52 protein-coding genes, 1 tRNA gene and 1 CRISPR repeat array (1 of these 54 running past the window's edge) are annotated in these 57,671 nt (G+C 42.4%); of the genes, 24 read left to right on the top strand and 29 right to left on the bottom strand.

The features are described 5' to 3' along the window. Together AC5590_RS14530 and AC5590_RS14525 are read left to right on the top strand one after the other, a co-directional pair. A protein-coding gene (locus AC5590_RS14530; protein WP_169264346.1) for a Gfo/Idh/MocA family protein crosses the window boundary here: on the top strand, positions 1-1,088 show its 3' portion. 34 nt of this gene lie to the left of the window's left edge; the window shows 1,088 of its 1,122 coding nt (coding positions 35-1,122); the start codon falls outside the window, past its left edge; its stop codon occupies positions 1,086-1,088. A gap of 598 nt (positions 1,089-1,686) precedes the next feature. Next, a complete protein-coding gene (locus AC5590_RS14525) occupies positions 1,687-2,799 on the top strand; it encodes a glycosyltransferase family 4 protein (RefSeq protein ID WP_169264345.1) in 1,113 nt (370 codons plus the stop codon). Positions 2,800-3,076: 277 nt separating this feature from the next. On the opposite strand, the gene AC5590_RS14520 is transcribed toward AC5590_RS14525, so the two are convergent. Continuing rightward, positions 3,077-3,622, bottom strand: a complete 546-nt coding sequence (locus AC5590_RS14520; protein WP_169264344.1) for an NADPH-dependent FMN reductase — start codon at positions 3,620-3,622, stop codon at positions 3,077-3,079. A 434-nt stretch (positions 3,623-4,056) separates the two neighbouring features. Here AC5590_RS14520 and ftsH point away from each other — a divergent pair, with 434 nt between their 5' ends. Then, positions 4,057-5,961 (top strand): ATP-dependent zinc metalloprotease FtsH, encoded by a 1,905-nt coding sequence (ftsH, locus tag AC5590_RS14515; RefSeq protein WP_169264343.1) that lies wholly within the window; start codon positions 4,057-4,059, stop codon positions 5,959-5,961. A 106-nt stretch (positions 5,962-6,067) separates the two neighbouring features. Here the strand turns inward: ftsH and AC5590_RS14510 are convergent, their stop codons facing one another. Further along, positions 6,068-6,637, bottom strand: coding sequence for a M23 family metallopeptidase (locus AC5590_RS14510; protein ID WP_246163390.1), 570 nt, complete (start codon positions 6,635-6,637; stop codon positions 6,068-6,070). An 863-nt stretch (positions 6,638-7,500) separates the two neighbouring features. Here AC5590_RS14510 and AC5590_RS14505 point away from each other — a divergent pair. Together AC5590_RS14505 and AC5590_RS14500 are read left to right on the top strand one after the other, a co-directional pair. Further along, entirely contained in the window at positions 7,501-7,890 is a 390-nt protein-coding gene (locus AC5590_RS14505) for a hypothetical protein (RefSeq protein ID WP_169264342.1), read from the top strand. Positions 7,891-8,398: 508 nt separating this feature from the next. Next, on the top strand, positions 8,399-8,683 hold the full coding sequence (locus AC5590_RS14500; protein ID WP_169264341.1) for a hypothetical protein: 285 nt from the start codon (positions 8,399-8,401) through the stop codon (positions 8,681-8,683). Here the strand turns inward: AC5590_RS14500 and AC5590_RS14495 are convergent. The 4 genes from AC5590_RS14495 to AC5590_RS14480 form a co-directional block, all read right to left on the bottom strand. Then, entirely contained in the window at positions 8,664-9,161 is a 498-nt protein-coding gene (locus AC5590_RS14495; RefSeq protein ID WP_169264340.1) for a hypothetical protein, read from the bottom strand. The genes AC5590_RS14500 and AC5590_RS14495 overlap by 20 nt on opposite strands. A 14-nt stretch (positions 9,162-9,175) precedes the next feature. Continuing rightward, entirely contained in the window at positions 9,176-10,723 is a 1,548-nt protein-coding gene (locus AC5590_RS14490) for a bifunctional aminoglycoside phosphotransferase/ATP-binding protein (protein WP_169264339.1), read from the bottom strand. 94 nt (positions 10,724-10,817) lie between these two features. Beyond that, positions 10,818-11,495: a 50S ribosomal protein L25/general stress protein Ctc gene (locus AC5590_RS14485; RefSeq protein ID WP_169264338.1), complete on the bottom strand. Its 678-nt coding sequence runs from the start codon at positions 11,493-11,495 to the stop codon at positions 10,818-10,820. Between the two features lie 81 nt (positions 11,496-11,576). Continuing rightward, positions 11,577-12,920 (bottom strand): adenylosuccinate synthase, encoded by a 1,344-nt coding sequence (locus AC5590_RS14480; RefSeq protein ID WP_169264337.1) that lies wholly within the window; start codon positions 12,918-12,920, stop codon positions 11,577-11,579. Between the two features lie 478 nt (positions 12,921-13,398). Then, a CRISPR array of direct repeats spans positions 13,399-14,007; the repeat unit is 36 nt; unit sequence CTTTACAAACCCATTTCCCTGCAAAGGGATGGAAAC. A 504-nt stretch (positions 14,008-14,511) separates the two neighbouring features. Here AC5590_RS14480 and AC5590_RS14475 point away from each other — a divergent pair. Beyond that, positions 14,512-15,549, top strand: a complete 1,038-nt coding sequence (locus AC5590_RS14475; RefSeq protein WP_169264336.1) for an adenosine deaminase — start codon at positions 14,512-14,514, stop codon at positions 15,547-15,549. 290 nt (positions 15,550-15,839) lie between these two features. Here the strand turns inward: AC5590_RS14475 and AC5590_RS14470 are convergent, their stop codons facing one another. Next, complete coding sequence (locus AC5590_RS14470) at positions 15,840-16,292, bottom strand: orange carotenoid protein N-terminal domain-containing protein (RefSeq protein ID WP_169264335.1); 453 nt, start codon at positions 16,290-16,292, stop codon at positions 15,840-15,842. A 381-nt stretch (positions 16,293-16,673) separates the two neighbouring features. Between AC5590_RS14470 and mutL the strand changes: the two genes are divergently transcribed. Both mutL and AC5590_RS14460 read left to right on the top strand, forming a co-directional pair. Beyond that, on the top strand, positions 16,674-18,380 hold the full coding sequence (gene mutL / locus AC5590_RS14465; RefSeq protein ID WP_169264334.1) for a DNA mismatch repair endonuclease MutL: 1,707 nt from the start codon (positions 16,674-16,676) through the stop codon (positions 18,378-18,380). Positions 18,381-18,613: 233 nt separating this feature from the next. Then, on the top strand, positions 18,614-19,168 hold the full coding sequence (locus AC5590_RS14460) for a hemerythrin HHE cation-binding protein (protein ID WP_169264355.1): 555 nt from the start codon (positions 18,614-18,616) through the stop codon (positions 19,166-19,168). 209 nt (positions 19,169-19,377) lie between these two features. Here AC5590_RS14460 and nifE read toward each other — a convergent pair whose 3' ends face one another. From nifE to AC5590_RS14440, 4 genes are all read right to left on the bottom strand, one after another. After that, positions 19,378-20,697 carry a nitrogenase iron-molybdenum cofactor biosynthesis protein NifE gene (gene nifE / locus AC5590_RS14455; protein WP_169264333.1) on the bottom strand — a complete coding sequence of 440 codons (1,320 nt, stop codon included), beginning with the start codon at positions 20,695-20,697 and terminating at the stop codon, positions 19,378-19,380. 237 nt (positions 20,698-20,934) lie between these two features. Then, a complete protein-coding gene (nifH, locus tag AC5590_RS14450; RefSeq protein ID WP_169264332.1) occupies positions 20,935-21,903 on the bottom strand; it encodes a nitrogenase iron protein in 969 nt (322 codons plus the stop codon). Continuing rightward, the gene (locus AC5590_RS14445; RefSeq protein WP_169264331.1) at positions 21,893-22,111 is read right to left on the bottom strand and encodes a hypothetical protein; all 219 of its coding nucleotides are present in this window, start codon (positions 22,109-22,111) and stop codon (positions 21,893-21,895) included. Before AC5590_RS14445 ends, nifH begins: the two co-directional genes overlap by 11 nt. A gap of 217 nt (positions 22,112-22,328) precedes the next feature. Next, complete coding sequence (locus AC5590_RS14440; protein WP_169264330.1) at positions 22,329-23,459, bottom strand: XRE family transcriptional regulator; 1,131 nt, start codon at positions 23,457-23,459, stop codon at positions 22,329-22,331. Positions 23,460-24,074: 615 nt separating this feature from the next. Between AC5590_RS14440 and AC5590_RS14435 the strand changes: the two genes are divergently transcribed. Further along, the gene (locus AC5590_RS14435) at positions 24,075-24,737 is read left to right on the top strand and encodes an HAD family hydrolase (protein WP_169264329.1); all 663 of its coding nucleotides are present in this window, start codon (positions 24,075-24,077) and stop codon (positions 24,735-24,737) included. A 130-nt stretch (positions 24,738-24,867) separates the two neighbouring features. Here the strand turns inward: AC5590_RS14435 and modA are convergent, their stop codons facing one another. The 6 genes from modA to AC5590_RS14405 all read right to left on the bottom strand — a co-directional run bounded on the left by modA (position 24,868) and on the right by AC5590_RS14405 (position 32,694). Next, positions 24,868-25,689, bottom strand: coding sequence for a molybdate ABC transporter substrate-binding protein (modA, locus tag AC5590_RS14430; RefSeq protein WP_169264328.1), 822 nt, complete (start codon positions 25,687-25,689; stop codon positions 24,868-24,870). Between the two features lie 383 nt (positions 25,690-26,072). Beyond that, the gene (gene msrB, locus AC5590_RS14425; RefSeq protein WP_169264327.1) at positions 26,073-26,483 is read right to left on the bottom strand and encodes a peptide-methionine (R)-S-oxide reductase MsrB; all 411 of its coding nucleotides are present in this window, start codon (positions 26,481-26,483) and stop codon (positions 26,073-26,075) included. 588 nt (positions 26,484-27,071) lie between these two features. Beyond that, a complete protein-coding gene (locus tag AC5590_RS14420) occupies positions 27,072-28,043 on the bottom strand; it encodes an RsmB/NOP family class I SAM-dependent RNA methyltransferase (protein ID WP_169264326.1) in 972 nt (323 codons plus the stop codon). 192 nt (positions 28,044-28,235) lie between these two features. After that, positions 28,236-28,487 (bottom strand): hypothetical protein, encoded by a 252-nt coding sequence (locus AC5590_RS14415; RefSeq protein ID WP_169264325.1) that lies wholly within the window; start codon positions 28,485-28,487, stop codon positions 28,236-28,238. A gap of 300 nt (positions 28,488-28,787) precedes the next feature. Beyond that, positions 28,788-30,626, bottom strand: a complete 1,839-nt coding sequence (gene sppA / locus AC5590_RS14410; RefSeq protein WP_169264324.1) for a signal peptide peptidase SppA — start codon at positions 30,624-30,626, stop codon at positions 28,788-28,790. Positions 30,627-31,062: 436 nt separating this feature from the next. Then, positions 31,063-32,694, bottom strand: a complete 1,632-nt coding sequence (locus AC5590_RS14405; protein ID WP_169264323.1) for a Na/Pi cotransporter family protein — start codon at positions 32,692-32,694, stop codon at positions 31,063-31,065. Between the two features lie 590 nt (positions 32,695-33,284). Here AC5590_RS14405 and AC5590_RS14400 point away from each other — a divergent pair. Continuing rightward, a complete protein-coding gene (locus AC5590_RS14400) occupies positions 33,285-33,530 on the top strand; it encodes a DUF7219 family protein (RefSeq protein ID WP_169264322.1) in 246 nt (81 codons plus the stop codon). Positions 33,531-33,544: 14 nt separating this feature from the next. On the opposite strand, the gene AC5590_RS14395 is transcribed toward AC5590_RS14400, so the two are convergent. The 4 genes from AC5590_RS14395 to AC5590_RS14380 form a co-directional block, all read right to left on the bottom strand. Further along, entirely contained in the window at positions 33,545-33,724 is a 180-nt protein-coding gene (locus AC5590_RS14395; RefSeq protein WP_248277195.1) for a hypothetical protein, read from the bottom strand. Positions 33,725-33,951: 227 nt separating this feature from the next. Then, positions 33,952-34,599: a response regulator transcription factor gene (locus AC5590_RS14390; protein ID WP_169264320.1), complete on the bottom strand. Its 648-nt coding sequence runs from the start codon at positions 34,597-34,599 to the stop codon at positions 33,952-33,954. After that, on the bottom strand, positions 34,596-35,429 hold the full coding sequence (locus AC5590_RS14385; protein ID WP_169264319.1) for a S1C family serine protease: 834 nt from the start codon (positions 35,427-35,429) through the stop codon (positions 34,596-34,598). The genes AC5590_RS14390 and AC5590_RS14385 overlap by 4 nt, the downstream gene beginning before the upstream one ends. Before the next feature lie 91 nt (positions 35,430-35,520). Further along, on the bottom strand, positions 35,521-36,441 hold the full coding sequence (locus AC5590_RS14380; protein ID WP_169264318.1) for a S1C family serine protease: 921 nt from the start codon (positions 36,439-36,441) through the stop codon (positions 35,521-35,523). 293 nt (positions 36,442-36,734) lie between these two features. Between AC5590_RS14380 and AC5590_RS14375 the strand changes: the two genes are divergently transcribed. Beyond that, a complete protein-coding gene (locus AC5590_RS14375; RefSeq protein ID WP_169264317.1) occupies positions 36,735-37,304 on the top strand; it encodes an HdeD family acid-resistance protein in 570 nt (189 codons plus the stop codon). A 103-nt stretch (positions 37,305-37,407) separates the two neighbouring features. Here AC5590_RS14375 and AC5590_RS14370 read toward each other — a convergent pair whose 3' ends face one another. From AC5590_RS14370 to AC5590_RS14360, 3 genes are all read right to left on the bottom strand, one after another. Further along, on the bottom strand, positions 37,408-37,800 hold the full coding sequence (locus tag AC5590_RS14370; protein ID WP_171977088.1) for a hypothetical protein: 393 nt from the start codon (positions 37,798-37,800) through the stop codon (positions 37,408-37,410). 175 nt (positions 37,801-37,975) lie between these two features. Beyond that, positions 37,976-39,328 carry a pentapeptide repeat-containing protein gene (locus tag AC5590_RS14365; protein WP_169264315.1) on the bottom strand — a complete coding sequence of 451 codons (1,353 nt, stop codon included), beginning with the start codon at positions 39,326-39,328 and terminating at the stop codon, positions 37,976-37,978. Positions 39,329-39,591: 263 nt separating this feature from the next. Further along, positions 39,592-40,188, bottom strand: coding sequence for an SRPBCC family protein (locus tag AC5590_RS14360; protein ID WP_169264314.1), 597 nt, complete (start codon positions 40,186-40,188; stop codon positions 39,592-39,594). A 151-nt stretch (positions 40,189-40,339) separates the two neighbouring features. Between AC5590_RS14360 and AC5590_RS14355 the strand changes: the two genes are divergently transcribed. Continuing rightward, complete coding sequence (locus AC5590_RS14355; protein WP_169264313.1) at positions 40,340-40,552, top strand: hypothetical protein; 213 nt, start codon at positions 40,340-40,342, stop codon at positions 40,550-40,552. 73 nt (positions 40,553-40,625) lie between these two features. Here the strand turns inward: AC5590_RS14355 and AC5590_RS14350 are convergent, their stop codons facing one another. Then, positions 40,626-40,880: a COP23 domain-containing protein gene (locus AC5590_RS14350; protein WP_256379404.1), complete on the bottom strand. Its 255-nt coding sequence runs from the start codon at positions 40,878-40,880 to the stop codon at positions 40,626-40,628. Positions 40,881-41,075: 195 nt separating this feature from the next. Here AC5590_RS14350 and AC5590_RS14345 point away from each other — a divergent pair, with 195 nt between their 5' ends. Further along, positions 41,076-41,966 carry an SDR family oxidoreductase gene (locus tag AC5590_RS14345; protein ID WP_169264311.1) on the top strand — a complete coding sequence of 297 codons (891 nt, stop codon included), beginning with the start codon at positions 41,076-41,078 and terminating at the stop codon, positions 41,964-41,966. Here the strand turns inward: AC5590_RS14345 and AC5590_RS14340 are convergent. Next, on the bottom strand, positions 41,897-42,466 hold the full coding sequence (locus tag AC5590_RS14340; protein WP_169264310.1) for a GNAT family N-acetyltransferase: 570 nt from the start codon (positions 42,464-42,466) through the stop codon (positions 41,897-41,899). The two genes, AC5590_RS14345 and AC5590_RS14340, sit on opposite strands and share 70 nt — an antisense overlap. A 448-nt stretch (positions 42,467-42,914) precedes the next feature. On the opposite strand from AC5590_RS14340, the gene AC5590_RS14335 reads away from it, so the two are divergent. The 7 genes from AC5590_RS14335 (at position 42,915) to AC5590_RS14305 (ending at position 50,321) form a co-directional block, all read left to right on the top strand. Further along, on the top strand, positions 42,915-44,345 hold the full coding sequence (locus AC5590_RS14335; protein ID WP_169264309.1) for a form I ribulose bisphosphate carboxylase large subunit: 1,431 nt from the start codon (positions 42,915-42,917) through the stop codon (positions 44,343-44,345). Positions 44,346-44,442: 97 nt separating this feature from the next. After that, complete coding sequence (gene rcbX / locus AC5590_RS14330; protein WP_169264308.1) at positions 44,443-44,841, top strand: RuBisCO chaperone RbcX; 399 nt, start codon at positions 44,443-44,445, stop codon at positions 44,839-44,841. 172 nt (positions 44,842-45,013) lie between these two features. Continuing rightward, on the top strand, positions 45,014-45,349 hold the full coding sequence (locus AC5590_RS14325) for a ribulose bisphosphate carboxylase small subunit (protein ID WP_169264307.1): 336 nt from the start codon (positions 45,014-45,016) through the stop codon (positions 45,347-45,349). 514 nt (positions 45,350-45,863) lie between these two features. After that, entirely contained in the window at positions 45,864-47,210 is a 1,347-nt protein-coding gene (locus AC5590_RS14320; protein WP_169264306.1) for a RuBisCO small subunit-like domain-containing protein, read from the top strand. Positions 47,211-47,401: 191 nt separating this feature from the next. Continuing rightward, positions 47,402-47,473 (top strand) — tRNA-Gln (locus AC5590_RS14315). A 69-nt stretch (positions 47,474-47,542) separates the two neighbouring features. Further along, the gene (locus AC5590_RS14310; RefSeq protein ID WP_169264305.1) at positions 47,543-47,770 is read left to right on the top strand and encodes a hypothetical protein; all 228 of its coding nucleotides are present in this window, start codon (positions 47,543-47,545) and stop codon (positions 47,768-47,770) included. 325 nt (positions 47,771-48,095) lie between these two features. After that, positions 48,096-50,321 carry a GumC family protein gene (locus AC5590_RS14305; protein ID WP_169264304.1) on the top strand — a complete coding sequence of 742 codons (2,226 nt, stop codon included), beginning with the start codon at positions 48,096-48,098 and terminating at the stop codon, positions 50,319-50,321. Positions 50,322-50,617: 296 nt separating this feature from the next. On the opposite strand, the gene AC5590_RS14300 is transcribed toward AC5590_RS14305, so the two are convergent. Together AC5590_RS14300 and AC5590_RS14295 are read right to left on the bottom strand one after the other, a co-directional pair. Beyond that, positions 50,618-51,475, bottom strand: a complete 858-nt coding sequence (locus tag AC5590_RS14300) for a class II aldolase/adducin family protein (protein ID WP_169264303.1) — start codon at positions 51,473-51,475, stop codon at positions 50,618-50,620. Between the two features lie 454 nt (positions 51,476-51,929). Beyond that, positions 51,930-53,390, bottom strand: coding sequence for an alkaline phosphatase PhoX (locus AC5590_RS14295; protein ID WP_169264302.1), 1,461 nt, complete (start codon positions 53,388-53,390; stop codon positions 51,930-51,932). 632 nt (positions 53,391-54,022) lie between these two features. Here AC5590_RS14295 and AC5590_RS14290 point away from each other — a divergent pair. The 3 genes from AC5590_RS14290 (at position 54,023) to bla (ending at position 56,746) form a co-directional block, all read left to right on the top strand. Then, positions 54,023-54,649 (top strand): hypothetical protein, encoded by a 627-nt coding sequence (locus tag AC5590_RS14290; RefSeq protein WP_169264301.1) that lies wholly within the window; start codon positions 54,023-54,025, stop codon positions 54,647-54,649. Between the two features lie 150 nt (positions 54,650-54,799). Beyond that, complete coding sequence (locus tag AC5590_RS14285) at positions 54,800-55,285, top strand: DUF4174 domain-containing protein (protein ID WP_211178364.1); 486 nt, start codon at positions 54,800-54,802, stop codon at positions 55,283-55,285. Between the two features lie 312 nt (positions 55,286-55,597). Continuing rightward, positions 55,598-56,746: a class A beta-lactamase gene (gene bla, locus AC5590_RS14280; RefSeq protein ID WP_169264300.1), complete on the top strand. Its 1,149-nt coding sequence runs from the start codon at positions 55,598-55,600 to the stop codon at positions 56,744-56,746. 120 nt (positions 56,747-56,866) lie between these two features. Here the strand turns inward: bla and AC5590_RS14275 are convergent, their stop codons facing one another. Further along, positions 56,867-57,394, bottom strand: a complete 528-nt coding sequence (locus AC5590_RS14275; RefSeq protein WP_169264299.1) for an SgcJ/EcaC family oxidoreductase — start codon at positions 57,392-57,394, stop codon at positions 56,867-56,869. Positions 57,395-57,466: 72 nt separating this feature from the next. On the opposite strand from AC5590_RS14275, the gene AC5590_RS14270 reads away from it, so the two are divergent. Next, positions 57,467-57,671: hypothetical protein (locus AC5590_RS14270; RefSeq protein ID WP_169264298.1), on the top strand; the 205-nt coding region annotated here is incomplete at its 3' end.

The following is a 57,671-nucleotide window of genomic DNA, read 5'->3' as shown; positions in this document are numbered from 1 at the left end:
ACGCGGTTGTAGGACTGGGTTGGATTGCCCAAGAAGACGTCTTACCTGCTTTTGCTCACACCGAAAATTCACAACTGGTTGCCTTGTTTTCAGGAGATCCAATCAAGCGTCAAAAACTTGGCAAGCATTATGGAGTAAAAACTTACTCTTACGAAGAGTATGACAACTACCTTAAAAGTGGTGAAATAGATGCAGTTTACATCGCCTTGCCTAACCATCTCCACTGTGATTATACTGTGCGGGCGGCAAAAGCTGGTGTTCATGTGCTTTGCGAAAAGCCAATGGCTGTGACAGAACAAGAGTGTGAGGAGATGATTCGCGCTTGCCTTGAAAACAAGGTCAAACTAATGATTGCCTACCGTCTGCATTTTGATAAAGCAAACATGCTGGCAGTAGAAATTGTTAATTCAGGCAAAATTGGTAACCCCCGCATCTTTAACTCCGTATTTTCTCAACAAGTTGTTGGAGATAACGTGCGGTTAAAAGAACCAATCTCCAATGGTGGTGGTTCCGTTTACGACATGGGGACATACTGCATCAATGCTGCCCGCTATCTATTTCAAGATGAACCCACTGAAGTTGTTGCCCTAAGCGCAAGCATTGGAGAAAAGCGTTTTGAGAAAGCCGACGAAATGACCAGCGCCCTAGTGCGTTTTCCTGGAGAGAGAGTGGCAATATTTATCTCTAGCTTTGGCGGGGCACCAGTTTCTACTTTTCAGGTTGTAGGTACAAAAGGCGACTTGCGGATGGATTCTGCATACTCTTATCAAGGCGAATTGAAGCAACAAGTTACCATCAATGATGAAACGCAGGAACAATCTTTTCCTGCTGGAGACCAGTTTGCAGCAGAAATTATTTACTTTTCAGATTGCGTGATCCTAGATAAAGATCCAGAACCTTCTGGAGAAGAAGGGTTAGCTGATGTTCGCATTATTCGTGCAATCAATCAATCAGCACAAACAGGTCAGCCTGTGCAATTGGGTGAATTCAAGCGACAACACAGACCAAACTCAGACCAAGTCATTCAGTGTCCAGAGAGTGAACACCCAGAATTTGTTAACGCAGCAGACCCCTCAGGTCAGTCGTAAATACTTCACTCTCTTCTCAAGCAAACAAGGGCGATGAGAGGGAATGCCCACCCCTTTAGGGCGCGCCAAGGGCGATCGCTGCTTGCAGTAATGACTTTATATAGCAATCCTATCTGAGTTGTGAACAGTTGGTTTTGACTGTTGAACGCCAGACGCCTAGGTCAGGAAGCCTTCATATATTCGCGCTGGCTCCTGTTAACAGTTGACACTCAACACTCAACGTCAAGAGTCTTAACTCAATATTTACAAATCATTTAGGACTGCTATATCTATTTCTTTTGTTATATTCTTTTTGAAGTTTGAATGCAAGTGACAATAAATCTCAGTTTTTCTCTAAAGTTTCATCAATCAAGAGAAATAAATTATTTTTTAATTATAATTTTGATTAATCACAAAGATATATTTGTGGACTCAAAGAATAACTTCTCTACCTAGGATAGACATAAAAAATTTAAACATACATCTAAACTTATTATTAAATTAATTCTATACTTTGTCCACCAACTTAGTTCTCACACATTTGAGTATCTGGAAATCTTTCATTGGATAAGAGAGTATCCACTTTCCATTTAAAACTTAACTTTTTGGGAGGGTTTTTATGCGAATTGCTCAAGTAGCTCCACTCTGGGAAAGAGTGCCACCTACAACTTATGGCGGTATAGAATTAGTTGTTGGACTTTTAACTGATGAATTACTCAAACGTGGACATGAAGTGACGTTATTTGCATCAGGAGATTCTATCAGTTTGGCAAAGCTAGAATCCGTTCATCCTCGTGCTCTACGACTTGATAAAACTGTGAAAGAATACGGCATATACGATATGCTGCATTTAGGTCGAATATATGAGCAAGCTAACGAATTTGATATTATTCATTCTCACATAGGATGTATCACCTTAAGCTACGCTAGTCTGGTAAAGACGCCGACTATTCACACGTTGCACGGAATTTTTACTCCTGACAACGAAAAGATGTTTCAATACGCAAAAAATCAGCCTTACGTTAGTATTTCTGATGCACAAAGAGAAGAAAGGTTAGGGCTGAATTATGTAGCAACAGTTTATAACGGGATTGATGTTAGCAGTTATAAATTTTATCCCCAACCTGATGACCCGCCATATTTGGCGTTTCTAGGTCGAATTTCTCCAGAGAAAGGAACGCACTTGGCGATAGAAATTGCCAAACAAGCAGGCTGGCGCTTGAAGATGGCGGGTAAGGTGGATGTCGTTGATATGGGATACTTTGAAAAAGAAATCAAACCTTTGATTGATGGTAAGCAAATTGAATATTTGGGTGAAGCCAACCATAGGCAAAAAAATGCTTTGATGGGAGGTGCGGTAGCAACCCTATTCCCGATTACTTGGCGAGAACCGTTCGGGTTGGTTATGATTGAATCAATGGCATCTGGTACTCCAGTGATTGCGATGAACCTAGGGTCTACAAAAGAGGTCATTGCTGAGGCTAAAACAGGTTTTCTCTGCAACAGCGTTGAAGAATGCGTGAGTGCTGTGAGCAAGGTTGCAGGATTAGACCGCTCTGAGTGTCGGGAGTATGTCTGGAATCGTTTCAGTGTTCAGAATATGGCTGAGGGCTATGAAGCAGCTTATCATAAGATTCTGACGCAACGGTTTGCTCGCAGTAACGGACATTCGCAGCAATCCGGCCCTTACATTTTTACGCACGCTAAATCTGGGCAATCGTATAAAAAATAGCGAGCATCTAACGAATAGGTTCAGTGCTTGGTGACGCTATCACCACTCAAAAATTCAAATACAGCACGCGTCACCTCACCAGAACAAGCGTGTTCAAAGTAGCGTCTCCAGACCAATAGCGTTTGCAAGAGCGCCATCGGTCTTCCCCGGAGGATTGCCCGAATTTACGCAGCTTTACCCAAACTCTAAAAGCGCTGTAAAATTGACTTTAAGGCAGCATTGAGTCAAGAAAATAATCAAATGACAGGGTTAAGAAAGCTTGTGGGCGAAAAATAAGTTAATCAACACCTCGTAACTTCCGTGTGTTCTCAACTAAACTCTGAGCAAATTGCTCGAGACGTTGAGAGAGTTTCTCATCTAATAACTTACCTTCAGGGCTAAATGCTTTCCAGGCTTGCCCAATTGCTACCTGCTCTGGAATAGACCATGCGTGTACCCATCTAAGGATTACTCTCAAATCATTGAGTGCATTGTTATTAGATTGACCACCCAAAATGCTGATAAATCCTGCGACTTTACCTGCTAAATGGTCAAAGCTCATTAAATCAAGAGCATTTTTCAGGACACCGCTTACACTACCGTGATATTCAGGTGTAACCAAAATTAAACCATCAGCACGTGTAAAAGCATCTTGTAGCCTTTTCACATCTGGGTAATCTGGATAATCGTCCCCTCCATCACAAAATGGTAGGTTCATTTTGCGCAAATCAAGAACTTCTACTTCTGCACCTAGTTCCTGTGTTTTTTGCGCTGCTAATTCTAAAGCCAATTGGCTATAAGAATCTGGTCGTAAGCTACCAGCAATGCCTACTATCCTTACCATAACTGAATCCTCAAATTGTGTTTTAAGTTACAAATTTTGCCTTAGTGTATATTGACATTCAAACACTGATATGTTTGCAAAATGTAATCATTACGAGTATGATTTAATTATAGCTATTTGTGACGTAATATGCCAAATTCCAATAGGCAGACAATTCCATGCTAAAGAGCCAGAAAAATAACAAAGATAAAATGTAAACCTAAAAGTACTACTTCAAAAGGCTTTTGAGCGTCATAGTCTAACCTGTGAGGAAACAACGAGCATCTAATTAGGCGTCTAACGCAGTTATTGGGTATTGCAAGGAAAAACTTATTGTTTGCTTTTTTTGGAAGCTACACTAGAAAATTAGACACCCCTGATATCTACTCTTGGTAGAGGAAAAGGCATAAAAACGAGTGCTCGAAATTAAGAGCAGCAAGCAAAGGGTAATTATTATGAAAAATTTTGAGAAAAAGACATCGAGAAAACAGCAGCCTGCAAAGCGTGCTGCCTTGACTGGAGCGCTAGCAGCCAGTTTAATCATGTTGCCAGGAATATTAGGGGGGACTCCTGCATTAGCACAAAAAGCAGAGCAAGAGTCTCTATCTTATGGTGAATTAATCAAGAAAATAGACAATAAAGAAGTCAAAAGAGTAGAGCTTGACGAAACTGACCAGCTAGCAAGGGTTTATCTAAACGGACAAAAGCAAGGTGAACAACCGATACAGGTGCGGCTTTTAGAACAAAACAGCGAGCTAATTAATAGACTAAGAGAAAAGAATGTTGACTTTGGCGAGGCTCCCTCTGCCAATAGTAAAGCGGCTGTAGGACTTTTGCTCAACCTAATGTGGATCTTGCCACTAGTTGCTTTGATGTTATTGTTCCTTCGCCGCTCTAGTAATGCCTCTAGCCAAGCAATGAACTTTGGAAAAACCAGAGCTCGTTTCCAGATGGAGGCAAAGACTGGAATCAAATTTGACGATGTTGCAGGTATTGAAGAAGCCAAGGAAGAACTGCAAGAAGTCGTGACTTTCCTCAAACAACCAGAAAAATTCACTGCTGTGGGCGCACGCATTCCCAAAGGAGTGCTGTTAGTGGGACCTCCGGGAACAGGTAAAACACTGCTTGCTAAAGCGATAGCCGGTGAAGCAGGCGTACCGTTCTTCAGTATTTCCGGCTCAGAGTTTGTAGAAATGTTTGTGGGTGTGGGCGCATCCCGTGTGCGTGATTTATTCAAAAAAGCAAAAGAAAATGCTCCCTGTCTGATATTTATCGATGAAATCGACGCTGTAGGACGCCAAAGAGGTGCAGGTATCGGTGGTGGAAATGATGAACGGGAACAAACCCTTAATCAACTGCTCACCGAAATGGATGGTTTTGAAGGTAACACTGGTATTATTATAATTGCCGCCACCAACCGTCCAGATGTGCTGGATACCGCGTTGCTTCGACCCGGACGGTTTGACCGACAAGTGATTGTAGATGCACCAGATCGAAAAGGTCGTCTGGAAATTTTAAAAGTCCATGCCCGTAATAAGAAAGTTGATCCATCCGTTTCCTTGGAACTTATTGCGCGCCGCACCCCTGGTTTTACAGGAGCAGATTTAGCAAACTTACTCAATGAAGCAGCAATTCTGACAGCACGTAGACGTAAAGATGGTATCCCACAGCTAGAAATAGACGATGCTATTGATAGATTGACAATTGGGCTGACCCTTAACCCACTACTGGATAGCAAGAAAAAGCGGTTGATTGCCTATCATGAAATTGGACACGCTTTATTGTCTACACTTCTGGAAAATGCTGATCCTTTAAATAAGGTGACAATTATTCCCCGTTCTGGTGGAGTAGGTGGTTTTTCTCAGCAAATTCTCAACGAAGAAATGATTGACAGTGGGCTTTATACTAAAGCTTGGCTGCACGATAACATCATCATGACTTTAGGAGGAAAGGCAGCAGAAATAGAGGTATTTGGCGAAGCTGAGGTCACAGGTGGAGCTAGCAACGACCTAAAAGTTGTAACAAACCTTGCTCGTAAGATGGTGACTATGTATGGTATGTCTGAGTTAGGGTTAGTAGCTCTAGAAAATCAGAGTAGTGATGTTTTTCTTGGTCGAGATTGGATGAATCGCTCTGAATATTCAGAGGAAATGGCGACTAAGATTGACCGACAAGTGCGAGAAATGGCAGTTGTTTGCTATAGAAAAGCTCGTCAAATTATTCGTGAAAATAGAGCTTTGCTAGATCGCCTTGTCGATTTGCTTGTCGAACAGGAAACAATAGAGGGCGAGCAATTTCGTAAAATTGTCTCTGAATATACTCAACTGCCAAAGAAACAACAGTTGGTTGTATCTGGTTAGATGAAGTCTTGAGTTCTAAATGCTGAGTCATTCTCACTTAAGACTCAGCATTGAGTTATCAGTTATCAGTAGTTTGTTCACTGACAACTGATAACTCTTCACTGACTTAATATCCCGAATCTCCTACAGCTTTTGATTCCTGAATGATGACTTGTGACTGTTGAGAAGTCCAACCCTGCGATGAACTCCTAGTAATTTGCTGCTGGGAGAACATTTCTCGAAGAACCATTGCTGGATCGACATATTGTTTAGCATACTTGAGTCCCCAATGAACGTGAGGACCTGTGGTTCGTCCGGTCATTCCTACTCGACCAATTCTCATACCAGCGCTTAGTTGCTGACCTTCTGCAATTTGAATTCCACCTGTTCTATCTACTAGATAACGGCGATTATCTACAGTTTCAACTTGTCCTTCCATGTGACAGTAGGTGTGTTCCCATTCGCCAGATTGAATGACTATATAACTTCCGCAAGCATTACGATCGCCAACCTTAATCACCGTACCTGTCCACCAATTGCGAATGTAACTCCCTTGTGGCGCGGCGATATCTAAGCCACTGTGAAATTCTAAATTAGAACCGCCAGTTGCAGAACGACGGTAGCCAAATGCGGATGTGTAGGACTGAAAATGTTCTACTGGAAAAGACGCTGCTAACCAATTGTTAGCTCTTGCTATCTTCTTGGAGTTTAATTCTACAGATGGTTTTGTTTTGGGCGTCTGAGAATGTTCTACAGCAATTGAGGCTGCTAAACGATTCTTGGGTGTTGCTATCTGCTTGGAGTTCAATTCCACAGATGGTTTTGTCTTGGGCGTCTGAAAATTTTCGACGGCTATTGAGGCTGCTAACCGATTCTTGGGTGTTGCTATCTGCTTGGAGTTCAATTCTACAGCTTCTACTGATTTTAATTTGGTCAATAGAGTGATAAAGCTGACAACACCTAATCCTAGTATAGATAGACTGACTACGGAAAGTGCTACTGTTTGTCGCCACTTACTCATTTTTTAATCCTCTAGCTCTTACTACATATCCATAAATTGATGTAAATTTCAGCAGGATCAAAGATTGAAATTTTGATTAGGAATTGACATTTGCTTTGGAGTGGGTTCACCCTGTGCACCACGACGATAAAAAGCGTATATTTTTTACTGATTCATCGAAATATATCTACCTTGAAAATATTGATCTGTCAAGTTATTTACAAAAATAGTATTTTTTCAGGTATCAAAATTACTTGATTTATTTGATAATCAAAAACATAAAATACTTTTTAATTTCATTAGCATTTTAGATGCCTTTGAGCAGTGATGATTTGTTGATAGTTCAGTGCTCAAGTAGCTAGTTATCATTAACCAGAAAAGAAAAGTATTGATAATGACATTTTTTTGGTTACGTATATACTGAGTGGATAAAAATGTAAACCTGTGCACAATAAAATGTCATAGTGAAAAAGTTGCAAATAAGTAAAAATGCTGTTAGGTTTATCGTTATCATTGGTTAAACTTCCCAAATGCACCCTCCACAAGACTTCCACTAAGCCATGCTGACTGAAATATTGCCTTTGGGCTTTGAGTTAGATAAAATCGCGATCGCCGGAGCAACTTTGTGGTCTTTGGCGCTGTATCTTGGTTTATCCCCAGTCAGGGAATGGGTGATACTGCAATTGAACCGTTGGTTTAACTTTGCTGAGCGATCGCTCTACATCAGTCAATCAGAATTTGAAAAAACAAGAAAGGCAAGAGAATCACAAAATGCTTTTTACGCCTCAGTTTTCAGTATCCTGCCCTTTCTGGTCATTGGTACCCTACTCAATTGGGGAGTGCAAATTAGTTTAGGTTCGAGCTGGGCAATTAGCATGGGGATACTTGCTTGTATGGGTTGTGGCGTGTATGAATTAGGACGAAGAGATGGGGAGTCTTCTGGGAAATAGCAACAAAACAATTTAGCGATCACCGAAGTTTTGTTAGCGTATTTCTGTGTGTAATACGTCCATGCACGCAAGCAAGACAGCAATGATCATCATGGAAACCACATTCCACACCTTGCATTTTTACATAGTAGAATCAATATTATTTATAGCAGGGAACGCTTAACAGACTTTCAAGTCTCTTGGTGACCGTGTTTTCTCATTAGTTCGTGTCCTAATCTACCTGGCAACTGCTATAACTGATTTTTGAGTCGTTAATAATAGTGTTTGACTATAGATGAGATGCTAATAACATTGTTTTGACACGCGTATTCCTACTCATCAAAGAGTATGGATAATGCGCTAATATTAATAGTTTGACAAATATAGCAAAGTATGTGTAAAAAAAGAAAATCAGCAGGATCAAATTTTATAATGTATAAATAAAACCAAAGTTAACTTATGCAGGAATCAGGTGCAAAGTTAACAATTGCTTCCATACTTAAAAATTGTGATTTATTCAGGCAAAAACATGCCAACAAACCTCATAGTTCTCATTGGTGCACTGTTTGTCGCGTATATAGTCTTCCGGGCTTTGCTCAGTTTATTGCAAACAGCGATCAGTACCGCGATCGCCATTTTAGTTATCGTCGTTATCTTGATGTTTTTTGGTTTCAGTCCTCAAGATCTGATGCGAGAAATCAACAACTTACCTCAAATTCTGAGCCAATTCATCAAAGAAGTGAAGAAAATACTCGGCTTGTCAGCAATCCCGACTTACAGTCGGGAGTTGCTGACTATTTTTCCCAAAATTTGAAATTAAAACTTCCAGGACGACGACGAAAACGTCGAGTGGTTTTCTTAACTTGGCGTTTGTTTGATTTTTCACCAGAAACTTCAGCTTCGTCAGTTTGTTCTAGATCTTCCTGTGGTAGTTGAGTTCTTGATTCTTCCTTGCTTTGCCACCAAGCAATCGTCCAGCCGCCGCCTATACCAGCGATCGCACCCAAGAAAATACTCATAGGTGGTTGATACCCTGCGAACACAAAGCCAAGTAAGAAAAATAACCAATACTTCAAGCCCGCGTCAACGCCCTCAGAGGTCGCTACTGTAGATGACTGGGGTCCACTTTTGGTTGATGCTGTCACCCAGCCCAAGGCGAAACCACCCAATACACCTAGAAAAATACTGAGGGCTGGATCGTATCCAGTACTCAAAAAGACAAGTGTAAAAAATAACCCTAATAAGATTTGAGTGACGAAGTTTGGTGAAAAGTTGAGTTTTGGTGGTGCCATAAGATGTAGCCTACCTATTGGCGAATGACATTCTTTAATTGTGCCTCTATTGGTTGAGTTGTATCCACAATTTTAGCCAGTGATTTTTCTTTTTCTGTCAAGGGTTCAGCTTGCTGAAGTTGAGACGCTAATAAATCAGCCGTTGCATCAGCAATATCACCAGTACGGTTATTCAGTCGTTGTTCCAAAACTTCTGATGGTGCTGTGCAAGAGATAATTTCTAGGGGAAGTTGATGTTCAACAGCAGCGGCGATCGCCTGTTCACGTAACTGCTGTCTGTCATACTTGGCATCCAAAATCACCACATAACCTGCTTTTGCCAACAAAATTCCTAATTCCAACAGCCGCGTGTAAGTTTTCTCAGTCATTTCGGGTGTGTACAAATCATCACCACCGCGTTTCATCAACGGAATTCCCGCCAAATGTTTTCGCACTGCATCCGAACGAACGTGAATCGCCCCCAATTGACGAGCTAAATATCGCGCTGTTGTACTTTTACCAGAACCCGACAAACCGGACATCAAAATCACTCGTCCCTGACGTGGTTTCGTATATTCCCAAGCCTGCTTATAATAATTAGCTGCTTTTTTGCTCACTTCCTCCTTAACAGAAGCAGGCACACTTGGGTCATCTAATAAAAATGAAGTCACCTTTGCCCTAACATAAGATTGACGGCTTAAATAAATGGGCAACACCTGCAACCCTTCCCAATCGCCAGTCACTTCAAGGTAAGTATTTAAATAAGCATTACTCAAATCTGGACGTTGCTGACCTTCCAAATCCATCACAGCATAAGCAACATCAAACATCACATCGACAAAGCGAAACGGCTCATTAAACTCAATGCAGTCAAACAGCCAAATTTTATCACGCCACAAACAAATATTGCCTAAGTGCAAATCCCCGTGGCATTCTCGAACATAGTTGTTTTGAATTCTCTTCTTAAAGAGTTCGCCACGTTCAGCAAAAAATTTATCTGTGTCTTGCTTTGTTTCCTCAAACTGCTTCTGCGTCTGGGGACCATTAATATATTTTTCCGTTTGCTCGTAATTTTCGTCAAACGCAGCCCGAATTTGGGACACCTCACCAAAAGAGCGAATGTAATCATTCGTCACTGTTTTGGTATCATGATACTCAGCGACGACTCGTCCCAACTCTTCCACAAGTTCCTCAGTTAACCGACCCTGCTCAAACATTTTGCTAAACAGCGCATCTGTGGGGAACTGGAGCATTTTCAACACATATTCCACAGGTTCTCCCGTTCCTCCAAGTTGGTACTTTTCCCCTACTTGAGTCACCGGGAACACCTCCAAATAAAGTTCCGCAGCACCGCGCTGATTTAAACGCAACTCCTCCTGACAAAAATGTCCCCGCTTCTCTAAAGTGGAATAATCCAAAAAGCCAAAATTCATCGGCTTTTTCACTTTGTATGCATAATCTCCAGTCAACAGCACATAAGAAATATGCGTCTGAACCAATTCAATAGGTTCCTTCACCTGATGCGGATAAAACTCAGGCTGCAACATTTGCTGAATTAAAGGGGGAATAGAAACTTCTGTCATTTCTTCTTGGCGTCCTTGGCGTCTTGGCGGTTAAAATCTAAGATACAAAAAAACCAGAGGTAACCCCCTGGTCTTCTTCGTAACTATATCAAATTTAAGCTTGTTCTGATGTTGCCGATTCTGACTGTTCCTCACCCTCAGTTTCAGTCTCACCCGCCTCAGCCGCCTCAGCCGCCGCAGCCTCAGCCTCAGCCTCATCCTCAGCCTTAGCATCAACTTGTGGGGGTAAAATTGTAGCGATCGCCTGCTCAGAATCACCCAAATATGTCACATTTTCAGGTAAATTGAGTGCGTCAACATACAAAATATCTCCCACGTGCATATTGGAGACGTCAACCGAAATCGCTTCCGGAATATTTTCCGGTGCACAACGCAGCGACACGACTGTAAATTGTGTATCCAATACACCGTTTTCTAGCTTCACACCTACTGGTTCTCCGACAAAACTCACAGGTACTTCCACATCTGTGTCACCGTGACCTGCAACGGCAAAAAAGCTCAGGTGGTAAGTTGTACGTTTTGCGGGATGAGACTGAACTTCCCGTAGCAGGGTTTTTCCCCGCCAAGGAACATCAGTAATATTAAGGTCAATCAAAGTATTATTAACCGAAGCTTTGATGAGCAGGCGTTCAACAACCTTAGCATCAAGGACGAGAGAAATCGCTTCGGTACCTTTATGACCGTACAAATGCGCGGGGATTTTTCCAGAACGGCGCAAAGCATTGGGCTTAGTGCCTTCTGGTCGCTTCTGACAATCGACTGTTAGCTGCATTTTTCGCTTTTAGATTTTAGATTTGAGATTTTGATAGTATCACTTAGTACGGGCACAAGGCATTGGGCTGTATTGTTCGCTCTAAGCACTCAGCAACGAAGCAGGTGTACCATCCTGGTGCAATAAACCACGTTTTGGACCGTGGATGGGGTCTTCAACAATGATAGTTTGGTCGCGGCTTGCTCCTAAGGAGACAATTGCGATCGGCACTTCTGTTAATTCTGCCAAAAATTTCAAATAGTCTAGCGCTTGCTTGGGCAATTCTTCTAAAGTACGGCAATCACTTGTTGAAGTTCTCCATCCTGGCATGGTTTTGTAGATAGGACGACACCGGGCAAATTTACGGGCGTTGCTAGGAAAGTGTTCGCTGCGTTCCCCATCGATTTCGTAAGCAACACAAACTTGAATTTCCTCCAATTCGTCGAGGACATCAAGTTTGGTAATTGCTAGACAATCCATACCATTGATGCGGACAGCATAGCGACCGATGACTGCATCAAACCAGCCGCAACGCCGCCTACGTCCGGTGGTTGTCCCAAATTCAGCACCACGCGTGCATAAGACTTCTCCCATTTCCCCGTCTATTTCTGTGGGGAAAGGTCCCTCGCCTACCCGAGTGGTGTAAGCCTTCGCTATCCCAATCACTCGGTCAATCATTGTCGGTCCTAATCCGGTACCAACACAAGCCCCACCCGCCACTGGGTTAGAGGAAGTCACATACGGGTATGTCCCATGATCCAAGTCGAGAAGGGTACCTTGCGCTCCTTCAAACAAAATATTGCGCCGCCTCTGAATTGCATCGTATATTTTTAAGGACGTATCAACAACATACGGTCGCAGGCGTTCCGCATACCCCAAGTACTCGTCAATCACTTGTTTGGGGTCTAATAGTGGCAAGTTGTAAAGTTTTTCTAAAATGACGTTTTTATAATTGATTGTCCACTCCAACTGTTCACGGAGTCCCTCAGGGTTCATCAAATCTAATACCCTGATACCAGTCCGCTCTGATTTATCAGCATAGGTTGGACCAATTCCACGACCAGTTGTGCCAATTTTATGGTTTCCTCTTCGCTCTTCCGATGCCTGGTCAATCAATCGGTGGTAAGGCATCGTAACATGAGCCGTCTCAGAAATCAGCAGATTGCGAGTGGAAATACCAAGTGCTTCTAGTTGGTCAAGTTCTGCGATTAAAACCTGTGGATCTATGACTGTTCCACAGCCGATCATGCACTCGGTTTTTGGATACAAAATACCAGAGGGAATCAAGTGCAGCTTGAAGGTTTGACCGTTGACTACAATTGTGTGTCCAGCATTGACGCCCCCTTGGTAACGTACAACAACATCTGCGGAGCGACTAAGTAAGTCTGTTATTTTACCTTTTCCTTCATCGCCCCACTGGGCACCTATAACAATTACGTTAGCCAAGTGTTTATTAAAATTCTAAAGTTTGCACAAAAAACTATTTATAGCAATTTTTATGCACTTTGTCAAATGTTTTAGAAGTCTAAATATCATAATGCTTACATTTTTTTCTTTCCAGGACTTACGCAAAGGAAACGTAGTTGTGTCATTGCGACGTAAGGAAACAATCTCACAATCTTGTTTTTTCGTAACTTGTGCGTAAGTCCTACTTTCTTAAACACCACTAACAGGTTTTTATACCAAAAATTGACATTTACACCAACTGCTATTATTCTTTCTATCAAGTAGTGTAATGTTCATCTACACACTAAGCCCGATCCTTGAAAACCGCATAACTTCGTTGGAGTGTGTCGATGGCTTGCCCAGTAAGCTTTTCAGACGTCAAAATTGATTTATTCTTGTGAGAGTTTAATCACTTTTTCGGAGTGTGTCGATTTGGGGGTCTGAAAGTCCTTTCCAGTAAGGGTTTCAGGAGTGACCTCTTTACAAACCCATTTCCCTGCAAAGGGATGGAAACGCGTTTCATACACTAATTGTCTGTTTCTTTCAACTTTACAAACCCATTTCCCTGCAAAGGGATGGAAACTTTAACGGTCCGTTAATATAGCCCAAGTCGATATCCTTTACAAACCCATTTCCCTGCAAAGGGATGGAAACGTTAGCGATGTCACCTACTTGAGCAGTTGGGTTCTTTACAAACCCATTTCCCTGCAAAGGGATGGAAACACGCATTCCTTAACGCCCTCTCTGACCTCAACATTAACTTTACAAACCCATTTCCCTGCAAAGGGATGGAAACATTTCGTCGTTTTTTTTCGCGACATTATCTCCGCTGGCTTTACAAACCGATTTCCCTGCAAAGGGATGGAAACATTCAACTCGTAATCCTTGGTTTTGCTGCTGTTGTTGCTTTACAAACCCATTTCCCTGCAAAGGGATGGAAACTCTTGAGTAAAAAACCAGACATCGGAATTTTCGTTGTATTCTTTACAAACCCATTTCCCTGCAAAGGGATGGAAACATTAAAGTAGCATCGTTTTTTGCAGAAGGATTGCTTTACAAACCCATTTCCCTGCAAAGGGATGCAAACGGCCACCAGACTCCTTTGCAAGCTTGGTTATAATGCAGCTTTCCAATACCTCTTCCCCGCAAGGGGATGCTTAGAGCAGTCACTAAAAACTAAATCAATCAATCTTAAGTTTTTTGTTGAGGCGATCGCACTTAATTTTCATTGTCTAAAAAAGCAAAGATTCTTTCCGTAGCTATTTCCTTGGATTCAACTCTATTCTGTTAGGACTTACGCACGAGTTACGAAAGAACAAGATTGTGAGATTGCTTCCTTACGTCGCAATGACACAACTACGTTATTTTTGCGTAAGTCCTGTCTGTGTTCTTCTTAAAATCTCTATCCAAACAAAAAGCCTTCTCCAATCAGCCAATTTTTATACTAATAATTTATTAAGTCTTCTTTTGAAGATAAATCGCAATGCCTTGCAGCATAAGAAAATCTTATAAAAATATGCCCACCCACAACTTGTTTTTTATTTGTTACTGTTAATAATAATTAAATTTTTACCTTTGTTAAAACACTACTATGACTTTATACGCAGAATTACATAGACATCTGGGGGGTTCGGTTGTACCTCGTATTTTATGGCGGTACTTTGAGCGCCACTCGCCTGAATTGATTTCTCGCTTTGCTGACTATTCAGCATTTGAAGATTTCTACACGCGTCCACGCAACACTTTAGATGAGTATCTGGAGTTGCATACTTTGGTGGAAAGCGTGCAAACTGTGGAGACTTTGCCTTATTTTATCTATCGCTTGCTCAGGGGTGCTTACATTTTTGAAAATTTGGCTTATCTGGAGTTGCGCTATACTCCTTATCTGCGAACACCAGACCATCTGAGTCAATCACAGAGAATTGATATGATGGCGGAAGTTGTGGAAGTTGTGGGTAAAGCAAGCAAACTCCCAGAATATCCAATTGTGACTAGCCAAATTCTTTGTATGCACTCGCGCTTACCCTTTGAGGTGAATCAGGCGATTGTTGATTTGGCAGCGCAAAACAGGCAGTATGTTTGTGGGATAGATGTAGCTGGGGGAGATAGTTACTCAAGAGAGCGCATAGACGAATGGATAAAGTTGTATGATTATGCGCGATCGCTCGGACTCAACACCACAGGACACCTCTATGAAACGACTGCTGGATGTGATCCCCAACTTTTACCCTATTTGATGCGGATTGGTCATGGTATCCAAATTCCTCTGCTGTATCCGGAATTGCTCAAAGATGTGGCTTTGCGAGGTCAATGTTTGGAGGTTTGCCCCACAACCTACTTAAAAACCGGTACTTTGCAGGATATACGTCAACTCAAGTTAGTATTTGACCGTTGCTTTGATGCAGGGGTAGATATCGCTATTTGTACAGATAATGCTGGCTTGCACAATGTGCGTCTACCTTTTGAGTACGAGAACCTCTTAACTTACAACATTATTAACTTTGAACAACTACAAGCTTGTCAGGATGCAGCATTCCGTCATGCTTTTGCTTGGCCGTATAGACAACGTCCAGTTTCCCTGTTGAATGGGTTGCTAAACCCGCAACCCACTAAAGCCCTTATCAGTTAACAGTTATCAGTTATCAGTTATCAGTTAACAGTGAGCCAGTGCTGCACAGAGAAGTGCCTTGCGCGGGTTCCCCGCGTTGTGGCAACTTCGGAGAGGGTCTCCCGACCTAGGCGACTGCGCTCTTCGCAGCGGAACCGGAGGTTCTCCCCGATAGCCGTAAGGCGTGGCGTTAGCCATAGGGTTAACAGTTAGCTGATAACTGATAAACTTTTTCTGTGGAATCACCTGCTGCCTTCCAAGCAGAAAAAACACCACAAGCCTACAACATTGTTGCAAGCAGTGAATTTGTCTTAGTATCCTGCTAACAATGCATCACGCAGAAAAACGTATTGTAGTTCAAAGTCAATCGGCTCAAGCCTAGACAACAACTCTTTTGCTTGAGCAGAAAGTTGATAGTCAGATGGTACTGGAACAATGGTAGAGTTTTCCATACCCTGAGCCAATCGATACCAAAAAGCCAGCTTAGTATTGTTGCTTAACGAGTCATATTCCCGCCTGATATCTGTGCTAGAAGGTGTCAACAAATCTCGCATGATTTGAAGTTGCTCTTCATGGGACTTTCCTTTAACTTTATTAAAAAGTTCATCAGAAGTATCAGGTGCTGTTCCTTCAGGGTCTCCGGGTCTGGTCGAACCACCGATTTTGATATAGACATACCACAGGACGGCAAGTTGGTTATCTATGGACAGGTTTCTGAAAAGCTCAGCATATTCTGCTGGTGGTGACTGAGTATATTGTGTCATAATTACCTTTCAAGTTCTACAAAAATGAGTCTTTAAGGTAGTGAAAACTAAAATAGAAACTCCTTAAAGACTCTTACTTAAATTAACGATTGATTAATGTGTATACGTCTTACTGAGGATATAGATGTCAAAGTTTATGAATTTGTATAATTCCAAACCTGAGTAGAGCGAAGACAAAGGATTAATCACCTTTAGAGGTAATTTATAAAGTCAGTAGATAGAAAAGTTTTGTTTGAAGAGCGATGTGTTTGAGTGAACATTTAATTCCAATAGTGTCAACGCTTACTGGAGTTCGTGGGGTGCGCACTTCCAAAGTTGCCTTGACAGACTACTAGGGCAACGTCTCTACAATCTTGTCATCCATCCTCTAAACTCTAATTTATGGCGTCAACTATTTATGCTTTACCAGCAGAAGTCGTACATCTGATTACAGCCGGAGAGGTTATCGATTCCTTAGCCTCTGTGGTGCGAGAATTGGTAGAAAATTCCCTTGATGCAGGTGCAACACGAATTGTTGTTTCCTTATGGCCCGGGCAATGGCGTGTACGTGTGGCAGATAATGGTTATGGAATGACTTTAGATGACTTGCACAAAGCAGCAACCGCCCATAGTACCAGTAAAATTTGCAGTTGTGCAGATTTGTGGAAAATTACAAGTTTGGGGTTTCGTGGAGAGGCGTTGCATAGTCTGACGACGCTGGCAGATTTAGAGATATTAAGTCGTCCACAACGAGGAGATTGTGGTTGGCGATTTGTCTATGGCTACGCTGGAGAAGCATTGTATGTGGAAGCTTGTGCGATCGCCCCCGGTACAATTGTCACAGTCTCAAATCTCTTTGGAAATTGTTCAGGTCGTCGTCAGGGATTACCAACATTAGCACAGCAAATGAAAGCAGTGCAAGCAACAATTCACCAAATCGCCTTATGTCATCCTCATATCACTTGGCAAGTCTGGCAAAATGATAAAGAGTGGTTCACCCTCTGTCGGACTGCCTCAATAGGACAACTGTTGCCCCAGATTATACATCAAGTTAAAGAAGCTGATTTACAAGAGTTAAAACTAGAAGTACCACCACCTCAAAACTCAGGACTCAGCACTGAGCATTGTGCACTCCATTTAGTGGTAGGATTACCTGATCGTTGTCATCGCCATCGTCCAGACTGGGTGCGAGTTGCTGTGAATGGAAGGATGGTGAAGTCATCGGAATTAGAGCAGACTATCTTGTCGGGATTTCATCGGACATTACCGCGCGATCGCTATCCAATTACTTTTCTGCATCTATTGATTTCTCCAGAGCATATCAACTGGAACCGTAACCCAGCAAAAACAGAAATTTATCTTAACCAACTCAGTTACTGGCAAGAACAAATTAGTACGGCGATCGCACAAGTACTCCGCATCAATTCTACATCTGTTAAAGACGCTGTTCACACAACGCGAGTTGGTAAATTACTCAAAGCCGCAGAAGAAAAAGGCGGATACAATGTCAATCGTTCGGTTCCTAGTGAAGAACACAAAACGCTTCCAGAGAAGTTGCAGGCAACATCTCTACAACTAAAAGCCGTTGCTCAAGTTAATAACACTTATATCGTGGCAGAACATCCTGGTGGAGTGTGGTTAGTAGAACAGCACATTGCCCATGAACGAGTTTTGTACGAGCAATTGTGCGACAATTGGAAAATTATTCCAATTGAACCTCCAGTCATTCTCTATCAATTATCTCCGGCGCAAGTATCGCAACTACAACGAATTGATTTGGATATAGAACCCTTTGGTGAGCAACTTTGGGCAGTTCGTACGGTTCCCACACTTTTACAACAGCGAGACGATTGTGCAGACGCCATTTTAGAACTGAGTTGGGGAGGTGACTTACAAGCAGCACAAGTCGCTGTCGCCTGTCGTAGTGCTATTCGCAACGGTACCATCCTCAGTTTACAAGAAATGCAAACACTTTTGGATGAATGGCAACGCACACGCAACCCTCGTACCTGTCCCCACGGACGCCCAATTTATTTATCTTTGGAAGAGTCGGCTTTGGCGCGTTTTTTCAAACGTCATTGGGTGATAGGTAAAAGTCACGGGATTTAGATTAACAATGAACAGTTGAGCGTAGGGTGGGCAGTGTTGTTAATTGCCAGATTATTTGTCTGCGTTGACAAATTATATCAAGTCCGGTTGATTAATTATTATTCCTAAATCTATACAGAACTTGATAGAAATCTTTCTGAAGAGGGACGGACTTACTCAAACCTCACGAGAATATGGAAAAAGTGAATTTGCTTCTCATAACCAATAAAACCTGTAGTCTGGAGTTAATCATAATGGCCGATGTGACAAATATAGCGACTAAGCTTGCTGATCTAAAGCTTATTCAGAATGTTCTGTTGGAAAGTGAGCAAAAGTTAATAGCACAGACGGACGACAAGACGATTTGCGAGCGGCTCGAAGGAATGATAAAGAGCGATCGCGAAAATCTTGGCATCATCGAAGCAGCTATTTCTAAATACGGCAACACTTCAGAACCTCGCGACATTACTCAAAAACATGCTGAGAAAGTAAGCCAAATGATGAGCGGCTCCGAGCTAACTCTGTATGACAAGTACTTACAGCTTGAGTTGCTAAAGCATCAACAAACAATGACCGGGCTGGTTCTACACAAGGTTGCCCAGTCCTTGAATGATGAGCTTCAAGATCTGATGGAACCGCTCAACCGAGTTAATTTTGAAAATCGCGCTCACCAAGAGATTCTTAAAGGCGTTCTTTACTTCGTCGGAACGCGAGAGATAGCCGGTAAGGAACCTGACATGGGTCTGTGGGCTAGCGTTGAACAGGGAGTTGCAGCCCTTAAGGGTGCTCTAGGCAGCGCGTTAAGCTAGGAAAGAGTGGCAGAGGGCGCGTCATTCATGGGAGCGTAATAGATTCATATGATTTATGCTACATTGAAGCATACTTTTCAAGAGTGAATCATCTCTAACTCAGAACAATTATAGAGACGTTACCAGGCGTTAAGCTAGCTGCGCCTCCGGCGATCGCTATCGATTCATTTCCTCTGTTCTTCATTCAGGGAAGCACAGTTGAAAAATCCTCATCTGTTTTCCCACGGGGCGGGTTTGTGTACTAGTTTCCATACAGGGCTAGTAAGAGTTGCATACAGTTTTTGTGCCGCTTCTAAAATTCCTGCATAGCCAGCATTTGAATGATTTTGTTCCGCCTTTATATCTAATGAAGGAATTTCAGCTTTAACAGAGGTGTGTTGATAGCGTTCTCCTGTAATTAACATATCCGCTTTATTTTCGTGAATTATCTGTAGAATTTCCTCTGGAGTATTTTGTTGGAGAATAATGCTATCCTTACCCAGCAACTTTTGAATTCTTGCTTTATCCTCCTGACTACTTTTAACAGCGCTGAGAGGGATAACTTCTATCCCTAATTTTTGAGCTGCCGAGATAATTGACCAACTTTTCAGTTCTTGTGTATCAATAACAATACGTTTGCCTTGCACAGAAGTGCGATAAAAAGCAAGTTTCTCTTCTAAAGCACTAGTTTCTAAGGCAATAAATTTTTCTGTACGTTTTTGTAAGTCGGAGTCTCCCAACTTAGCAGCAATATTCCGTAAGCTTTGATTAATGTTTTCTATACCGTAGAAAGACTCTTGAATGTATGGAATACCAAAGCGTTCTTCCATCTTTTTTGCCATTTTAAGCAGTGCAATGGATGAGGTGATCACATTCAGCTTGGCACGATGGGCATAACAAACTTCCTTGTAGCGAGTATCACCCGTAATTTTGGAGAGGACTCGGATACCTAATTTTTCAAATAGTGGTAGAATGTTCCACATTGCAGCAATGTTGGATTCACCGATAAGGTTAATATCATAAGGTGTAGTAAAGTCTGGTTCACCTGTGCCTATAACGTGTTCCAACAAAGCTTCACTAGCGATGCGCATACCGCGATTTTTACGACCAACAAATCCGGGACAGTCTACAGGAATAATTGGAGTTCCTGTTTGCACAGCAGCGTCTGTACAGGCTCCATTAAGGTCATCACCGATAAGGGCAGAAACGCAAGTAGAATAGACAAATACCGCAGCAGGTTTGTAGCGCCTTTGCGTTTCTATAATGGCGTTGTATAACTTTTTTGCTCCACCGAAGATGATATCGTTTTCATCCATATCAGTGGTAAAACGAGCTTTGTATAGCATGGAACTAGAAGAGAGACTGCTGCGATTTCCCCAATTGTTAATGCAACCGCTTGGTCCGTGAATTAAATGAGCAGCATCAGTAATTGGTACTAAAGTAAGCATTGCACCATCAAAAGCACAATCTTCTTGACCTTCTCTCAGGACAGATTCTCGATTCTGCGTTTTGTGATTTGGGTTTTTATTAAATACGTCTTCACTTTTCATAGAAGTAGAAATTATCTAGAAACATCGGGAAAAAAAAGGAATGGAAAAGAGCGATTTCCCATTCCCTAAAATGTAACCAACCAATAAAAGGAGAAAACAAAAAACTAAACTAATCGTTTTACCGCGTGAACATTTACAGATTCATGCTGACACGGAAAACCTAGAAATCGTAGAACTATACATCAGCCATTCACACTACCTCCACATCTCTATCTTCACCAGTGCTTTGTAGCGCACTTATTTCTTAACAACTTCTACGTTGCCTTTTTTCAATGCTTCTAACGCTTCGCCTTCAAGATCTTCTTGCTTTTTCTCGGCATCTTCTTGAGCTTGGGCGACGCCAACCAGTTTCGCGGCATTTTCTTCACTTTCGAGAATACCGAATTCAATCAACAACTCTTCTAACTCCTCCATTTCAATGGGTGTAGGAATGGCAAGCATTTTATTGTTGATAACCTTGTCTGCTAATGCACGGTATTCGTTACCTTGATTGCTATCAGGTGCGTACTCGTTCACAGTCATCCGCCGTAACTCAGCGTGTTGCACGATGTTGTCACGGGGGACGAAGTGAATCATCTGGGTGCTTAACCGGGATGCTAGTGTGCTAATCAGTTCGTCTTCCCGGTCAGTTTTGCGGCTATTACAAATCAGACCAGCCAAGCGCACACCACCAGAGTGAGCATACTTGAGAATACCGCGAGCGATGTTGTTAGCAGCGTACATCGCCATCATTTCACCAGAGGTCACAATATAGATTTCTTGTGCCTTACCTTCACGGATAGGCATAGCGAAACCACCGCAGACAACGTCACCCAACACGTCGTAGCTAACGAAATCCACGTCTTGGTAAGCACCGTTTTCTTCTAAGAAGTTGATGGCGGTGATAATACCACGACCAGCGCAACCTACACCAGGTTCAGGACCACCAGATTCTACGCAACGCACACCACGGAAGCCGGTGAGCATCACTTCTTCGAGTTCCAAATCTTCTACTGCGCCCCGTTCAGCAGCGAGGTGAAGTACGGTGGTTTGGGCTTTGCTGTGGAGCATCAAACGGGTGGAATCAGCTTTCGGGTCGCATCCCACAATCAAAATGCGCTGACCCTTTTCTGCCATAGCGGCGAGGGTGTTTTGAGAGGTGGTGGACTTACCGATACCGCCTTTACCGTAGAATGCTATTTGTCTAATTTTTTCGTCAACGGACATGATGAGTTTTCTCCTGTAATTGAGAAGTTAGTGAGTGGATCTGGTAGTTTATCAGGCGTTCACTAATGGAAGTGACAGCTCTGTTTGTGACCGGATGTAGAACGTCGCGCCTTGGTGTAGTACTTCTGCCAACAGGAGGCCATTGGCAGACAACAGCGCCTACGGGGGGCGATCGCTCTACCGCATACATACGAGGAAGAAATCTCATGTGAGTTTTTAGTTAGTGATTATTTGTCCTAGCCTACAAGAAGTTACTTGAAGGGCATTTTTTCAAAAATTAAGCATTTTGTTGAGGTTTTTCCCTCATCTACAAAAAAGTGCTCTTTGAAGTCAAAATTCTTATTTATTTTTTTGCATATGATCAGGCAAGGTATGTACCATTCCAATGGCGTTTCGCCACCCTGAGGAGATTTCCCTGTTCCCTTTTAAATTGTTGCCACTAAATCCCCAGTTTTGCTGGTATCACAACCGCCGATAATTTGTAGTTGTGAATGTACAAACCGACGCTCTAAGGTATTGAGTAACTGCTGTACTGGTGCTTCTTGCAAGTATTCCTTGAGAATCACTAAGTCGTAGCGTGAGGAATGCCAAGGGATAAATTCCAATCCAAAAGCTGCAGCTACAGACGCTGTAGAAATTCCTGCATCCGCAAGTCCTGAGACGACAGCATCGGCAACACTATGATGGCTTCTGGCGATACTGTCAAATCCTTTAACAGAATCACATGGCAGTTGCTCCTCTTGCAGTTTACGTTCCAAAAGCAACCGAGTGCCAGCTCCTTTTTCGCGGTTAATAATCTTTGCTTTTGCTTCTACTAAGTCAGTCACTGTTGTGATTTGCATCGGATTGCCAGACTGTACTAATAATCCCTCTTCCCAAATTCCAAGGGTGATTAAAACAGCTTGTTTTCCTGCTAAGACTTCACGAACAAAGGGAATATTATGCTCCCCTGTTTGGGAGTCATACAGGTGCATCCCAGCAATATGAGTCTCACCTCGGCACAAACTTTCTAACGCAGCCATGCTGTTAGCGAATTTATACTGGACTCGCAGTTGAGGATACCAGCGTTCGGCAGCTCTTGCCCACAGGGAAAGCACAGGCGCACAACCAGCAATCACAACTGTATTTTCAAATCTGTCTATATCGTCAAGAAGTCTGACTAGGCAGGTATTTGTATCTATCTGACTATCGATTTGGGCATCAGCTGAAATCATCTCCATCCGAAAAGCATCATTCCCAACCAGGGGATATGCAATCCATTGCCCCCCAATCCGCGCCAAACTCACTCGCTGTTGTTGACTGTAAGGGATAGATTTTGCCAGAACTGCTTGGACTTGAGGCAAATCCTGTTCTAGCCAGAATAAATCCTCGACTTTGCAACCAAGCGCCTTTGCTAAACGAATTGTCGTAGCGACAGAAGGAGCGCATTGTCCTGACTCTACACCACTAATTGCTTGACGGGTCACACCTGCTAAGCTAGCCAATTCTTGCTGACTCATGCCTAAGCGGGTTCTAATGGACTTCAAGTTGTTACGAAGATCATTATCCGTCTTCATTTGGCTCTATCTCTTGGTTACAAAAAGCGTAGGGAGTTGATGCGGATTTACCAGAGTAATAGACCAAAATTGAGATAATCTTAATTTACCCTTAAGATTATTGCAATGAGCGCTTTTTTGATTCCTAAAAATAAGCTTAGCATGGATATCGCTAATTTATTTGCCTGTGGAAATTTTTTTTGCTCACTCCTGATTCAGTTGATTACATGTAGCATAATTTTTTACTTTTTCTTGATTCATCAAAGAGTTATAATATTCCTAACTGCAACAGTTCAAGTATTCTGTAATAGTATTCTTTTTTATTTTTTAGTATCAATAAACTAAAAAATAAATTGCGTAGAGCGCACCACCCTTATGGGGAATTGGGCAAGGCGACGGGCCTAAACTTCTTCAACACGGTTCGGTTAAGATCAGAACGCCTGCGGCGACAGAGTTAAAAAGCAGGGCTGTTTCATTCCCTCAAAGGCTCATAATGTCAAGGGTTTGTGAAGCGCGATTGCTCTGTATTTTATTTTCTGGAAGTTCCTTATTAAATGGCGACTTCCACTTTAAAATCAAACTCAACTCTAACTTCACCCATGAGAAAATGAGTTGAGGGTTGAAGTAGGAAAATCAATGAGTCCATTTGACTTAGTTATCTTTGATTGTGATGGTGTACTTGTAGATAGTGAACAAATTACTAACTCGGTTTTTGCGGCAATGCTTAGTGAAATCGGGTTACCGGTCACCTTGGAATATATATCTAACACATTCGTCGGTCAACCTATGACAGCATGTGTAGAAATTATTCAAGAGTCTCTTGGAAAACCTATTCCAGATAATTTTGTCACCGAATTTAGGCAACGCAACAAAAAGAGTTTATCAGAAAATTTAAAGCCAATTAAGGGCATACATGATGTTTTATCTCAAATTAAAACTTCTTATTGTGTAGCTTCAAATAGCACACATGAGATGATTCAAACAAAGCTAGGTGTCACAGAGTTACTGCCATATTTTGAGGGAAAAATATTTAGTGTTACAGATGTCGCACGCGGTAAACCACATCCAGATCTATTCTTATATGCAGCCGAGAAAATGAAAGTTCATCCACAGCGATGTGTGGTAGTTGAAGATACTCCAATCGGTGTGCAAGCCGGATTTAGCGCTGGGATGAAAGTTTTTGGTTATGCAGAATACAGTAATCCACAAAAATTGCAAGCAGCAGGCGCATCAGTTGTTTTTAGTTCTATGAGATTACTGCCAAATTTACTTGAGCAATTTGATACTCCGTTAACCTAAGCATGGGAGTCACCCCCCATGCTCGGCTTCAGAACCGGACATAAAAGTTTGCCGTCCGCTCTGGCTCACTTCTGACTCAAAAAGTGCTGAATTCTTACGTTTTTAAAACCAAATAACTAAACTCCAAGGTTTAACGGCTCATTGCTGGTACTTTTGATGCTTGCACAATAAACCCATATTTCTTGAGTACAGTCTGAGATGGCTCGGTGGTTAAAAACTGGACGAATTCCTTGGCAGCATCAACATTCTTACTGCTTTTAAGCACTGCCATTGGATAAACAATCGGGGAGTGGGACTTGTCATCAGCGACAACTGCCACTTTTACCTTATTAGAGATTTTGGCATCCGTTGCATAAACAAGACCAGCATCAGCATTACCGCTTTCCACAGATGCCAGCACTTGACGCACGTTATTGGCGTAAACAAGTTTGGGTTTGACTTGCTGCAAAAGGTTCAATTTCTCCAGAACTTGCTCACCGTATTGACCTGCAGGAACGCTTCTGGGTTCGCCGATCGCAATTTTCTTGACTTTGGCGTCTGTGAGGGCGTTAAAGCTGGTGACACCTGTAGAATTACTAGGCACAATCAAAACCAGACTGTTGTTTGCCAAGTTAGTACGGGTTCCTTGAACCAATAACCCCTTTTGTTCCAAGGCATCCATTTGCTTTTTCCCAGCTGAGATAAAGACATCTGCTGGTGCACCTTGCTCTATCTGTTGCTGTAAAGCACCGGAAGCACCAAAGTTGTAACTCAGGTTGACATTTGGTTTACTTTGTTGGTACGAAGTCTTGATTTCCTCCATCCCATCTTTAAGACTGGCGGCTGCAGATACGAGGAGGTTAACCTTGGATTGTGCGATTACAGTAGATGGATCAAACAATCGCAAACCAACTACCAACAACAAGCTAGCAACTACTATGCTGATGAAGGGAAAAAATTGTCTTCTTTTCATAACAGGGCTGGACTTACAGAGATCTTCTTTTAAATTGCGGTTGGTAGGATCGTACCAGGATAACCCGATAATTACCAACAATATTAGTAATGTAATACCAACAAAAACTTGAAAATTTGATCAACGATGATGCTCCCAATGGATCTAATCCAAAGGGAGCATGGCGCGTAAGGTAGAGTTATGAGGGCGTAACACCGTCAGCCTCTCATATCATGTCCGCTTAATGACTTATCACTAACCCTCTCCTTAATAAGGAGAGCCAGTGCGTTGCGGGGGTTCCCCCCGTTGTAGCACCTGGCGTGAGGGTGCCGGAGGCGGGTGAGGTTCTTCGTTTTTTTATAAGTGTTTATCCGGATCTGATCTCAAACCCAAACACTCAAATATTACTCTTGCGGGATAAACTTTAGAGCAACACCATTAATGCAGTAGCGTTTACGAGTGGGTGCAGGACCATCGTTAAACACATGACCCAGATGCCCACCACAGTTATCGCAATGCACTTCAACTCTGGTCATAAACAACGACTTATCTACAGATGTGCCAATTGCACTCTCAATTGGGTTAAAAAAGCTAGGCCACCCAGTACCGCTGTCAAATTTAGTTCCAGATGTAAACAGTGGCTGACCACACCCAGCACACACATAAGTGCCTTCAGCATACTGCTTATTGAGTGGGCTGGTGTGAGGACGTTCTGTAGCATGTTGACGCAAAACACAAAACTGTTCCTGTGTCAACTCTTCACGCCATTCTTGCTCGGTTTTGTTGATTTGTGAGTTGCTGTTTGAAGTTGTCATAATTGCTAAAATTTCTGTTGTATCGTGTGATTGGTGTCGTTCAGTTGCTAAGGAACTCTCTCATCAAGTTATTAAATGAAGACATACCCTATTTACTAGAATGAGTTTTATTCTTAAACTAGCGCTGATAAATGACTTAAAATAGCTTTTGAATGCTGTTATGTTTTCTGAAAATGTTGTAGCCGAGCCATTTCGTCAGTGCCTGATTTAGGATTTCACTTAACTCTCACCAGCTTGATTGGTAAACAACTTATCTACCTGGTAAAGTTCTCACAATATTTAGTTTGACACAAAACCAAAATAAAATTTATTGCAGATACCACGAAAAAAGATTCGGTATACACTAATAAGGAGGCTAATCATACCAAGTTGCTGTCAAAGATAGTATTCTGTCCGCAGCGACTGTAGCAAAGCGGAAGGAAGCAATCTCACCAACTTCAAGCTACTACAACAGAATGCAACGCGCGTATCAACAGTATAACTGACGAGCCTAGACAGGCTAGCATAAATATGCTATGGCCTTTCCTATTTGATTTGTGAGAATTGAAAGCCACAGATCCCCGACAACTTTTAAAGGAGTCGGGGATCTTATTGAGAAGTCGGGGATGTTATTGCTATATTCATCCAAACTGCAGATAAAGCCTCCATATCTACCTTGTTTTTCTCACCCTCGTCAGTATTTTTAAACAAAACTGTAAACGCACCTGCACCCAATCTATCTTGAGGAAACATCCGATAACAAGGCACAGAAGTTAAATGCGACTGATAGCTTTGTAAATGACTAATTTCAACTGCCTTAAACTGAGGAAATCTTTCCAAAAACCATTCACAAACTTCCTCATTCTCCTCTGGAGAGTAAGTGCAAGTCATATAACTAAGATATCCTTGTGGTGCAACAACTTGAGCAGAGTTTGCTATAATCCTCTTTTGCCGATTAGCACTTTTATTTATAGCAGTTGGATGAAAACATCCAGGTGCTTTTCCCCCTTTAGCAAGTAAAGATTGTCCAGTACAAGGGGCATCCACTATAACTAAATGACTAGATAAAGATATTCTTTCCGCAAACAAAGTAGAGTCTTTACTAACGACGACAGAGGAGTTAATCTGACAACGCTTTAAGTTAGAAATTAACATTCCCAAGCGTTTACCAATGACTTCGTTACTGATTAACAATTCTGGTTGTAAACATTTCCAAGCAAAGATACTTTTGCCTCCTGGCGCAGCACACATATCAAAAACTAACTTAACAGGACTAGGAATTGTTAACAAAGTAGAAGCGGCGAACACAGAAGAAAAATCTAGACAATAAAAATATCCTTGTTCATGTAGGGGATGTTGACCTGGTTTTTCTCCAAGTGATAAACGATCTATGAATTGTGGTTGCCAAACTGTTGGTGTTTCTACAGAAAAGGGAGAATCTTTAGGCTTTTCTTTACACCAAAGGATACAGGGATGAAAAGGTTTAGGATGAATTAATGTTTCAACAAATATCTCTTGTTCATCTAAGTTGTTAAATAAACGGCGTGAAAGTTTAAGTAATAAATTAGAAGCTTTTTCCATAAAATTTTGTGAAGTGAATAAGTATGTCAATGTAAATATGTTCAACACTCAAAAACCCGGCTTCTCCAAAAAACCGGGTTTCCTTATTGCCATCATTTTAAGTTTAAATCTGTTTCTTGATTCAATTAAGTATAAGTAATGGGTTTGCAGCTGCGCTTAAAGGCAGCTATAGGATAATTAAGTCAGCAAATTTCAATCTTCATGCCGATGTTGCCATGCTGCACCAAAAGCTGCCCCAGCCCCAACTATCAAACCAGTGCTCATTCCCTCGATAGTTTTAGTAGTTTGATCCTGGGTTAGACATTCATTCGTAACTGTGCTGGCTTGCAAACAGGAATTGCTCTCTGCCCAATTTGCGGTACCTCCGACAATCACACCAGCCAAACTACAGGAAAAGACAAGAAGCAAAAGACGTTTGGTTTTTATGTCCTTAGGCAGTTGCATAAAATCTCATGAATGGTAAGTAGTCCATAACTACTTTACACATCCATGCTGCTCTTGTCACCAGCTCAGATGTTAACTCTTTTTGCACAGATGAGGACTTGGAGATGGAAAAGTGAGAAAGTGAGGGAGAGGAGGGAGAGACTTCTAATCCGTGAATTTTGAATTGATTTGTCCCCTTGCTCTCCACTCTCCTGATATAGCTGTTGCCAAGTAGATTGGCACATGAACTAATGAGAAAATACGGATACTACTAGAGCATCAAGCCTGTTAAGCGTTAAGAGTTCGCTATTGCGTGCTGTATCACTCAATCTTCAAGTTAAAGGGTAAGCGAGCATATATGCCCTGTGGGTCGTTCATTTTCCGCAAAATTGCTAATTCCTGTTGCAGTTTTTGGAATTCACTCATCAACGGATCTGGTGCTTTGAGTTGGACTTTATCTACGCCTAAAGCAGTTCGTGCTTGTTCACTCACCTGTCCAAAGAAGCGTTCTCTAAGATTGCCTCCTTTGGGATATTCTTGAAATTGCCAGTTATCTCCCAGATTTGCGGCAGTAGCTGCGTATTTAACAGCAGCATCCAAACCGCCAATGTCATCCACCAAACCTATTTTCTTCGCTGCAGCACCAGACCAAACTCGTCCTTGAGCAATTTCAGCGACTTTTTGCTTAGGAAGTTTGCGACCTTGTGCGACTTTATCAAGAAACGTATCGTAAATTCGGTTAACACTACGCTGGTATATTGCCAATTCTTCGGGAGATTTAGGGCGAGCAACAGTTTGAGTATCAGCATAGCGGGCAGTTTTCACTGAATCCCAAGTCACGCCATTGTCATTTGCCAGTTTTTGGAAATTAAGAATTTGTCCAAACACACCAATTGAACCTGTAATTGTGTTAGGTTCAGCAAAAATGCGTTTAGAATCTGTAGCAATCCAGTAGCCACCAGAAGCGGCGACATTACCCATCGATACAATAACGGGTTTGTCTTGACCAGTCAGCCGCACTTCCCTTTGTATCACGTCAGAACCTGTTACGCTCCCACCTGGACTGTTTATCCGCAAGACAACAGCTTTGACATTTTTATCTTGGCGCAGCCGGCGGAAAATTCTGGCGAAGCGATCGCCCCCCACATCTCCATCATCTCCTTGTCCATCGACAATCTCACCTTCAGCATAAACGACCGCAATTTTATTTTGCGAGTCGCGTTCTACACCCAAAGACTTTCCGGAAACTTCCGCATAATCTTTCAGGCTGATTTGACGGAATGTCTTATCTTCTTTATCGCTGTTGGTCAACTGCTTAAGCTCAGCAACCACCTGATCGAAATATCCTACTTTATCCACCAAGCGATTAGCTTTGGCTTGATCAGCCAACAACAAAGCTTGATTATCTGCGATCGCCTGCAACTGTTGCGGATTTATTTTGCGACTTGCTCCTACCGTAGCACGCCACTCTCCCCAAACATCATCCAACAATTCCTGAGTTTGTGCGCGGTTTTCTGGACTCAGCTTTTTGAGTATGAATGGTTCAACTGCTCCTTTGAACTTCCCTACCCGTACAATTTGAACACCAACGCCGTACTTCTCCAAAGCCCCAGCATAGAACATTGGCTGAGTGCTCAAACCATTGATTTCCATTCCTCCTAAGGGGTTAACCACAATGCTATCAGCCACAGAACTAAAGTAATATTCTTTTTCCCCCCATTCCATCCCATATGCTATGATTTTCTTTCCAGCAGCACGGCACTTCTCCAACGCCTGACGGATTTCTTTGAGGGTGGCAAAGCCTGTTACTCTACCTTCTGTGGCGGCATCAGTTGCATCTAAGTATATACCAACAATTCGTTTGTCACGCTGTGCTTTGTCCAAAGCCTCCAGAACTGTGCGCAGTGACATCCTTTTATTATCATCACCTGATAATGCTTGTTGAAGCAATTCACTAGAACTTGGCTTGCCATCAGTAATGTTTGTAGACAAGTCAAAAACCAGCACTGATTTATCTTTCACAATAGGACCGACATCTTTGGATGAGGCTGCTGCAAACAGTAGAAACAACAGTCCAGTCGTTCCCACACCGCAGAAAATGAACAGTCCCAATAGGCTTCCGACTAGGCTTGCAAAAGTTTGTTTGAGAAAATTACGCATATTTGTTATTAGTCATTAGTCATTAATTATCAGTCATTAGTCGTTACTCATTAGACTAACGACTAATCACTTCGTATCTTCTTAATATTTCCACTTAATTCCTCACTGTTACTACCCAATAACCTAAAAAATAAAAGTTTTTATTTTTCTTTTATTTGTTGTAAATTTTTTGAACACTTTAGTTGTTCTAGTGTAACGTTACTAGTACAAAATAACACCGTTAAGAATCCTCTTGCCCAGAGGCGCAGGCGTAATATCGTGTCCGGTGAAAGACTTATCATTAAGACGGCAGGGAGCACCCGAGCAGGGAGCAGGGGGAAAGAGGATTTTCGGGTTTTTGCACATATTTGGTAATCACAACTAATTAGCCGGACATGATACAAGACAAAAAAAGCGCATTTTTTCGTCCCCCTACACCCCTACTTTTGGTCAAAATCTAGAACTCTCCGGTGACAGCACGGGCGATACTGCAAGTGTGTGAGATGACGCTGCTCATAGCGTTGACGACTTCGAGATGGATGGCGGAGGCATCTAAACTGGATGCCGCACCAGAACGCAAGCGGTGGAGATGTTGTAGATGAAGTTCACGCTTAGTTTGAGTCAGTGATGTTCTACGCAATAAAACATCATTAGCAACCATTGAGTCGAAGGACGCCAGCCCTGCCAGTGCTTGTTGCAGGAGCGACATTGTTTCACCATGATAAGTTGCTAGGTCATTCCACTCTTGGTTGGAAAAAGCAATTTGTTTGCGACGCTGTCGCTTAACTAGTCGCATGAGTTGCTTGTCAATGATATCGCCAATAGCTTCTAAGTCAGTGCAAATATAAAGTAATACAATCTCCCGACGTGCCTGTTCCTGAGTCATTAAATTTGTATCAAGCTGTGTTAGGTAGCGCTTAATTGCTATTTCTATCTCGTCGAGATGATCATCTAACTGGGCAATGCGTTTGGGTATGTCTTTGCCCGCGTCTTCAAAAGCATGGATGCTCAACTGCAACATCTGTGCTGCCAAATCAGCCATCCTGAGGATTTCACGCATTGCTTGCCCGAGTGCTACAGCAGGAACAGACAAAGCAGCGGAGTCAAGGTAACGTGCCCCTGACTTCTGGGTACTAGTCGGTTCAGGTAATAGTGTAGTCGCTAGCTGTGCTATCTGATTAACCAGTGGAGCGAACAGAAGTGCCAGCAGGAGGTTAAATCCCAGGTGGAAAAGCGAAATGACAGCGGCAATTGAAAGTGGCAGGCTATGCAGTAGTGCTGTCAACGGGTTGAGCACAAACAGCGCTACGGTAGCCCCGAGTAATCTCGTACCTACATATATCAACGCCAGTCTACGCCCAGTGATACTGCCTCGATTCAAGGCTGTTAACAATGGTGCAATTGTCGTCCCTACATTGGCACCTAGTGTCATCGCCAGTGCTGCAGACAGTGGTAGTGCCCCACCTGCTGCTAGCACCAACACTAGACCAATAGTGGCTGTGCTTGAGACAAAGACGATCGCAAGGATTGTGCCTGTCAATGTCAATATCACAGGTGAACTAGAAAGCGTCTCAAGAACTGCTTTGGTAATAGGACTAGCGGTGATGGGAGCACTACTTGCATCAATCATCGCCAACCCTACCAACACGAGTCCAAAGCTGAAAATCCCCCTACCTATTGGACGTAAAGCTGTGCTGCGGTCAGTGAATATGGCTACTGCCGCGCCCAGTCCTAATAGTTCTAAGGCGTAGTCAGTGATATGAAACGCCAGCAGTTGCACGACCAATGTAGAACCAACTGCAGCTCCCTGTAGCATGATTGCTGCCGCTGCTAACGGCACTAACTGAGTACTCACCAATCCAACGAGCACAGAGGCAGTCGCGGAAGAACTTTGAGTAAGCACAGTTGTTATAACACCGGTCACAAAAGCTGCAAAGGGGCGCTCGGCAAGTGTCATCATCGCAAGGCGCAAACGTGCCCCCAAAGCCCGTTCCATAGCATCTGTGACTAGCCGCACTCCATATAAAAGTAACATCACACCACCGAAAAGCAGCAGCAAAACAATGGTGGGATCGTTGGTTTTGACCATAGTGCTGTAACCTACGGCAAATTGAAAGATTTACTGTAAATTAAGTTTAGGTTAAAATAAGATTAAAAATAACAATAAATAATTCAGTGTGCTCAAATTTTTTGCCCAGAACTTTACTTAATATTCCGCAGGTTAATTCAGAAATTTAGATATTTTAGAAAACGTAGACCTAGTAAGGTTTTCAAGCACCAAAATCCAATACCCAAGCATCTACTCACCCTCCACCGTCTTAAGTGAGAACAAGCTAAAGATAGCTGGATTGTGTTTGACGCTGTCATGTTATAGTTTTAAGAACCTTCATAAAAATACGGTTATTAGCTCGATTTATCGTACTTAAGGATGAAGTTTCGGTTAAAAAACGCATATTTGATGGAATTGTTGAAAAAACTTGTGAAGTAAAAATTAATCTAGCGCATAGATTAATCAAGGCAACCAGCTCTAATTTCGCTCTGTTTCACTAACTTAGTTGGTAGAATATAAAATTCGGAAGAGAATATGTAAATAAAGCTGATCTTATTGTAATAAAAATTACAATGGTTAAATTTAAATTAAATACTATTAAAGTAAATTTATGAATAGGAGGTAGACTCATGGAACACTCTGATCAAAGAGACAAAGAAAAACTTCTCTACCCTCGCGCTCGCTACTACGGTCAAATCAAGCCAGAAAATCTCGTGTTTAACGCCAATCTCCAAGAATTTTCTCACAAGGTTAGCTACATCAGTTGTTTAGAAACATCAGGGAAACTAGCACCACAAGAAGCTTATCAAAAGATTGACGAACTTTGGAAACAGCTTAAACGCAGCAAAAAAGAATTAGGAATTGGCAACGAATGATCCTCAGATATCACCTAAGATATCTCAAAATCATCGCTGACTACCTCAAATTCTTTTGAATTTAAAGATACGACAATGTCTTGTGAATCCACCCGAATCAGCCAGCGTTCCCTAGGATAATCGCCTGATAAGACTTCTTTGGCACAGATTTTTCCAACTCGTCCAGCCACATATGCTGGACGTAAAATCAACACTTTATCTCCGATTTTGGGGGCTATGGCACTCCTCAACTACAACTTTCAAAAATGAACTGAATATACAGTGAAAACTGATGTATTTATAACCTTTAATTAACCAATTTTTGGTGTATGTATAACCTTATGTTAACCATACATATGAGAAAATCCCCCATTAGACAGACATAATTGGGGATTAACAGCCAAAAAGCCGAAAAAACTAAGCGAAAATGAGTGAGGACTTGTCACAACATGATTAAACCCAGCCTCACACCAACAGTCACAGCTTCTGTACGTGTAGAGACACTCAGCTTTTGAAAAATAGATGAGACATGAAACTTAACAGTGTGTTCGGAGATATTGAGACGTTTGGCGATCGCCTTATTACTCAATCCAGAACCAAGCATCTGCAAAACTTCTATTTCTCGTGGTGTCAGTGCTTGCACAGGATTTGTCGTCTGTTTGTCCCGCACACTCGACTCTTTTAAAGGAAGCAGAAACTCGATAGTATCAGAGTGCAGCACAACAAGTCCGAGGGCGATCGCCTCAACAGCCGCGACAATTTCCGACTCTGTACTGCTACTTGGCAATATACTGCGCACACCAGCACGCAGCGCTGCTTCCAAGTCTAGACTATCGAGTTCATCAGTTAGAACAACAATTGCAGGGTATGGCTGCTGTTGTGAAGAAAGCAATTTTTCCCAGACTAATTCTTGAAAGTGACCACTGACATCCAACAGCAGCACATCGGGTTGTAGTTGCTCAAATTCCCTTGTCAATGCATCCAAATCTGATGCAGTACCTACGACTGTGAGTTTAGAACTCGTCGCCACGACAGCTGATAACCCAGCTCGCACCACAGGGGAAGCAGCAACTACAAACACTCGAATCATACCACCTCCGCCACCTGACAAACTAATTGCCGTCCGCCGCGCAGAATTTGTAACGGTAGTGGTTCGCTGTTGTTGGTGTCCTCAAGATAGTTGCTTAAATCATGAGGACTGGTAAACAATTTTCCTGAAACTCCAATAAGGACATCACCAACAAGGACACCAGCAGCTTCAGCAGCACTTCCAGAATTGACCGACAACACCAATAAACCCAAATTGCGTTTGTTGGTTGAATTCACCAGCACAGGTTGCAGCGTCACACCAAGCTTTTGACGATTTCCATGCAAAAAATGTTCTACAGTAAGGCTTGGTATTGCTACAGCCAAATTGTTGACAATCATGGTGTTAATTCCGATGACTCGCCCAAGACAGTCAGCAAGTGGACCACCAGAATTACCAGGAAACAGCACAATATCAGCCATGACTACACGTTGATGATTGGCGTGAATAATCCCGGTTGTCACAGCACCGCTATCACCAAAAGGATTACCAACAGCTAAAACCAATTCACCCACGCGTAAAGCATCAGAATGACCGATAGTTGCAGTGGGTAAATCAGTCGCGTCAATTTTGAGAGCAGCTAAATCCTTTGTTGGGTCTATATTAGTACGTACAGCCTCAAAAACTCGTCCATCCCAGAGTTCCACAGTTGCTCTGTTGTTGGTAGCGACATGGGCATTTGTAATAATTAAACTACTTCCCTCTGTGGTTTGCCAGATAACACCAGAACCACTTCCAAAAGAACTACTACGCACTTTCACAGTCACTTTGCGTAGATTTTCAGCCACCGATGCGAATTCATCACTCAAGTGTGTGATTGTTGTGAGATTCATGTTATAGTCCTGTACCTTATGAATTTTGAATTTTAAATCAGTGAACAGTGATAACTGATAACTGTTCACTGTTCACTGATAACTATTGCTATCACTCTTCGCTTGCGGATCTTTCGCCAATTGCGATTGCTAACTCAACTAACACGCCACCTCGGATGACTTGCACTTTGACGGTTTTGCCAACGCGATCGCCACTATTCAAAAATGCCAACACATCACCTGTATCATCTACCAAAGTCCCATCAAAACTGACCAACACATCCCCAATCAACACACCAGCCTTGTCAGCAGGTGCATTTGGCTCTACATTAACAACAATCACTCCACCAACAGAAGTTAAATTGAGTGCTGTTCTCAGGTTGTTTGGTAAACGTACGGGTTGCATTCCTAAACCCAGGTAACCGCGTGCAATATGTCCTTTTGCCAAAAGTTGGTCAATCACCCGATTAACTGTAGAAGCTGGGATAGTCAGAGCAGTACCGCGTCGTCCCGATGTGTTCATTCCTACCACGCAAGCCGCCGCATCTACAAGTGGTCCACCAGCAAAACCAGGATAAAGTGTGATGTCTGGACGGATGAATTGGTCTATATTACCACCGTTCATACTCCGCCAAGCACCACTGACAACACTCACTGCACCTATAGCGGCTCGGATGTCACCTTCGCTACTTCTTCCTAGCCCGAGTACCAGATGACCAACTTTTAGTGTTTTGGCGTCGCCGATGTTCGCCACCGGGATTTCTGCATTTTCTACCTTGAAAACAGCGATATCAGTGGTAGAGTCACGTCCTATGAGTGTGATGGGTACAGTACTACCATTTGATAGAGTAACTGTGATTTCGTCATAGCGGCGGAGTGACTCATCAGAAGTGACGATAATTCCTTTGCGCCAGTGAATACCACTAGGAGAAATACGCCTACCAGCGTTCACGGCAACAACAGCACCACCAACTTGCTCTACAATGTCAGCTATATTGTTGGACAAAGCCATTAAGGCGTTAGATGAAGACATTTAATTCCTCTACTTCTTGATGGATAAAACAGGAGTAACTTTTCTATATGTTGCGATCGTGCCGTTTTATCCATATAGATGACATCAGAAGAATGGGGGGAATTCACCCTAGAAATATGGCTAGGTGGGGATAGGGAGGAACAAAAGGGGAGAATTATTTTTAGCAGTTATTAGGATATTTGTATCAAGGGGTAGAACTTCGTTGGACGTATATCTAAGGGGTCTACAAAATGCTTGAGAAATTTTCTAGCCTAAATCGTAGAGTTCAATTAACTACAGGGGAAAAGATTTTTATGACAAGCAACATTTCTGGTGATATCAACAAGGGGATTAATAATTCGCTCTTAATTGGCATTCTCGTAACTGTTTTGGGAATTATTGCAGTTGCTTTACCTTCTGTTTCTACAATCTTCGCTGAAACTTGGATTGCTTTAATTCTTATTTCTTCGGGCGCAGCAAAGCTAGGTTATGCATTTCAAACCCGCAACGAGGGAGGCTTTGTTTGGAAAATCCTGCTTAGTATTCTCTACTTCGCAACAGGCGTGATGCTGTTTGTTTATCCTTTTACAGGAATTCTGACACTGACTCTATTGTTAGGTAGCTTTCTACTAACGGAAGGTGTATTTGAGCTAATTCTGGCATTCCGGCTGCGTCCGCAACAAAACTGGACTTGGGCACTAGGTAATGGTATCGTTACCTTAGTCTTGGGTGCAATGATTTGGTTCCAATGGCCCTTCGATGCTCCCTGGGTTATTGGGACATTGGTCGGTGTCAGTGTTCTCTCCACTGGTATTTCACGCGTGATGCTGTCGTTGAATGCTCGTTCTGCTTTGAATCAATCTAACTCCACAACACAAGCATAAAGCAACAGTCGTGAAGTCATAACTAAAAAAGAACTCAGAACTCAGCAATGAATTGATAACTGAATTCTGAGTTCTGAGTTCTATATTCTTAATTACTAAGTCTTCAACGATGTTCCTTGTTAGGAGAGTAATCAGAGCAATTGATGGCTTCTTCGGTTAAAGCAGTCGTTGGATGTATCGCACATTTGAGATAAGGATTATTTTTAAAGTATTGACATTTCTTACAGGGAACTAGATCGAGGGTTTTGGCGCTTGTCGATCTATGTTGTGTAACTTTCCTAGCATTTGAAAGCCGAAAAGCAACAATCATCAAAAAGGTGATTAGGCTGAAGGGAAGCCAAAACAGTATTTTATCGGGCGTCGCTGTTTGTTGCTGTTTTGTCCCGTGTGACGGTGTGATCTGCGGTTCTGCCCTCACCAATTGTATTTCTATGAGATTAGCTTTCGGAAAAGTATTATTTATAGATGTATTATCTTTAATAAGATTTTCATGCATATTATGCACTTCCGTTAAAAGAAGAAGATATTTTTGTGCGCTTGAGCGATCCATACAGATGTATGAAAAAAATCCGTCTCAAGTCGTGCAAGATGTGTTAAGGTTTTCTACTTTTGTTTTATAGCTGAAAAAATTTTTTGATATCTCTATCCAAGGTTTTGCTTGTTGTTTGTAATTATTTACCTAACTTATTCGGAATTCCTTCGCAACCACCAGGGATAGTACCTCTAGTTTTTTCGCCTCCCCAAGCGCAGCAATAGTAACGCGCAGCCTCAGACATTCGCTGGACATCAGTGAAATTAACATCTTCTACAACAGCCCCTGTGTGTTCACCAGTTTGATAATTGGGCGGTTCAGTGCGGCTGCGGGGTGAGGCGGTTTCAGGAAAACCATAAAATAAGCGAATTCCGTTCAAATCTGCACCATCAAGTTTTGCTTCATATAATATAGTCCGGGAGAGGTTAGCTTTTACTAAGTCACAACCAGTCAGATCAGCGCGGACAAGATTTGCTTCCGAAAGATCAGTCCAACGCAAATCAGTACCACCAAGATCTGCACCAGCAAGCATCACGCCTAAATCGATGACACGCAAACCCGCCTTTCGATCTTCTGCATAACCACCATTACCATCAAGAATAGCTCGACCAAGGTGGCGATCGCGCTTCAAAGGTGTCAGCAATTTGGAACGCGAGAGAAAACGGAGAATTTTCGCTTTACCACTACCATCCACACTACTCAAAATTGCTGCTGTGCGTCCTTCAGCAATCATCCTCTCTTGGGGCCAATCTTCTAATAACCCTTCTTCATCCAATACTAAATCAGAAACACCTTGGAAATAAGAATCAATTGTCTGCTGTTGGGTAATAATATTTTGTTGAACAGTGAGCAGGTTTTGCTGAATCGTCAAGTCTTTGGAAATAACGTACTGTCGCCAAGCAACATACACCGCAATAACGGCGATGAGAATTTGTCCCAAAGCGCCAAACCATTCCGCCAGTGTTCCAGAGGCTTCCCAGTTGATTCGGCGTCCAACAGCTAAGATGCGATCGCCCAATCCACTGAACTTCACAAAGCCAATCAGACTTGCTACAAGTCCTAAAAAAGCAATAAACAGCGCCCGTTCTTGAGCCGAAAACCAATTTCGTATTCCATTTATGACTGCTGGTAACAGCACAGCTAATGAGATCAGCAAAGCTAGCAGTGTTCCCGACATACCAATCAACCAGTTATTAATGGCAATTCCGAAAAAGGTGATGGCGATCGCCACAAAGATAAACAACAAAGCCCTAGGTTTCACTGTTAGAGGTTGAGTACGTCCTTGCAGGATGGAACGTGCTTGTTGAAGAACTGCTGTATTGCGCGGAGATTGGAGAGCAGAAACTGCGGAAAGGGCTTTTTGAGTAGCGAGTTCATCTGGTACAAAGCCATTTTCACCTACGTCCTCGAAATCATCTGGTTGTAAGTTGTCTTCAAGAACAGGTTCTGGTTTACCAGACTCGGATGAGTTGGAATTGGATTCTATCGGCATTGTTATATTATCGCACCAGGACGCTTGAGTTCAACCGCTGCTTTATAGTATCTGCCAGAGGGTGGGGTTAAGCAATAGCTGCACGTAACAAGACAGGGCGATCGCTTTTTGGTGCAACCTCTTAATCAACTCAAGTTATTGAAGGTGCCAAGCAACTTCCACAAACAGATGTGCACAGTGTTCGCACGATTTGAGTAAGTTTGTATTTGATAGCTAATACCTTGGATTATTATACCGGAGAATGTAAAGATACCAAATGGGTTCTATAAGGTTTTGCGATTAGGAGTTCGCCTATCGACTTCTTTCCTAATCGCAATCATAATCTCACCCAGTGAATTTTTAAAAAGACTGTAGAAGATTTTCTTTGGGGTTCCCGATTTTGGTTGAGCTTCCACCACCTGGGTAATTAAAACTTGATTCGCCTTTGCACCAGAATAGGGAGCTACAGGTTCAATTTTCCAGTATCCTTCCAAGCTTTGCAAATCTCCATCAATTTGACGGAAATCTATGCGGCTTTTTGGAGTTTCAGTAGTAGCTGAACGGATGCGTGATTGAACATTCATTAAGAATACCTGACGCGTATCTACCTGTTCCACCACTTTCTGATTGCCATTCACCGTAATCACTTTACCCGACACAGTATTAGGCAAAAATTTAGAAAAATGATCATAATCAGTCAGCACTTCCCAAGCAATATCTTGCGAACCTGTCACCAAAATAATAGCGGTGTATTTTCCTTTATCTCCAGTGACTAAAACCTGACCATTCCTCAATTTTACCCGTTCTGAGACAGGCAATTGATCAACAGGACTATTAAATAATCCAGCACGGACAGATGGAGCAACTGCAATTGTAACCATCACTGAAAAGTGTAGTGTAAACAAACAACTACGCACAAACCCTGACTTCTGGTCATTCCCTCGATTTAAATTTGTCAATTGACATCCTCCTATCGCCAAGGTGTACGAGTAAAGCTGTGTTTTACGTTATATAATTGCCGGAGGATTATCTATGCGTTTTCCCCAGGTTCAGGCAATTCTTGCGGGCACTATAGCAGCTTTTGTATCAGTTGCACCCGTACAGGCAGAAACTTCAACTTACCAAGTGCAGTCTGGAGTCACCAGCGTCTATCATGACCTGAGTTATCTCAGCAGTATTGGGCTAAATTTGACAGGAGCGCGTAATACAGTCCAAGCAATTAATACTAACTTTTTGGTTGGCTAGCAGTGGGTACCTCATTCAATACTCATTTCACACTGTATGTTATTTACTACTATTTGATCCAGCTTTGAGATCCTCAGCTGCCAGGTGTTTTGGGGTCAGAGCGATGACTAAATCCAATTAAACCATCTTGGCGAAAGCTTTCCAAGCGTTGGGCGATAGTATCGCACCGCTTCTGAGTATTCCAGCCATCACCAAAGCTGTTGATCATCTTGGGCCAGGGCTTGGTACCCTGATCATTACGATACATTACCATCCACACCTCACCGCCGTTTTGTGTGTCGGGTTGCAAGGCGCAAGAAAAGCGGTCTTTTGAGCCGAAGGCGAATATACCTGGAGTCCAGCCAATAGCAACACCTTACGCCAAGACTAAACCAGCAACACCCGCCGCAGCACCAATAATGCCTACAGTCAAATTATTTCTGTCAAATATATGTCTTTTTTAAGACATATATTTGACAGAGATTTACACAATTTTGTGATATTTTTAACATAGGTTAACTGCGTTAGAGTATACATTTTAAATATGAAAAAACTATTAATTACTGGTGCTAGTGGTTTTTTAGGATATCATCTTTGCCAGATTGCAAAACAAGAATACTCAGTCTATGGAACTTACTTTTCTCATTCTTTAGAAATTCCAGGCATCAAAATGCTGAAAGTTGATTTGACAGATTTTCAACAACTCAAACAAATATTTACTGACTTTCAACCAACAGCCGTCATCCACACCGCTGCACTATCTCAACCAAATTTTTGTCAAACTCATGTAGAGGAATCATATGCAATCAATGTCACAGCATCCTGTAATATTGCTGGACTTTGTGCCGATGATTCTATTCCTTGCGCTTTTACATCAACAGATTTGGTTTTTGATGGTTTAAACGCTCCTTATCGTGAAACTGATCCTGTATGCCCTGTTAATATTTATGGTGAGCAAAAAGTCATGGCTGAGAAAGGTATGCTAGAACGTTATCCCATGACTGCTATTTGTCGTATGCCATTAATGTTTGGGATGGAAACACCGACAGCAACAAGCTTTATACAATCATTTATTCAGACTCTTCAAGAAGGCAAAGAATTAAATTTATTCACAGATGAATTCCGAACACCCGTCAGTGGCAAAACTGCAGCGAAAGGGTTGTTATTGGCATTAGAAAAAGTTAACGGACACATTCACTTAGGAGGGAAAGAAAGAATTTCACGCTATGATTTTGGCCGTTTATTAGTAGAGATTTTTTACATTCCTGCCAATCAACTAAAAGCGTGCCTACAGCAAGACGTAAAAATGTCAGCACCAAGACCATCTGACGTTTCTTTGGACAGTACCAAAGCTTTTAATTTAGGTTACCAACCTCTCTCCTTGAAAGAAGAATTACAAGACTTATACAAATTTCCTGCTAACCAATCTTCTTGATGAATACCGTAGATAACCGCCTCACTTCCAAACATTTCTGTCTTTCCTTCCAGTTTTTCTCCTAATCTCTGGGCAACTCTGATTGAAGCAGTATTCTGCGGACGAATTAAACTAATCACATGGGATTGCTGTAACTCACCAAAAGCATAATTCATCGTTACCTTTGCTGCTTCTGTTGCAAAACCATGTCCCCAATAAGTTCGTCGCAACGTCCAACCAATTTCAAAACCAATCCAGCCTTCAGGTTTCCAGCAGCCTATCCGCCCAATCATTTCACCGCTAGAACGTTCCTCAACAGCCCACATACCATATCCTCGTAGTTGCCAATGACCAAGCATCATTGCCATACTTCGCCAAGACTCCCAACGGGATAAAGGTTTTCCTTCGCCAATGTAGCGCATAACTTCGGGGTCGCTGCACATCTGAGTGTAAGCATCAAGGTCTTCCTCGCGAAATCCCCGTAGGATAAGACGTTGGGTTTCAAGTTGAGGAATTTGCATACGATTTAAGCACCATCCTTGTTTGTTCAGGTTGGATATGGGCTATGGGGTGTAGTGAAATTTTCCGTACCTACACTCTTACGCTTTGCAACAGAAAATTATTACATTACATCCATTTTGTAAAGCATTCTTAACAAAATGTTTAAAATATTATTTAATAACAAATTTAAATATAAAACTTAAAAATATTCAAAGAATAACTTATGACATTCTTGATATATTGTGAAACGAGCTACAAATTACGCAACGTGTAACCTTTGTCTTTCAAAGAACACATTTAGGATGTTTTGTCAAGAATTGCAGGCAAACCACAATTGACTGCAAGAAGCAACCCATAACACAAAATGTTTTCTACCTATCCCTCAATGACAGGGGATAAATTTGAAGTCAGGAAAGCAGCACGTGACGCAATTTGTAAGTAAAAAGAGTGACTTCTTGGAAGGGAATTATGTCTTACGCGCAAACCAGGACTCAGACGAAATCAGGCTACCAAGCTGGGGTAAAAGATTACAGACTAACGTATTACACCCCCGACTACACTCCAAAAGATACAGATATTTTGGCGGCATTCCGCGTAACACCCCAGCCTGGAGTTCCACCGGAAGAAGCAGGCGCTGCGGTGGCTGCTGAGTCTTCCACCGGTACCTGGACAACCGTATGGACAGACTTGCTCACCTACTTAGATCGCTACAAAGGTCGTTGTTACGACATCGAACCAGTTCCTGGCGAAGGTAACCAATTCATTGCTTACGTGGCCTATCCGTTGGATCTGTTTGAAGAAGGCTCTGTAACCAACATGTTGACCTCGATTGTAGGAAACGTGTTTGGTTTCAAAGCCCTCAAAGCGCTGCGTCTGGAAGACTTGCGGATTCCTGTTGCTTACCTCAAGACGTTCCAAGGACCTCCACATGGTATTCAAGTTGAGCGCGACAAACTGAACAAGTACGGTCGTCCTCTGTTGGGTTGTACGATTAAGCCCAAGTTGGGTTTGTCTGCTAAGAACTACGGACGCGCAGTTTATGAGTGCTTGCGTGGTGGTTTGGACTTCACCAAAGACGACGAAAACATCAACTCCGCACCATTCCAACGGTGGCGCGATCGCTTCTTATTTGTTGCTGACGCTATCCACAAAGCACAAGCGGAAACAGGTGAAATCAAAGGTCACTACTTGAACGTGACTGCTCCTACGTGCGAAGAAATGCTGAAGCGGGCAGAGTACGCTAAAGAACTCAAAATGCCCATCATCATGCACGACTACCTAACAGCAGGCTTCACCGCTAACACCACATTAGCTCGCTGGTGTCGTGACAACGGTTTGTTGTTGCACATCCACCGCGCGATGCACGCGGTTATCGACCGTCAAAAGAACCACGGTATCCACTTCCGCGTTTTGGCTAAGACTCTGCGGATGTCTGGTGGTGATCACATCCACACGGGAACCGTTGTTGGTAAATTGGAAGGCGATCGCGCAATTACAATGGGCTTCGTCGATCTACTGCGTGAAAACTATGTTGAGCAAGACAGAGAGCGCGGTATCTACTTCACCCAAGACTGGGCTTCTATGCCTGGTGTAATGGCAGTTGCTTCAGGTGGTATCCACATTTGGCATATGCCTGCACTGGTAGAAATCTTCGGTGATGACTCCGTACTGCAATTTGGTGGTGGTACTCTCGGTCACCCTTGGGGTAATGCTCCTGGCGCAGCCGCTAACCGCGTTGCCCTGGAAGCTTGTATCCAAGCTCGTAACGAAGGTCGCAACTTGGCTCGTGAAGGTAACGACGTTATCCGCGAAGCTGCTAAGTGGTCTCCTGAACTGGCAGCTGCTTGCGAACTGTGGAAGGAAATTAAGTTCGAGTTTGAATCAGTCGATACCGTCTGATCATCAAGTAAGAAGTTAAAAAGTAAAAGAAAATAATCCTTCTTTCTCATTACTTTTGACTTATTACTTCTTACCTATTCTAGGGCTGGGGTCAAGCATGGATATTAAACAAATTGCGAAGGACACAGCCAAGACGCTGCAAAGTTACCTGACTTATCAGGCACTAAAAACGGTATTGGCTCAAGTTAGCGAAACAAATCCTCCCTTGGCACTTTGGCTACAACGCTTTTCTGCTGATAAAATTCAGGATGGAGAAGCGTACGTTAAGCAACTCTTTCAAGAGAAGCCCGAATTGGCTTTGCGGATAATGACTGTTAGAGAACACATAGCGGAACAAGTTGCAGGATACTTACCCGAAATGGTTCGCACCGGTATTCAACAAGCCAATATGGAACACCGTCGCCAGCATCTTGAGCGAATGACGCAAATAAATACATCAGATCCCAGTCCTGAATCAGAAACACAAGCAACTTCAGATCCAAACATTGAACAGTGAACAGTTAACAGTGAGTAAACGCGCGTATTCGGCGTTTTCCCATGCCCAGGCGACCCGCGTTCCCGATAGCCGTAAGGCGTGGCCGAGCGCCATACGGTGAACACTTAATAACTGATAACTGATAACTGATAACTGATAACTGAATATCAACCGCAACCCATTATCATCACTTATGCAAACCTTTTCAAAAGAGCGTCGCTACGAAACCCTTTCTTATCTGCCTCCTCTCTCCGATGCTCAAATTTCCAAGCAAATCCAGTACATTCTCAACCAAGGTTACATTCCAGCCATTGAATTTAACGAGAATTCGGAGCCAACAGTATATTACTGGACTCTGTGGAAACTGCCTCTGTTTGGAGCAAGATCTACTCAAGAAGTACTAAACGAAGTCCAAGCTTGCCGTTCTCAGTACGGTAATAACTTTATCCGCGTTGTTGGTTTTGACAACATCAAGCAGTGCCAAGTTCTCAGCTTTATCGTTCACAAACCCAATAGCAGCAGATACTAAAGCTGATAAGTTGGAATTAGTTCGTAAGAGAACTGTAAATAATTGATTCATCTCCCAAAAAAAAGAGGTAGATAACTCTACCTCTGTTTTTTTACTATTTAGCTAGTGTCGCGCGCACTTTTTGTAAAGTATTAAGTAGATGCAAAAAAATTAATCATCGAACTATCTTTGTGATTCCAAGTTGTGCTTCCACTCACAGTTAAAAAAATATACGTATATTTTAAAATATAGGATTTATATTTGATTTCGGAACGGAACTTAGTACAGTGTATGTTAAGCGTTCCCTGGCTCAACGAGTTCGTTAATAAACCAAACCGATTTCCTATATAAGAAAAAGTATTTACTTAAATAAAAACAGAAAATATTTTTTATTTCAAAATGAATGAAAATTAGTTGTCAAAAAAAATAATATGATTTGAAGGAAGCCAACCAACTATCACCTGAAATCATTGTAGACTTTAGGTTGGCAGGGGTTACTCATCCCTATCAGGGATTCAAATTATTGACGAGATTTATGAGCTACTACATTTCTCCCCGCTTTCTGGATAAACTTGCAGTTCACATCACCAAAAATTATCTCGATATTCCTGGTGTTCGAGTTCCCTTAATTTTAGGAATTCACGGACGCAAAGGCGAGGGCAAGTCGTTTCAATGTGAGTTAGTCTTTGAGAAAATGGGTATTGAAGTGACTCACATATCCGGTGGCGAACTCGAAAGTCCAGATGCAGGAGATCCAGCACGTCTGATTCGTCTGCGCTATCGAGAAACAGCGGAACTCATTCGCGTGCGTGGCAGAATGTGCGTGATCATGATTAATGATTTGGATGCAGGTGCGGGACGCTTTGATGAAGGGACTCAATACACAGTCAACACTCAGTTGGTGAATGCCACACTGATGAATATTGCCGACAATCCCACAGATGTGCAACTTCCTGGTAGTTACGACGCAACGCCTTTACATCGTGTACCGATTCTGGTAACAGGTAATGATTTCTCCACTCTTTATGCGCCTTTAATTCGGGATGGTCGGATGGAGAAATTTTACTGGGACCCAGACCGAGATGAAAAAGTTGGCATTGTCGGCGGGATTTTTAGTGAAGATGGACTTTCACGTCAAGAAGTTGAAAAGTTAGTCGATACATTCCCAAATCAATCGATAGACTTTTTCAGCGCTTCGCGTGCCCGAATATATGATGAACAAATTCGCAACTTCATACATGAAACAGGAATTGAGCGGGTATCTCAACGTGTGGTTAACAGCCTTGAAGGTCCACCACAATTCAGAAAGCCTAATTTCAGCTTATCTAACTTAATTGAGATGGGCAAGTTGATGGTTGGTGAACAGCAGCGAGTCGAGAATTCTCAACTGGTGAGTCAGTATAATCGCGGCTTGTACTCTCGTAATCAATCCGCAGCTTCTGGTGGCGTGACACCAAATACTCAACCGTCAAGCGATTTGTACTCTCGTAATCAATTTGCATCTTCTGGTGGCGTGACACCAAATACTCAACCGTCAAGCGATCGCGCAAGCGAACCTGTAATATCTAATAAATTCCAGAAACAACAGGTATCGAATAGCCATTTGAGCTTAGAAGCCCAAGAACAGATACGTCAGATATTGTCTCAAGGTTACAGAATAGGTATTGAGCATGTAGATGAGCGCCGCTTCCGCATAGGTTCCTGGCAAAGTTGCATCACAAGCCCAATAACCGGCGAACAAGATGCAATATCAACTGTGGAATCCTGTCTAGGGGAATATAGCAATGAGTATGTGCGCTTGGTAAGTATTGATCCAAAGGCGAAGCGGCGGGTTCTAGAAACAATTATTCAGCGCCCCAATGGGAGAGTTGATAGTCGATGAATTATAAGCCTTGGCTTTTGACAAAACCCGTGTCTATGGCTAGCCCAGTGGTGGAACCCATAGACATAGCCTGGGCTTATAGTTTCACGGGTGAATGCCTCTTCGATTTGATAAAATTCTCCTCAAGTCAAATCGCGAAGTACTTGACACTACCCCCTCAATTGTTGCTATATTATTTAAAGACAAATTGATGGGGCGTAGCCAAGTGGTAAGGCAGCGGGTTTTGGTCCCGCCATCCCTAGGTTCGAATCCTAGCGCCCCAGTTAGAAAGAGAGAATAAGTTCGGCATCTTGGTTGAAAGCACCCTACAGCCAGTGCGCCATTTGTTATGCATGAAACAGACATTTCACTCTCACTTCCTCACTCCCTCCCTCAAGAGTGTTTCTTCGGAGCGCCCCACGGGCGGTGCACCACCCGCTACGAATGAAGCAAACACCTTTTTCCTTACACCCTTACAACGCCAGGTGCTTCAAGTCGGGAAACCCGCCCAACGCACTGGCTCCCCTTACACCCTTACACCTTTGATTGGCAGTGCAAGATCGCAATCAGTGTATACCTAAAATAAATAAAGTTAAATTAATATCATTAAATTTTATCCGGAAGAGTATTGAGTGTATAAGAATAATATACTTAAGTGCATTGCTGCGGTGTTATTAGTATTTTTTCGGGACTTCAGACAGGGTTAAAGTATCTATCACTTGGTTTAGGGTAAAACTTAAATTGCCTTAAGAGTATCAAAACTGCGCCATTCACTAATGGGTTCACCAACGTTGATGTTAATATCAAACAATTTGGTACTTGAGCACATTAGATAAATGTATACCAAGGTTTAGCTCGAAAGCGTGCAACTACGGAAAACCACAACTTAGAGAAGTTACTAAGGCTATGCTGAAGTCAGACAAATATCCTCACCCGTTGTCACAAGCCTACACAGCCCAGTCAAATGAAGAAGGTGGATTGAATCTCGGTCAAGTTGGGGCAACTCTACGGCGTCGCGCATTATTGATTGCTGGTGTAACAGGCGTGATAGCCACAGCAGCCGTGTTGAAGGCAGAAACAGATCCCCCAGTGTATCAAGGTCGGTTTGAGATTTTAACAAAGCCTGTGACTGGTGAGGGTCGGGCAGTAGCCAATATCCCTCAAAGCCTGAGTTCACAACAAGGAATAGCATCTCCTGAGTTAACAGAACCAGTTATAACGACGATTCAAGTTTTAGAAAGTCGTAAAGTGCTAGACAAAGTTGTCGAAGAGCTTCAGGAGAAGTACAAAACTAAATATCCGAAGCTAGATTACGACTCAATAGTCGGCGGCTTACAAATAGCATCCGGAAAACCAAACATCTTAGAAGTCACATACACATCTGCAGACAAGGAACTAGTTCGCGATGTCTTAACTAAACTTCAAAAAACTTACGTGGAGTATAGTGTCAACGAGCGTCTAGAGGATGTGAATCAGGCAATTAGCTTTGTTAGACAGCAAGAACAGCCTTTAGAGAATCGGGTTAGAGCTTGGCAAGAAAGACAGCGAATCATTCGACAAAGGCATGACTTGGTTGAACCAGCACAGAAAGCTCAAGAAATTTCTCAACAAATCGCGACTTTAACCCAACAACAAGCAGAAAATCGCGTACAGCTAGAACAAATGCTAGCTACCTATGAAGATTTAAAACGGGAGTTAGCCCAACAGCCAGGTGAAAGGGCTGGGAATTCGGTGCTGAGCGAAAACGCTCGCTACCAAAAAATATTGGATCAAATCCAAACAGTAGACATTGATCTCAAAAAAGCAGGAGCAAAATTCACAAATGAAAACCCCAGTTTGCAATACTTAGAGGGGCAGAAAGCAAATCTGCTGCCAATGCTAGCTGGGGAAGAAAACCGGGTGAAAAAAGATTATCAAAGCCGTATCCGGACCTTGCAAGCACGTGATAAATCTTTGGGAGACAAAATTGCTTATTTCAATAATTACCTCAGAAATTTAGCAGTTGTGATTCGTGAATACGATGATATTCAGCGGAACTTAAAGATTGCGACTGAAGGTCTAATTCAATTTTCAGCTAAAAAACAAGCATTGCAGATTGAGCAAGCTTTGAGATCGCCCTCCTGGAAGTTACTCGATCCCAAACTAGAGGAAGTCAATGAACCAAAAACTGGCCCAGGCAGTGCCAAACGAAACTTAGCTTTGGGGACACTGTTAGGTTTGCTGCTGGGTACAGGTGCAGCTTTAGTTGCAGATAAGCTTAGCAACGTTCTATACTCTTCCAAAGACCTCAAGGAATCGACTGGATTACCGCTACTAGGAGTCGTTCCCTTAAGAAAAGAAATAGGAGCACTAGCTTGGCAAGAAACATCTGGTGGAATGCAACAAGCAGCCAAAGCATCCTTTTTTGAAGTTTTTCGCTCTCTTTACACCAATATTCTTCTTCTAAGCTCAGATACACCGATTCGTTCACTCGTCATCAGTTCAGCGGCTAAGGAAGATGGTAAGACGACTGTAGCTATACACCTAGCGCTCGCAGCCGCAGCAATGGGGCAGCGAGTACTACTGGTAGATGCAAATCTACGCTCTCCCACAATCCATAATCGTGTCGGTCTGATGAATATTCAGGGATTAACCGATGTCATTGCACAAGATCTAGACTGGAACAATGTGATTGAGCGATCGCCCTTAGAAGACAACCTGTTTGTTCTCAGTGCTGGTCCAATTCCGCCTGACTCAATTAGATTGCTTGCATCTCACAAAATGCAGGATTTAATGAGTGACTTACAAGCTTCTTTTGATTTGGTAATCTACGACACGCCACCTTTGGTGGGTTTTGCAGATGCTAACCTACTGGCTGCTAATACCAATGGACTGGTACTAGTCGCAGGATTAGGAAAGCTAAAACGTACCATATTCCAACAAGCTTTAGACGATCTGCAAATGTCTGGTACACCGATTTTAGGAGTGATAGCTAATAAGTCCAAAGATACCACGCCTGCCTCATATAGCTATTACCAACAGTATTACAAGCACAGCATGAGTAGTGAAAGAATTGGAGATGATGATAGTATTGACTTCACTCATTCCAGGTCTAGTTCATCTTCTTTTAGAAACAGTAGAAGAAACTCATAAAGCCTCGTGGGATGTGTGGAAACCAGCATGTTGTGTTTGAGCGAGTCAGACACAACTGTTTTTTGCAGATCAGAAAAAACAAGGCGCGGGGGACGGAATTTGACTCGCAAACAGAGCACCGGATTTCTGTCTGTAGCGCCTCCGCGCTTTAGCTACGCCAGTTCCCAAAGCGCGGGAAATTCTTCTGTTCCGACTAGCTTAACTTTGTTCAAAATTCTCTGTTTGCCCTCAGACAGAAATTCAGAGCATTGTGTGAACGCGATGGAATTGTTTACCAAGAGCAAGAACAATCTTACTCAATCCAGCAAGTCAGGTTGCTGACGGACAATCATGTCATACAGTGACTGGAAATTGAACCAACCCATGAAATGTGACCCAACTTGACGAGAAGTCAGACTAGCAGTGTCGGGGTTAATCAGCACTGGCTTTCCTGCTGCTTGGGCCATCAACTGCGATTGACAGCAGCGATCCATTGTGATAAACCACCATGCTGCTTCATCAACTGAACGACCAACACTCAGTAAGCCGTGGTTGCGAAGAATCGCCGCTTTCTTTTGTCCCAGAGTATTGGCAATACGCTGACTTTCTTCCAAATCCAGCACCATCCCAGTATAGTCCTCAAACAAAGCGTGGTCTTCATAGAAAGCACAAGCGTCTTGAGTCAACGGATCAAGAAGACGTCCCAAGGTTGACCAGGTTTTGCCGTACACGGAATGTGTGTGAGCAGCCCCTACTACATCTGGTCGCGCTTGGTGGATTTGAGAGTGTATGGCGAAAGCAGCAGCGTTTACTGGCTTATCACCCTCAACGACCTCACCCTTATCGTTGACCAGTAGCAGGTCCGAAACTCGGATATGACCAAAGTACATCCCAAAAGGATTTACCCAAAAGTGGTCATGGAACTCAGGGTCACGAGCAGTGATGTGTCCAGCAACACCTTCATCAAAACCGTAACGAGCAAACAAACGAAAGGCAGCAGCTAAACGCTGTTTGCGATGGAGACGCTCATCTTCCACACGCTCAAACTCAGGTGGATGTGGAAGTTGCCCAGCCAGACACTGTTTGCGATGGAGACGCTCATCTTCCACACGCTCAAACTCAGGTGGATGGGGAAGTTCCCCTTTGGATAATTTTGAGGGATCTATTGTGAGCATAATTTTATCTCCTCATCAACTTAAGGGAAATGTAGCAACAAAACTTTTCTTAAAGAAAATATTTAAACTTTCGTAAAATTGTATTATTATCTAATATGATTTTAATACAAAAACCTTTTCGTGTCAAAATATTGTTGGTTTACAAGTTTTGAAAAGAAAGCTCACAAAAATGAAATATCTATAACCGGAAGTCTGCATTTTCTAAATTGAAATGCCTTTATGCGATCGCATTAAAATAACATGGCGCTTTTGAAGTTACAACAATAGTCGTTATACTATATTAATACGAAGTAAAAAAATCAAAATCCTCATATCTTGACAAGAATTTGACGCCAAAAAAGAAACCCAATTTATTGAGGTAATTGGGTTTCTTAAGATATAACTTATTGACTAAAAAGTATGAAGAATAAAGGAGAATTTTTTCAAAATTTATACTTTATCCTTTCCTCAAAATCTACCTAAACTTTCTGTACTGGCGCGGCCACGGTCCCCAAATACAATACGTAATACCAACACCTTGAGTGTTGACAAATAACGTGTCACCATAAGGAGAAAAGCAAGCACCCGCAAACTCGCTGTTATCAGGTTCGCCATTACGATCTGGTCTAACAATGGCGTTACGTGCAAACTGATAAAGCTCACCCTTTTGATTGACTCCGACAACGAATTGTTCACCACCACCATCTTCACAAAGGAAAAGGTCTCCGAAGGGTGCAACAGTAATGTTGTCAGGTTCATCAAGGAGTTCTCCGCTAGGGGAAGCCTCAACAAATAATGTAATTGTTTCTTCTCTAGGATTATAAATCCACACTTGACCATTGCCGTACGTACTATCTACAGCAGGCGGACCGCCTTGAGTGGAGATGAAATAGATCAGATTGTTATCGTACCAAGCTCCTTCACCTCGATAGAAGATGGCTGCACCTTTAGATTGAGCTTCTTTACGGACAGTATCTTGTACAGGATCAACATCTTCTATTTGAACCCATTCTACAGGTAAAGGCTGACCGACAGGAACTAACCCTTCAGCGCCTCCAGCGTTGTTAGAATTATTAGATGTGTTTAGTGTGGGCTTATTTTTGATCACTAAAGCATAAAGAGTGCCGCCTTGGGCCAATTGTCCAGGCGCATTTGCTTTTCCTACAGCAGGTACAAAACGATAAAAACAGCTATCTCCTCTATCTTCAGTTTCGTAGATGTAGCCTGTCTTTGGATCTAGTGCGATCGCTTCATGGCTAAAGCGTCCCATCGCTTTTAATGGTATAGGATCGGCTAAACCAATTTTGGAACTAGCAGGAACTTCAAAGTTGTAGCCATGTGGTACCCCTGTACTGCTCTGGCTGAAGGTTTCTTCACAACTGATCCAGCTTCCCCAAGGTGTTGGACCGCCAGCACAGTTGCGAATTGTGCCAGCTAGAGAACCAAAGTGTTTCAACAACTCACGATTTTGTCCTACAACAAGAGTCGTCGTACCACCTGAATTAATTTGGTCATATTTTTTATCACTAGGTGCTATGACTCCCCTAGTATTACCAAACTTATTTTCATTCGCGTCTAGTTCATGATTGCGAACTAGGATAACACTTCTTCCAGGACCACGGAAAGCAGCCATACCATCATGATCACCAGGGACAGGATTACCATCACTCATAGTTTGACCAGTGATTGAGATAGCAGTGTAATTGAAACCAGGTGGAAGCTCAAGAAGCGGAATATTCCTGAGATCACCGATCACGGTGTTAGCTAGCTCTGCATGATTCACAGCTAGTTTAGGTTGGAGTGGACCAAACCCAGCTCCGGATACTCCTTCACCACGAGCAATCCTAGCATAGAAAGCTTCTAGCGGAGAAATAGCCGTAACACCAGCAGCAGTTGCTCCAGCCAGCGTCAAAAACCTACGTCGTGAGAAAGCCACTCGCTTATTTCCTTTCAACTTTTATACCAGAAAAATTTATCAATTCATAGTTAACGACAAGTGAAGAAACAGTAAAAAGAACTATTTACGTAATAAATCTTTGGGTTTTGAAAAGTTATGTTTTAGCTACCTGAGACGACTGTTTATACACAAAAGAAAATCGCTCATTGCTGCTTATTTTTAGCAATTAGCGATGGCAAGGAGCATAACTGTATTGCAATAATCCTTTGTATCATCTGCAATTATCTAGGCTCACAAAGTGTTTGCCTCAAAGGTGTAATGCTTCTTTGAAGCAGCCCCTTGAGCGATATCGCATTAACACTTACCTTGAATATTTTTATTAGATACTTTGTCAATAGAATTAACAAAGTATAACTTTTGAGTAGAGAAAATAACACAGTGTTATATTTCAGTTAATTATATAACAGTACACTAGTACTGTTAATGAGATTTAATGGTCAATATTGATGCTAAAAGCTTCCATCTTATTTTCACGCTATGTAGATAATACTAACTTCCATAGTCCCTTAAGCAATACCCGGGAAGAATTCCTAAATTTAAGCAAAAAAATTAAAAGATATTAGCGTTATGATTTATCCAGAGTATTAAGTTGCAAAATCTGGAGTGCCTTCATGACAGCCGATTTAACTTCCCTTGCCTCAGGTGATTTTGTCACTGTACTCTCACTCGCTGCAACTGCGTATCAAGGACAGAGAAATGAGCGCCCTGATCCTGAAGTCGTGGTCAATGCTTTGCTGCAAGCGGAAAAAGCAGCTAAACAGCAACACCTGACGTATCCTTTTGAGTCCTTGGTTGGTGAATGGCGACTATGCTTTGTCACTGGAACCAAAAAAGTCAGAAATCAAGCCGGAATTGTCTTGGGCAAAGGTTTTTATATCCCGAAATTGGCTCCAACTTATATTTCCTTTGACACCACGCCAGCTGTAGATGAAACTCCAAGCAGAGAGGGAATTGGCAATTCAGTTCAATTTGGTTTTGTTTCTTTGAAGCTTAAAGGTCCAGCACAATATTCAGAGAAGAAAAACTTCTTGGCGTTTGACTTTCTCCAGATGCAAATCAGTCTATTTGGTCGTGTGATTTACAGCGGTCAGATTCGAGGCGGTAAAACTGGGGCGGAGAATTTTTATACTCAACCTGTAGCGAAACTACCCTTCTTTGCGTTTTTCTTAGTCACACAAGACTTGATTGCAGCTAGCGGTCGTGGAGGTGGGCTAGCACTGTGGATTCGAGAAAATTGAACTTAGTTAAATACAATATCCTCAACCCAAGTAAATCATACCAAAGTCTCTACCACCAAATAGAGGAGACATCAATAAAGTAAATGATAGTCTAGAAAAATATTACGACTACAAACCAAATATTCATAGTGCGCAAGGAGATCTTTCACTTTGAATAAATCAGCACTCATAATCCCCTTACTAGCATTTGTTATGCTACTGCCGGTAAGTACATTCGGTCGTGCTCATGCTTCAACCAATAATTCTGCAAATACGTCCTCTTTTAACCTGAGTTCTCAAAAATGGAAAAATCGCGTACTACTAGTGTTTGCTCCCTCTAGTAGCAATCCTGCTTATCAAAAGCAGATGCAACTGTTTGACAAGTATAAATCAAGTTTTCGTGAGCGGGATTTAGTTCTTGTTCAAGTTGTTGCAAACGGCAAGAGTTTTGCTAACACAGAGCAAATAGATCCGGCGGCGGCGACTAGGTTGCGCGATCGCCTAAAAGTCAGTAACCAAGATTTTTGTGTTGTCTTGGTGGGTAAAGACGGTGGTGTCAAGCGTCGTGATACAACTCCTATCCAAGCAAAAGCTATTTTTAACGAAATTGATGCCATGCCCATGCGAAGACAGGAAATGCGAGAACGAGGCAGTTAACAATTCAAAAATAAACTAATGTCCCGCTCCTTTGAGCTGTTCGTAACATTACTTGGTTAAGAAGAACGCAGAACACAGAAAATCCCCACGGATTCTATTTGTGGGGATTTTACAAGGAAACATTTTTGCTTCCACGGATCAATTCGGGAGGCAGTGCGGTTTTAGGCTCTAGCCGGGGAGTTATTTCTTCGGTCATATTTAAATTTGACGCAAATATTTTAGATACTAAAGTTTTTACCAGAAACAGAAGAGACATTAACAAAGTCGATGATACGGTAGAACAAATATTCACACCTAGAAATTTAACGTCAGATGTTTCCAGTGTTTGTACGTCGTTTTTGGCTTTCGTTTGGAGTGGTTATTCTGCTTTCGTTTATGTTGCTTCCAGTCAAAGCACAAGAACCATCTCTAACCCCTTTATCTCCAAGCATCACTGAGTCTTCCTCACAGCAACTTGAGCAACAAATTCATCAAACCTCACCGCTTGCAGATGGCATGATGAAAGTAAGCGCTGTTGTCACTACGGGGCAGCCCAATACTTCATTATTTCAACAGCAGTTACAAAATCTCGATATTTCAGCCGCTCAAGGTAGGGTTGGTATTGGAGTTTTGGATCTTAATAACGGTCAAACCTGGTTTCTCAATGGTAAGCAGCGCTTTCCCATGCAAAGCGTGTATAAGCTTCCTTCTGCCATAGCCGTGTTAAAACAAGTAGACGAGGGCAAGATTTCGCTCAGGCAATTAGTCACGATTATGCGTCGGGATCTTGCTCCTGGATGGAGTCCTATCATCAAAGAATTCAGAGGTGATAGAGTACAGATCCCACTGCGAAACGTTCTAGAACGTTCTGTGGGAATAAGTGACAACACAGCAGCTGACGCTTTGGTGCGATTGCTTGGTGGAACTAAGCAAGTGAATGCTATTTTACGCAAGCTGCAAATTCGCAACATCAGCGTTGATCGATTAGAACAACAGCTACAGCCCCAAAGTGTGGGACTCAAAAACTTTCAACCGGAATTAGCTGACGAACAAAAATACAAGGAAGCTGTGGAAAAGATTCCAGATCGCGATAAGAAAGCTGCTTTGGAAAACTATCTTCGCGACTCACGAGATACTGCAACTCCTGAAGCTATGGTTGACCTTTTGGCAAGGCTACGCTCAAATCAGTTATTGTCCGAGAACTCTACCGCTTTGTTGCTAAAGATAATGACCGATTCTCCAACGGGACAGAAGCGGCTAAAAGCAGGGCTACCCAATAATTGGTCGATCGCACACAAGACTGGTACGGGTGCAGATGTTCTTGGGATAAATACTGCAACAAATGACGTTGGGATTGCTAGTTCACCGGATGGAAAGCGTGTGGCGATCGCCGTATTCATCGCCGGATCAAAAGCTCCTGAGGAAGTGCGCGAGAAAGTGATGTCCGACATCGCCTCAGCAGTGATAAAGGCGGTGCAATAAACTTCAGTTGAAAATACCAGGGCAAGCATTCGTCATGTTAATGGTCATATTTACATGAGTCATATTTACATGATCCTAAGGACTGGATGATTCAATATATTCGATAGGACAAGGCAGACACTACTCAGGCATAGCAGAGGAATGGTGATCAACAATTAGCCAGTCGTTGCCATCATGGCGATAGACGAACGAGTAACGTGCCACAACCTTTTCAGGTTTACCATTCTTGATTATGTTGAAGCTGTAGACACCCGAGTTGATGGCGAACAGCTTGTCAATGATGCGGACGTTTTGTTCAAGGATTGTACCTTTAGGCTTGTATTTGAGGAAATGCTCGAAGTAGTCTCTCATTTGTGAATGAGTGCTCCGCACCTTATTAGATACCGTTGGCAGGAGCACACCATCTTTTGCGTAGAGCTTCACTACTTCATCAGGATTTTCTGTTTGCAAAGCAGCATTCCATTTGTCAAAGAGCGCGGCGATATCCCGCTCTTTAGGCCCCACAGCAACTTGCTGTAAAGTTGTGCTTGCTGCTGTTCTATATGATTGAGTTTGAGCAGATGCCTTTGCAACGGTTAGCATAGTTTCACCAACAGAAGTCATCGTTAAAAGCGCTAAGGCACTCAGCTGTTTGTTGAATTTAAACATAATTTACTCCTTAAAGTTTTAGTTTATTTGCTTAGTACAACTTGTCATTAATAGGAGTCGGAAATCAAAATTATGCTAAGACAGGGAAATGAATTATCTCTTAAACCTATTCCGAGCACCTTTTATGTCTTGTTAGTTCTCAATTTCTTCCCAAACAGCACTGCTCTAGATCTGATAAATGTCATCACCTCAGAACAAGTTGTAGAAGCTGCAAGAAATGCTGTTGCTCATGACTTTATCAGTGAATTAGCCCACGGCTACGAAACAAATGTTGGAG

Source organism: Brasilonema octagenarum UFV-OR1 (genome assembly GCF_963888615.1).
In the GTDB taxonomy this organism is placed as follows: Bacteria; Cyanobacteriota; Cyanobacteriia; order Cyanobacteriales; family Nostocaceae; genus Brasilonema; species Brasilonema sennae.
This window is presented reverse-complemented; position numbering and strand designations above follow the sequence as displayed.

What these genes read in the sequence shown, in the direction of transcription:
- AC5590_RS14525 (WP_169264345.1), top strand. Translation starts at nt 1,687, where the DNA reads ATGCGAATTGCTCAAGTAGCTCCACTCTGGGAAAGAGTGCCACCTACA.
- AC5590_RS14520 (WP_169264344.1), bottom strand. Translation starts at nt 3,622, where the DNA reads ATGGTAAGGATAGTAGGCATTGCTGGTAGCTTACGACCAGATTCTTAT.
- ftsH (WP_169264343.1), top strand. Translation starts at nt 4,057, where the DNA reads ATGAAAAATTTTGAGAAAAAGACATCGAGAAAACAGCAGCCTGCAAAG.
- AC5590_RS14505 (WP_169264342.1), top strand. Translation starts at nt 7,501, where the DNA reads ATGCTGACTGAAATATTGCCTTTGGGCTTTGAGTTAGATAAAATCGCG.
- AC5590_RS14500 (WP_169264341.1), top strand. Translation starts at nt 8,399, where the DNA reads ATGCCAACAAACCTCATAGTTCTCATTGGTGCACTGTTTGTCGCGTAT.
- AC5590_RS14495 (WP_169264340.1), bottom strand. Translation starts at nt 9,161, where the DNA reads ATGGCACCACCAAAACTCAACTTTTCACCAAACTTCGTCACTCAAATC.
- AC5590_RS14490 (WP_169264339.1), bottom strand. Translation starts at nt 10,723, where the DNA reads ATGACAGAAGTTTCTATTCCCCCTTTAATTCAGCAAATGTTGCAGCCT.
- AC5590_RS14485 (WP_169264338.1), bottom strand. Translation starts at nt 11,495, where the DNA reads ATGCAGCTAACAGTCGATTGTCAGAAGCGACCAGAAGGCACTAAGCCC.
- AC5590_RS14475 (WP_169264336.1), top strand. Translation starts at nt 14,512, where the DNA reads ATGACTTTATACGCAGAATTACATAGACATCTGGGGGGTTCGGTTGTA.
- AC5590_RS14470 (WP_169264335.1), bottom strand. Translation starts at nt 16,292, where the DNA reads ATGACACAATATACTCAGTCACCACCAGCAGAATATGCTGAGCTTTTC.
- mutL (WP_169264334.1), top strand. Translation starts at nt 16,674, where the DNA reads ATGGCGTCAACTATTTATGCTTTACCAGCAGAAGTCGTACATCTGATT.
- AC5590_RS14460 (WP_169264355.1), top strand. Translation starts at nt 18,614, where the DNA reads ATGGCCGATGTGACAAATATAGCGACTAAGCTTGCTGATCTAAAGCTT.
- nifE (WP_169264333.1), bottom strand. Translation starts at nt 20,697, where the DNA reads ATGAAAAGTGAAGACGTATTTAATAAAAACCCAAATCACAAAACGCAG.
- nifH (WP_169264332.1), bottom strand. Translation starts at nt 21,903, where the DNA reads ATGTCCGTTGACGAAAAAATTAGACAAATAGCATTCTACGGTAAAGGC.
- AC5590_RS14445 (WP_169264331.1), bottom strand. Translation starts at nt 22,111, where the DNA reads ATGAGATTTCTTCCTCGTATGTATGCGGTAGAGCGATCGCCCCCCGTA.
- AC5590_RS14440 (WP_169264330.1), bottom strand. Translation starts at nt 23,459, where the DNA reads ATGAAGACGGATAATGATCTTCGTAACAACTTGAAGTCCATTAGAACC.
- AC5590_RS14435 (WP_169264329.1), top strand. Translation starts at nt 24,075, where the DNA reads ATGAGTCCATTTGACTTAGTTATCTTTGATTGTGATGGTGTACTTGTA.
- modA (WP_169264328.1), bottom strand. Translation starts at nt 25,689, where the DNA reads ATGAAAAGAAGACAATTTTTTCCCTTCATCAGCATAGTAGTTGCTAGC.
- msrB (WP_169264327.1), bottom strand. Translation starts at nt 26,483, where the DNA reads ATGACAACTTCAAACAGCAACTCACAAATCAACAAAACCGAGCAAGAA.
- AC5590_RS14420 (WP_169264326.1), bottom strand. Translation starts at nt 28,043, where the DNA reads ATGGAAAAAGCTTCTAATTTATTACTTAAACTTTCACGCCGTTTATTT.
- AC5590_RS14415 (WP_169264325.1), bottom strand. Translation starts at nt 28,487, where the DNA reads ATGCAACTGCCTAAGGACATAAAAACCAAACGTCTTTTGCTTCTTGTC.
- sppA (WP_169264324.1), bottom strand. Translation starts at nt 30,626, where the DNA reads ATGCGTAATTTTCTCAAACAAACTTTTGCAAGCCTAGTCGGAAGCCTA.
- AC5590_RS14405 (WP_169264323.1), bottom strand. Translation starts at nt 32,694, where the DNA reads ATGGTCAAAACCAACGATCCCACCATTGTTTTGCTGCTGCTTTTCGGT.
- AC5590_RS14400 (WP_169264322.1), top strand. Translation starts at nt 33,285, where the DNA reads ATGGAACACTCTGATCAAAGAGACAAAGAAAAACTTCTCTACCCTCGC.
- AC5590_RS14390 (WP_169264320.1), bottom strand. Translation starts at nt 34,599, where the DNA reads ATGATTCGAGTGTTTGTAGTTGCTGCTTCCCCTGTGGTGCGAGCTGGG.
- AC5590_RS14385 (WP_169264319.1), bottom strand. Translation starts at nt 35,429, where the DNA reads ATGAATCTCACAACAATCACACACTTGAGTGATGAATTCGCATCGGTG.
- AC5590_RS14380 (WP_169264318.1), bottom strand. Translation starts at nt 36,441, where the DNA reads ATGTCTTCATCTAACGCCTTAATGGCTTTGTCCAACAATATAGCTGAC.
- AC5590_RS14375 (WP_169264317.1), top strand. Translation starts at nt 36,735, where the DNA reads ATGACAAGCAACATTTCTGGTGATATCAACAAGGGGATTAATAATTCG.
- AC5590_RS14370 (WP_171977088.1), bottom strand. Translation starts at nt 37,800, where the DNA reads ATGCATGAAAATCTTATTAAAGATAATACATCTATAAATAATACTTTT.
- AC5590_RS14365 (WP_169264315.1), bottom strand. Translation starts at nt 39,328, where the DNA reads ATGCCGATAGAATCCAATTCCAACTCATCCGAGTCTGGTAAACCAGAA.
- AC5590_RS14360 (WP_169264314.1), bottom strand. Translation starts at nt 40,188, where the DNA reads ATGGTTACAATTGCAGTTGCTCCATCTGTCCGTGCTGGATTATTTAAT.
- AC5590_RS14355 (WP_169264313.1), top strand. Translation starts at nt 40,340, where the DNA reads ATGCGTTTTCCCCAGGTTCAGGCAATTCTTGCGGGCACTATAGCAGCT.
- AC5590_RS14345 (WP_169264311.1), top strand. Translation starts at nt 41,076, where the DNA reads ATGAAAAAACTATTAATTACTGGTGCTAGTGGTTTTTTAGGATATCAT.
- AC5590_RS14340 (WP_169264310.1), bottom strand. Translation starts at nt 42,466, where the DNA reads ATGCAAATTCCTCAACTTGAAACCCAACGTCTTATCCTACGGGGATTT.
- AC5590_RS14335 (WP_169264309.1), top strand. Translation starts at nt 42,915, where the DNA reads ATGTCTTACGCGCAAACCAGGACTCAGACGAAATCAGGCTACCAAGCT.
- rcbX (WP_169264308.1), top strand. Translation starts at nt 44,443, where the DNA reads ATGGATATTAAACAAATTGCGAAGGACACAGCCAAGACGCTGCAAAGT.
- AC5590_RS14325 (WP_169264307.1), top strand. Translation starts at nt 45,014, where the DNA reads ATGCAAACCTTTTCAAAAGAGCGTCGCTACGAAACCCTTTCTTATCTG.
- AC5590_RS14320 (WP_169264306.1), top strand. Translation starts at nt 45,864, where the DNA reads ATGAGCTACTACATTTCTCCCCGCTTTCTGGATAAACTTGCAGTTCAC.
- AC5590_RS14310 (WP_169264305.1), top strand. Translation starts at nt 47,543, where the DNA reads ATGAAACAGACATTTCACTCTCACTTCCTCACTCCCTCCCTCAAGAGT.
- AC5590_RS14305 (WP_169264304.1), top strand. Translation starts at nt 48,096, where the DNA reads ATGCTGAAGTCAGACAAATATCCTCACCCGTTGTCACAAGCCTACACA.
- AC5590_RS14300 (WP_169264303.1), bottom strand. Translation starts at nt 51,475, where the DNA reads ATGCTCACAATAGATCCCTCAAAATTATCCAAAGGGGAACTTCCCCAT.
- AC5590_RS14290 (WP_169264301.1), top strand. Translation starts at nt 54,023, where the DNA reads ATGACAGCCGATTTAACTTCCCTTGCCTCAGGTGATTTTGTCACTGTA.
- bla (WP_169264300.1), top strand. Translation starts at nt 55,598, where the DNA reads ATGTTTCCAGTGTTTGTACGTCGTTTTTGGCTTTCGTTTGGAGTGGTT.
- AC5590_RS14275 (WP_169264299.1), bottom strand. Translation starts at nt 57,394, where the DNA reads ATGTTTAAATTCAACAAACAGCTGAGTGCCTTAGCGCTTTTAACGATG.